This window comes from Streptomyces azureus (genome assembly GCF_001270025.1).
Lineage (GTDB): Bacteria > Actinomycetota > Actinomycetes > Streptomycetales > Streptomycetaceae > Streptomyces > Streptomyces azureus.
The window spans coordinates 1-55,256 of the sequence record NZ_DF968357.1 but is presented as its reverse complement, the minus strand read 5'-3'; the positions used below and the strand labels follow the sequence as shown (position 1 = coordinate 55,256).

The 55,256-nt window shown below is 70.3% G+C and carries 55 protein-coding genes, 1 tRNA gene, 5 pseudogenes and 1 riboswitch (1 of these 62 running past the window's edge); of the genes and pseudogenes, 39 read left to right on the top strand and 22 right to left on the bottom strand.

Features of this window, described 5'->3' with window-relative positions; translation table 11 throughout:
* Positions 1-708, top strand: the 3' portion of a protein-coding gene (locus AOQ53_RS27900; RefSeq protein WP_059421413.1) for an SUKH-4 family immunity protein. The gene continues 459 nt to the left of window position 1, outside the view; only the last 708 of its 1,167 coding nucleotides appear in the window; its start codon lies off the left edge, out of view; the stop codon is at positions 706-708.
* A 103-nt stretch (positions 709-811) separates the two neighbouring features.
* A pseudogene (locus AOQ53_RS47805) lies at positions 812-1,054 on the top strand (DUF6083 domain-containing protein); the annotation flags it as partial.
* A gap of 45 nt (positions 1,055-1,099) precedes the next feature.
* On the opposite strand, the pseudogene AOQ53_RS41735 reads toward AOQ53_RS47805, so the two are convergent.
* Positions 1,100-1,243: pseudogene (locus tag AOQ53_RS41735) on the bottom strand (dihydrofolate reductase family protein); the annotation flags it as partial.
* 138 nt (positions 1,244-1,381) lie between these two features.
* Between AOQ53_RS41735 and AOQ53_RS27890 the strand changes: the two are divergent.
* From AOQ53_RS27890 to AOQ53_RS27875, 4 genes are all read left to right on the top strand, one after another.
* A complete protein-coding gene (locus AOQ53_RS27890; RefSeq protein ID WP_059421409.1) occupies positions 1,382-2,845 on the top strand; it encodes an MFS transporter in 1,464 nt (487 codons plus the stop codon).
* A gap of 202 nt (positions 2,846-3,047) precedes the next feature.
* On the top strand, positions 3,048-4,847 hold the full coding sequence (locus AOQ53_RS27885; protein WP_059421406.1) for a DEAD/DEAH box helicase: 1,800 nt from the start codon (positions 3,048-3,050) through the stop codon (positions 4,845-4,847).
* Positions 4,848-5,211: 364 nt separating this feature from the next.
* Positions 5,212-5,853 (top strand): IclR family transcriptional regulator, encoded by a 642-nt coding sequence (locus AOQ53_RS27880; RefSeq protein ID WP_059421404.1) that lies wholly within the window; start codon positions 5,212-5,214, stop codon positions 5,851-5,853.
* A gap of 76 nt (positions 5,854-5,929) precedes the next feature.
* A complete protein-coding gene (locus tag AOQ53_RS27875) occupies positions 5,930-6,718 on the top strand; it encodes a S16 family serine protease (protein ID WP_059421403.1) in 789 nt (262 codons plus the stop codon).
* On the opposite strand, the gene AOQ53_RS46660 is transcribed toward AOQ53_RS27875, so the two are convergent.
* The 7 genes from AOQ53_RS46660 to AOQ53_RS27840 are packed head-to-tail and all read right to left on the bottom strand — an operon-like array spanning position 6,715 to position 11,708.
* Entirely contained in the window at positions 6,715-6,894 is a 180-nt protein-coding gene (locus AOQ53_RS46660; protein WP_059421402.1) for a hypothetical protein, read from the bottom strand. The genes AOQ53_RS27875 and AOQ53_RS46660 overlap by 4 nt on opposite strands.
* 12 nt (positions 6,895-6,906) lie before the next feature.
* Positions 6,907-7,482 (bottom strand): ArsR/SmtB family transcription factor, encoded by a 576-nt coding sequence (locus AOQ53_RS27865; RefSeq protein ID WP_059421401.1) that lies wholly within the window; start codon positions 7,480-7,482, stop codon positions 6,907-6,909.
* A gap of 60 nt (positions 7,483-7,542) precedes the next feature.
* The gene (locus AOQ53_RS27860) at positions 7,543-8,505 is read right to left on the bottom strand and encodes a glycine betaine ABC transporter substrate-binding protein (protein WP_059421399.1); all 963 of its coding nucleotides are present in this window, start codon (positions 8,503-8,505) and stop codon (positions 7,543-7,545) included.
* Entirely contained in the window at positions 8,502-9,323 is an 822-nt protein-coding gene (locus AOQ53_RS27855) for an ABC transporter permease (protein ID WP_059421398.1), read from the bottom strand. Before AOQ53_RS27855 ends, AOQ53_RS27860 begins: the two co-directional genes overlap by 4 nt.
* Positions 9,320-10,579 carry a betaine/proline/choline family ABC transporter ATP-binding protein gene (locus AOQ53_RS27850; protein ID WP_059421397.1) on the bottom strand — a complete coding sequence of 420 codons (1,260 nt, stop codon included), beginning with the start codon at positions 10,577-10,579 and terminating at the stop codon, positions 9,320-9,322. The genes AOQ53_RS27855 and AOQ53_RS27850 overlap by 4 nt, the downstream gene beginning before the upstream one ends.
* The gene (locus AOQ53_RS27845; protein WP_059421396.1) at positions 10,572-11,219 is read right to left on the bottom strand and encodes an ABC transporter permease; all 648 of its coding nucleotides are present in this window, start codon (positions 11,217-11,219) and stop codon (positions 10,572-10,574) included. The genes AOQ53_RS27850 and AOQ53_RS27845 overlap by 8 nt, the downstream gene beginning before the upstream one ends.
* An 18-nt stretch (positions 11,220-11,237) precedes the next feature.
* Positions 11,238-11,708: an Lrp/AsnC family transcriptional regulator gene (locus AOQ53_RS27840; RefSeq protein ID WP_020277695.1), complete on the bottom strand. Its 471-nt coding sequence runs from the start codon at positions 11,706-11,708 to the stop codon at positions 11,238-11,240.
* Between the two features lie 123 nt (positions 11,709-11,831).
* Between AOQ53_RS27840 and hppD the strand changes: the two genes are divergently transcribed.
* Positions 11,832-12,977, top strand: a complete 1,146-nt coding sequence (hppD, locus tag AOQ53_RS27835; protein ID WP_059421394.1) for a 4-hydroxyphenylpyruvate dioxygenase — start codon at positions 11,832-11,834, stop codon at positions 12,975-12,977.
* Between the two features lie 549 nt (positions 12,978-13,526).
* Positions 13,527-14,933 carry an FAD-binding oxidoreductase gene (locus tag AOQ53_RS27830; RefSeq protein WP_059421392.1) on the top strand — a complete coding sequence of 469 codons (1,407 nt, stop codon included), beginning with the start codon at positions 13,527-13,529 and terminating at the stop codon, positions 14,931-14,933.
* A 46-nt stretch (positions 14,934-14,979) separates the two neighbouring features.
* Here the strand turns inward: AOQ53_RS27830 and AOQ53_RS27825 are convergent, their stop codons facing one another.
* Entirely contained in the window at positions 14,980-15,390 is a 411-nt protein-coding gene (locus AOQ53_RS27825; RefSeq protein WP_059421391.1) for an SsgA family sporulation/cell division regulator, read from the bottom strand.
* A gap of 244 nt (positions 15,391-15,634) precedes the next feature.
* Between AOQ53_RS27825 and AOQ53_RS27820 the strand changes: the two genes are divergently transcribed.
* Positions 15,635-17,389: an RDD family protein gene (locus tag AOQ53_RS27820; protein ID WP_059421390.1), complete on the top strand. Its 1,755-nt coding sequence runs from the start codon at positions 15,635-15,637 to the stop codon at positions 17,387-17,389.
* Between the two features lie 118 nt (positions 17,390-17,507).
* On the top strand, positions 17,508-18,236 hold the full coding sequence (locus tag AOQ53_RS41730) for an RDD family protein (protein ID WP_078945546.1): 729 nt from the start codon (positions 17,508-17,510) through the stop codon (positions 18,234-18,236).
* Between the two features lie 44 nt (positions 18,237-18,280).
* Here the strand turns inward: AOQ53_RS41730 and AOQ53_RS27810 are convergent, their stop codons facing one another.
* Entirely contained in the window at positions 18,281-18,559 is a 279-nt protein-coding gene (locus tag AOQ53_RS27810) for a hypothetical protein (protein ID WP_078945548.1), read from the bottom strand.
* Positions 18,560-18,995: 436 nt separating this feature from the next.
* Here AOQ53_RS27810 and AOQ53_RS27805 point away from each other — a divergent pair, with 436 nt between their 5' ends.
* Both AOQ53_RS27805 and AOQ53_RS27800 read left to right on the top strand, forming a co-directional pair.
* Positions 18,996-21,350: an immune inhibitor A domain-containing protein gene (locus AOQ53_RS27805; protein ID WP_059421388.1), complete on the top strand. Its 2,355-nt coding sequence runs from the start codon at positions 18,996-18,998 to the stop codon at positions 21,348-21,350.
* Positions 21,351-21,484: 134 nt separating this feature from the next.
* The gene (locus AOQ53_RS27800; RefSeq protein ID WP_059421386.1) at positions 21,485-21,829 is read left to right on the top strand and encodes a hypothetical protein; all 345 of its coding nucleotides are present in this window, start codon (positions 21,485-21,487) and stop codon (positions 21,827-21,829) included.
* Between the two features lie 34 nt (positions 21,830-21,863).
* Here the strand turns inward: AOQ53_RS27800 and AOQ53_RS27795 are convergent, their stop codons facing one another.
* On the bottom strand, positions 21,864-22,454 hold the full coding sequence (locus AOQ53_RS27795) for an isochorismatase family protein (protein WP_059421385.1): 591 nt from the start codon (positions 22,452-22,454) through the stop codon (positions 21,864-21,866).
* Positions 22,455-22,569: 115 nt separating this feature from the next.
* Positions 22,570-23,916, bottom strand: coding sequence for a nicotinate phosphoribosyltransferase (locus tag AOQ53_RS27790; protein ID WP_059421384.1), 1,347 nt, complete (start codon positions 23,914-23,916; stop codon positions 22,570-22,572).
* A gap of 97 nt (positions 23,917-24,013) precedes the next feature.
* Here AOQ53_RS27790 and clpS point away from each other — a divergent pair, with 97 nt between their 5' ends.
* The 9 genes and pseudogenes from clpS to AOQ53_RS27750 all read left to right on the top strand — a co-directional run bounded on the left by clpS (position 24,014) and on the right by AOQ53_RS27750 (position 30,120).
* Positions 24,014-24,331, top strand: coding sequence for an ATP-dependent Clp protease adapter ClpS (clpS, locus tag AOQ53_RS27785; protein WP_020270284.1), 318 nt, complete (start codon positions 24,014-24,016; stop codon positions 24,329-24,331).
* A gap of 32 nt (positions 24,332-24,363) precedes the next feature.
* Positions 24,364-24,972, top strand: a complete 609-nt coding sequence (locus tag AOQ53_RS27780; protein ID WP_059421383.1) for a DUF2017 domain-containing protein — start codon at positions 24,364-24,366, stop codon at positions 24,970-24,972.
* A gap of 483 nt (positions 24,973-25,455) precedes the next feature.
* Entirely contained in the window at positions 25,456-25,878 is a 423-nt protein-coding gene (locus tag AOQ53_RS27775; protein WP_148640385.1) for a hypothetical protein, read from the top strand.
* Between the two features lie 167 nt (positions 25,879-26,045).
* Positions 26,046-26,185: pseudogene (locus AOQ53_RS46655) on the top strand (DUF2017 family protein); the annotation flags it as partial.
* A 359-nt stretch (positions 26,186-26,544) separates the two neighbouring features.
* Positions 26,545-27,981 carry an amino acid permease gene (locus AOQ53_RS27765; RefSeq protein WP_059421379.1) on the top strand — a complete coding sequence of 479 codons (1,437 nt, stop codon included), beginning with the start codon at positions 26,545-26,547 and terminating at the stop codon, positions 27,979-27,981.
* Between the two features lie 162 nt (positions 27,982-28,143).
* Complete coding sequence (locus AOQ53_RS27760) at positions 28,144-28,566, top strand: Mov34/MPN/PAD-1 family protein (RefSeq protein WP_059421377.1); 423 nt, start codon at positions 28,144-28,146, stop codon at positions 28,564-28,566.
* Between the two features lie 108 nt (positions 28,567-28,674).
* Entirely contained in the window at positions 28,675-28,770 is a 96-nt protein-coding gene (locus tag AOQ53_RS47800; protein WP_020270288.1) for a putative leader peptide, read from the top strand.
* Between the two features lie 114 nt (positions 28,771-28,884).
* Positions 28,885-29,163, top strand: coding sequence for a MoaD/ThiS family protein (locus tag AOQ53_RS27755; protein ID WP_059421375.1), 279 nt, complete (start codon positions 28,885-28,887; stop codon positions 29,161-29,163).
* A 6-nt stretch (positions 29,164-29,169) separates the two neighbouring features.
* Positions 29,170-30,120, top strand: coding sequence for a PLP-dependent cysteine synthase family protein (locus tag AOQ53_RS27750; RefSeq protein ID WP_059421374.1), 951 nt, complete (start codon positions 29,170-29,172; stop codon positions 30,118-30,120).
* Between the two features lie 767 nt (positions 30,121-30,887).
* Here AOQ53_RS27750 and AOQ53_RS27745 read toward each other — a convergent pair.
* Positions 30,888-31,331 carry a type II toxin-antitoxin system PemK/MazF family toxin gene (locus AOQ53_RS27745; RefSeq protein ID WP_059421373.1) on the bottom strand — a complete coding sequence of 148 codons (444 nt, stop codon included), beginning with the start codon at positions 31,329-31,331 and terminating at the stop codon, positions 30,888-30,890.
* Positions 31,332-31,542: 211 nt separating this feature from the next.
* On the opposite strand from AOQ53_RS27745, the gene AOQ53_RS27740 reads away from it, so the two are divergent.
* The gene (locus AOQ53_RS27740) at positions 31,543-32,295 is read left to right on the top strand and encodes an MBL fold metallo-hydrolase (RefSeq protein WP_059421371.1); all 753 of its coding nucleotides are present in this window, start codon (positions 31,543-31,545) and stop codon (positions 32,293-32,295) included.
* Between the two features lie 74 nt (positions 32,296-32,369).
* On the opposite strand, the gene AOQ53_RS27735 is transcribed toward AOQ53_RS27740, so the two are convergent.
* Positions 32,370-33,632, bottom strand: coding sequence for a PTS transporter subunit EIIC (locus tag AOQ53_RS27735; RefSeq protein WP_059421369.1), 1,263 nt, complete (start codon positions 33,630-33,632; stop codon positions 32,370-32,372).
* A 174-nt stretch (positions 33,633-33,806) separates the two neighbouring features.
* Positions 33,807-34,401 (bottom strand): annotated as a pseudogene (locus AOQ53_RS46650) (hypothetical protein).
* Between the two features lie 139 nt (positions 34,402-34,540).
* On the opposite strand from AOQ53_RS46650, the gene AOQ53_RS27725 reads away from it, so the two are divergent.
* From AOQ53_RS27725 to rdgB, 4 genes are all read left to right on the top strand, one after another.
* Complete coding sequence (locus AOQ53_RS27725; protein ID WP_031140089.1) at positions 34,541-34,774, top strand: glucose PTS transporter subunit EIIB; 234 nt, start codon at positions 34,541-34,543, stop codon at positions 34,772-34,774.
* A 113-nt stretch (positions 34,775-34,887) separates the two neighbouring features.
* Entirely contained in the window at positions 34,888-35,625 is a 738-nt protein-coding gene (gene rph / locus AOQ53_RS27720) for a ribonuclease PH (RefSeq protein ID WP_020272543.1), read from the top strand.
* A gap of 142 nt (positions 35,626-35,767) precedes the next feature.
* Positions 35,768-36,166: a hypothetical protein gene (locus AOQ53_RS27715; protein ID WP_059421365.1), complete on the top strand. Its 399-nt coding sequence runs from the start codon at positions 35,768-35,770 to the stop codon at positions 36,164-36,166.
* Between the two features lie 127 nt (positions 36,167-36,293).
* Positions 36,294-36,896, top strand: a complete 603-nt coding sequence (gene rdgB / locus AOQ53_RS27710; RefSeq protein WP_059421364.1) for an RdgB/HAM1 family non-canonical purine NTP pyrophosphatase — start codon at positions 36,294-36,296, stop codon at positions 36,894-36,896.
* Positions 36,897-36,942: 46 nt separating this feature from the next.
* Here rdgB and AOQ53_RS27705 read toward each other — a convergent pair.
* The 3 genes from AOQ53_RS27705 to bcp form a co-directional block, all read right to left on the bottom strand.
* Positions 36,943-37,027 (bottom strand) — tRNA-Leu (locus AOQ53_RS27705).
* 54 nt (positions 37,028-37,081) lie between these two features.
* Positions 37,082-37,495: an HNH endonuclease gene (locus AOQ53_RS48170; protein WP_408055194.1), complete on the bottom strand. Its 414-nt coding sequence runs from the start codon at positions 37,493-37,495 to the stop codon at positions 37,082-37,084.
* A gap of 353 nt (positions 37,496-37,848) precedes the next feature.
* A complete protein-coding gene (gene bcp / locus AOQ53_RS27695; RefSeq protein ID WP_059421362.1) occupies positions 37,849-38,316 on the bottom strand; it encodes a thioredoxin-dependent thiol peroxidase in 468 nt (155 codons plus the stop codon).
* A gap of 95 nt (positions 38,317-38,411) precedes the next feature.
* Here bcp and AOQ53_RS27690 point away from each other — a divergent pair, with 95 nt between their 5' ends.
* The 3 genes from AOQ53_RS27690 to AOQ53_RS27680 all read left to right on the top strand — a co-directional run bounded on the left by AOQ53_RS27690 (position 38,412) and on the right by AOQ53_RS27680 (position 39,619).
* Complete coding sequence (locus AOQ53_RS27690) at positions 38,412-38,741, top strand: DUF3618 domain-containing protein (protein ID WP_059421361.1); 330 nt, start codon at positions 38,412-38,414, stop codon at positions 38,739-38,741.
* A gap of 44 nt (positions 38,742-38,785) precedes the next feature.
* Positions 38,786-39,142: a GroES family chaperonin gene (locus tag AOQ53_RS27685; RefSeq protein ID WP_010040015.1), complete on the top strand. Its 357-nt coding sequence runs from the start codon at positions 38,786-38,788 to the stop codon at positions 39,140-39,142.
* A gap of 50 nt (positions 39,143-39,192) precedes the next feature.
* Positions 39,193-39,265, top strand: a riboswitch (guanidine-III (ykkC-III) riboswitch).
* 33 nt (positions 39,266-39,298) lie between these two features.
* Positions 39,299-39,619 (top strand): DMT family transporter, encoded by a 321-nt coding sequence (locus tag AOQ53_RS27680; protein WP_059421360.1) that lies wholly within the window; start codon positions 39,299-39,301, stop codon positions 39,617-39,619.
* 26 nt (positions 39,620-39,645) lie between these two features.
* Here the strand turns inward: AOQ53_RS27680 and AOQ53_RS27675 are convergent, their stop codons facing one another.
* Positions 39,646-42,054: a transglycosylase domain-containing protein gene (locus AOQ53_RS27675; RefSeq protein WP_059421359.1), complete on the bottom strand. Its 2,409-nt coding sequence runs from the start codon at positions 42,052-42,054 to the stop codon at positions 39,646-39,648.
* 500 nt (positions 42,055-42,554) lie between these two features.
* Here AOQ53_RS27675 and AOQ53_RS27670 point away from each other — a divergent pair, with 500 nt between their 5' ends.
* The 4 genes and pseudogenes from AOQ53_RS27670 to AOQ53_RS27655 form a co-directional block, all read left to right on the top strand.
* The gene (locus AOQ53_RS27670; RefSeq protein ID WP_059421493.1) at positions 42,555-43,355 is read left to right on the top strand and encodes an ABC transporter permease; all 801 of its coding nucleotides are present in this window, start codon (positions 42,555-42,557) and stop codon (positions 43,353-43,355) included.
* The gene (locus AOQ53_RS27665) at positions 43,348-44,169 is read left to right on the top strand and encodes an ABC transporter permease (protein WP_059421357.1); all 822 of its coding nucleotides are present in this window, start codon (positions 43,348-43,350) and stop codon (positions 44,167-44,169) included. Before AOQ53_RS27670 ends, AOQ53_RS27665 begins: the two co-directional genes overlap by 8 nt.
* 31 nt (positions 44,170-44,200) lie before the next feature.
* Complete coding sequence (locus AOQ53_RS27660; RefSeq protein WP_408055197.1) at positions 44,201-45,250, top strand: ABC transporter ATP-binding protein; 1,050 nt, start codon at positions 44,201-44,203, stop codon at positions 45,248-45,250.
* A 33-nt stretch (positions 45,251-45,283) separates the two neighbouring features.
* Positions 45,284-45,973 (top strand): annotated as a pseudogene (locus AOQ53_RS27655) (DUF1707 SHOCT-like domain-containing protein); the annotation flags it as partial.
* Between the two features lie 177 nt (positions 45,974-46,150).
* Here AOQ53_RS27655 and AOQ53_RS27650 read toward each other — a convergent pair.
* A complete protein-coding gene (locus AOQ53_RS27650; RefSeq protein WP_059421355.1) occupies positions 46,151-47,485 on the bottom strand; it encodes an SGNH/GDSL hydrolase family protein in 1,335 nt (444 codons plus the stop codon).
* Positions 47,486-47,681: 196 nt separating this feature from the next.
* On the opposite strand from AOQ53_RS27650, the gene AOQ53_RS27645 reads away from it, so the two are divergent.
* Together AOQ53_RS27645 and AOQ53_RS27640 are read left to right on the top strand one after the other, a co-directional pair.
* Positions 47,682-49,022, top strand: coding sequence for a DUF445 domain-containing protein (locus AOQ53_RS27645; RefSeq protein ID WP_408055193.1), 1,341 nt, complete (start codon positions 47,682-47,684; stop codon positions 49,020-49,022).
* Positions 49,023-49,119: 97 nt separating this feature from the next.
* Complete coding sequence (locus AOQ53_RS27640; RefSeq protein ID WP_059421351.1) at positions 49,120-50,661, top strand: MFS transporter; 1,542 nt, start codon at positions 49,120-49,122, stop codon at positions 50,659-50,661.
* A 246-nt stretch (positions 50,662-50,907) separates the two neighbouring features.
* On the opposite strand, the gene AOQ53_RS27635 is transcribed toward AOQ53_RS27640, so the two are convergent.
* The gene (locus tag AOQ53_RS27635; RefSeq protein WP_059421350.1) at positions 50,908-52,359 is read right to left on the bottom strand and encodes an alginate lyase family protein; all 1,452 of its coding nucleotides are present in this window, start codon (positions 52,357-52,359) and stop codon (positions 50,908-50,910) included.
* 362 nt (positions 52,360-52,721) lie between these two features.
* Positions 52,722-53,024 (bottom strand): hypothetical protein, encoded by a 303-nt coding sequence (locus AOQ53_RS27625; protein ID WP_059421349.1) that lies wholly within the window; start codon positions 53,022-53,024, stop codon positions 52,722-52,724.
* Positions 53,025-53,232: 208 nt separating this feature from the next.
* Here AOQ53_RS27625 and AOQ53_RS27620 point away from each other — a divergent pair, with 208 nt between their 5' ends.
* The 4 genes from AOQ53_RS27620 to AOQ53_RS27610 all read left to right on the top strand — a co-directional run.
* Positions 53,233-53,655 (top strand): Hsp20/alpha crystallin family protein, encoded by a 423-nt coding sequence (locus AOQ53_RS27620; protein WP_059421347.1) that lies wholly within the window; start codon positions 53,233-53,235, stop codon positions 53,653-53,655.
* A gap of 154 nt (positions 53,656-53,809) precedes the next feature.
* Entirely contained in the window at positions 53,810-54,307 is a 498-nt protein-coding gene (locus AOQ53_RS27615; protein ID WP_059421344.1) for a DUF2267 domain-containing protein, read from the top strand.
* Between the two features lie 62 nt (positions 54,308-54,369).
* Positions 54,370-54,492 (top strand): hypothetical protein, encoded by a 123-nt coding sequence (locus tag AOQ53_RS47490; protein WP_269085475.1) that lies wholly within the window; start codon positions 54,370-54,372, stop codon positions 54,490-54,492.
* Positions 54,489-55,256: alpha/beta fold hydrolase (locus tag AOQ53_RS27610; protein WP_059421342.1), on the top strand; the 768-nt coding region annotated here is incomplete at its 3' end. The genes AOQ53_RS47490 and AOQ53_RS27610, both read left to right, overlap by 4 nt.

The window sequence follows — 55,256 nt, the reverse complement described above, 5'->3', positions numbered from 1 at the left end:
GTGGCGCAGGCCTCCCAGCACCTGCTGGCGGTGTTCCGGGACGGGACGGACGGCGAGCCGGCCCCGTTCTGGAAGATGGCGGCCCTGATCCGCCCCCTGTCCCTGGTCGCGGGCCGGGGCGGCGCATCCGGCCTGTCCCTGGACCTCCCGCACCGCCTCCTGGACCAGGAGTTCGGCCCCGGCAAGGTGGCCCGCTTCGAGGACGTCGACTTCCCCGCGACCCTCACGCACGAGCCGACCCGCCGCTTCCTGCGCGAGGTGGGTCTGCCGGAGGATGCCTACGTCTTCTCCCTGGACACGGACGTCCCCCTGGCGACGCTGGCTGAGTACTACGCCGACAGGGACGACCTGACGGAACTTCCCTCCGGCGCCCACCGCCTGATACGCCTCGGCCACCTCGTCGAGGACAACAGCCTGGTCGTCGACGGCGCGACGGGAGCGGTCCTGAACTGGTGCGGGCCCGAGGCGACGCTGTACCCGCTGAACACGGACGTGTCGACCCTGGCGTTCACCCTCTGGCTGCTGCACCGCGAGCGGGCGATCGACGCCCAGTCGGACCACGAGCTGACGACCGACACCTACGACCAGCTGGCCATGACGATGCTCCAGGTCCTGTCGGCGGTCGACCCGACGGGCGTCACGGCGGGCAACTCGGGCCGCCACTACTGGACGGACGCGTTCCAGGACGAGGCGGGCGGGGTGTTGTAGGAGCGGGGTGCCGTAGGAGCCGGGTCCGCCTCACCTCGTCCCCCCACCCGACTGCTCCCGTTGCGCCCTGATTGCGCCCTGGTCCACTCCTGAACGCACCCACATGCTCGGTTTTATGGGGGATACAGGCGAGTCGAGCATCATCCCGTTACCCGACCCCGACGGACACCGGCAGCCGCCACCGGGCACGCCGCAGCCGTGGGAGAAGACCGACCGGGCCCAGGCCGCGATGGAAGGCGCCACCGGCCCTGAGCCGCCCGCTCCACCCGTCTGCCCCAACTGCGGGCTTGTCGGCGACCGGCGTGTCACCTACTACGGCTGGCACGTCCTCCTCGAACCGGACATACCGGTGCCCGCGCACATGGTGCCCGCCTGGCACCGCTGGTACGTGTTCGAACATCCAGGCGTGCAGCTTGTCGCCCGTGCCGTCGTCGTCGTCGCCGAACGGGCGTTCCTCGGTCTGGTTGAGCCCGGCCGAGTAGCCGTCGGCCGTGATCGTGATGTCGCAGATCACTCTGCCCGTTCCTTCGGTCATCGCTCTCTCCTCCAAGGGGCGGCGTGAACAGACACAGCATGACGTCCCCTGCCGAGAGGAGTCGTACGACAAAGGTCCCAGGCGGGGGCCGTCTCGCGACAGGGGTCAAAGTGTTCCGTGGCCCTTACCCTGGCGGTCATGACCGTCCCGAAGCCGCGTGACGCAGATGTCGTGGAAGCCGATGGCCTGCCCTCCGTCCCCGTGACGGACGAGACCGTGCTGGGGCGGGCCTATCGGGCGCTGAGCTTCGGGATCGTTTCCGTGGTGCTGCTCATCGCCTTCGAGGCGACGGCCGTCGGTACGGCGATGCCCGTCGCCGCGCGGGAGCTCGACGGGGTGTCGCTGTACGCGTTCGCGTTCTCCGGGTACTTCACGACCAGCCTCTTCGGGATGGTGCTCGCCGGGCAGTGGTCGGACCGGCGCGGGCCTCTCGGGCCGTTGACGACGGGCATCGCCTCCTTCGGGGCCGGGCTGGTGCTGTCGGGGACCGCCGGGGCGATGTGGGTGTTCATCCTGGGGCGGGCCGTGCAGGGGCTCGGCGGCGGGCTGGTGATCGTCGCGCTGTACGTCGTCGTCGGGCGGGCGTATCCGGAGCGGCTGCGGCCGGCCATCATGGCCGCGTTCGCCGCGAGCTGGATCCTGCCGTCGATCGTCGGCCCTCTCGCCGCCGGCACGGTGACCGAGCAGCTCGGGTGGCGGTGGGTGTTCATCGGGATACCCGTGCTCGTCGTCTTCCCGCTCGCGCTCGCGCTGCCGCAGATACGGCGCCGCGCGGCCGGACCGGCACCTGCGGCGGAGCCTTCTCCGTCCGACCGGCCCCCCTCCCTCAACCGCCGCCGCATCCGCCTGGCCCTGGCCATCTCCCTCGGCGCCGGCCTCCTCCAGTACGCCGCCCAGGACCTGCGCCCCCTCTCGCTCCTGCCGGGCGCGGCCGGACTGGCCCTGCTGGTGCCCGCCGTGCTCGGGCTGCTCCCGCGCGGCACCTACCGGGCCGCTCGCGGGCTGCCGTCGGTCGTGCTGCTGCGCGGCGTCGCCGCGGGGTCCTTCATCGCCGCGGAATCCTTCGTGCCGTTGATGCTGGTGACCCAGCGCGGGCTCAGTCCGACCCTGGCCGGATTCTCGCTCGCCGCTGGCGGCGGGACGTGGGCGCTGGGCTCGTGGGTGCAGTCGCGGCCGCGCTTCGAGCCGTACCGGGAGCGGTTGACGACTCTCGGGATGCTGCTGGTGGCGGCGGCCATCGCCACCGCACCGAGTGTGCTGATCGACTCCGTGCCCGTCTGGACCCTGGCCGTCGTCTGGGCCTTCGGCTGCTTCGGCATGGGCCTCGTCATCTCCTCCACGAGCGTGCTCCTGCTCAAGCTCTCCGCCCCCGAGGAGGCCGGCACCAACTCCGCCGCCCTCCAGATCTCCGACGGCCTCTCCAACGTCGTCCTGCTCTCCGCCGGCGGCGCCGCCTTCGCCGCCCTCGGCGGCGGCACGGTCACCCACACCACCACCGACGCCACTGGCTCCCACCCGGCCGCCTTCACCGCGGTGTTCCTGCCCATGGCGGTGGTGGCGCTGGTGGGGGCCTGGGTGACTACGCGGATGCGGGAGCGGTGAGAAGCGGTGGGCGGGTGGACGAGAGCGACGTCCGCCTCATCACCTGGCGCCTGCGGCGGCTGTGACGTGGATCCCACCCTGGTGTGACCCGGCCTGGTCTGCGCATGGGCAGTGGTGGGCCGCCGGTAGGGTGGCCCGGTTGTCATACGTAGCCGAGCCGTCAGGCTCCCTCGAACGAGCCGCCCGACCCCCAACGGAGACCGTGACTACCACCGCCGGCACCAGCTCTGCCTCGCACCACCTGTCCCCGGCGTTCCCCGGCCGCGCCCCCTGGGGTACCGCAAGCAAACTGCGCGCCTGGCAGCAGGGCGCGATGGAGAAGTACATCCAGGAGCAGCCGCGGGACTTCCTGGCGGTCGCCACCCCCGGCGCCGGCAAGACGACCTTCGCGCTGACGCTGGCGTCCTGGCTGCTGCACCACCATGTCGTGCAGCAGGTCACCGTCGTGGCCCCGACCGAGCACCTGAAGAAGCAGTGGGCCGAGGCCGCGGCCCGGATAGGCATCAAGCTCGACCCGGAGTACAGCGCCGGGCCGCTCGGCCGGGAGTACCACGGAGTCGCCGTGACGTACGCGGGTGTCGGTGTGCGGCCGATGCTGCACCGCAACCGCGTCGAGCAGCGCAAGACCCTGGTCATCCTCGACGAGATCCATCACGCCGGTGACAGCAAGTCCTGGGGCGAGGCCTGTCTGGAGGCCTTCGAGCCCGCCACCCGCCGGCTGGCCCTGACCGGTACGCCCTTCCGGTCCGACACCAACCCCATCCCCTTCGTGACGTACGAGGAAGGGCAGGACGGGATCCGGCGGTCCGCCGCCGACTACACCTACGGGTACGGCAACGCGCTCGCCGACAACGTCGTCCGGCCGGTCATCTTCCTCTCCTACAGCGGCAACATGCGCTGGCGCACCAAGGCCGGTGACGAGGTCGCCGCGCGGCTCGGCGAGCCCATGACCAAGGACGCCATCAGCCAGGCCTGGCGGACCGCCCTCGATCCGCGCGGTGAGTGGATGCCCGCGGTGCTGCGCGCCGCCGACCAGCGGCTGACCGAGGTCAGGAAGGCCATCCCGGACGCCGGTGCGCTCGTCATCGCCTCCGACCAGGAGTCGGCCCGCGCGTACGCCAAGCTCATCCGGGAGATCACCGGCAGCAAGGCGACCCTCGTGCTGTCCGACGACTCCGGGGCCTCCGAGCGGATCGACGAGTTCAGCGGCAACACCGACCGGTGGATGGTGGCGGTCCGGATGGTGTCCGAGGGCGTCGACGTGCCCCGCCTCGCGGTCGGGGTGTACGCCACCACCATCTCGACGCCGCTCTTCTTCGCACAGGCCGTCGGGCGTTTCGTGCGGTCCCGGCGGCGCGGCGAGACGGCCTCCGTGTTCCTGCCGACCGTGCCCGACCTGCTCTCCTTCGCCAACGAGATGGAGCGCGAGCGAGACCACGTCCTCGACAAGCCCAAGAAGGAGGGCGAGGAGGACCCGTACGCCGAATCCGAGAAGGAGATGGAGGAGGCGAACAAGGAGCAGGACGAGGACACCGGCGAGCAGGACATGCTGCCCTTCGAGGCGCTGGAGTCCGACGCGGTCTTCGACCGGGTCATGTACAACGGTGCCGAGTTCGGCATGCAGGCCCACCCGGGGAGCGAGGAGGAGCAGGACTACCTCGGCATCCCCGGGCTGCTGGAGCCCGACCAGGTCCAGCTGCTGCTCCAGAAGCGGCAGGCCCGGCAGATCGCGCACAGCCGCAAGAAGCCGGACGAGGAGGCCGACCTGCTCGAAGTGCCCGCCGAGCGGCGACCGGTCGTCTCGCACAAGGAGATGATGGAGCTGCGGCGTCAGCTCAACACGATGGTCGGCGCGTACGTCCACCAGAGCGGCAAGCCGCACGGCGTGATCCACACGGAGCTGCGGCGCGTGTGCGGGGGGCCTCCTGCGGCGGAGGCGACGGCGGGGCAGCTGCGCCAGCGGATCGCCAAGGTCCAGGAGTGGGCTACGCGGATGAAGTGACGCCGGGCGTCGTCGTCACAGGGCCGGCCGAGGCCGGCCCGTTCCGTATGTGTGGGTGTCGTGTGTGCTCATCGGGGCCCGATGGGTGCCCTGTTGCACGTATCCGGGCAAACAGTGCCAGTCGGCCTCGACGTGTGCCCGGATTCTGGACGGAGCCTTCCGCTCAGCGAACCCCCTTCGCTACTGTCCGGCTACGCATACGCCCCGTGGCAGCGCCGCCGCGGAGCGCAGCCGTGAAGCGACGCGGCCCGGACAGGCCGGGCCGCCGGCCGATCGGCGGCCTCTGAAGCGCGTTGTCGACGGGACTCGGTGACGCACCCGACCGCCAGAGGGCCGCCGACCTCACCACTAAGGAGTGGGCGTCGTGACCGCGGAGACCTCCCAGACGCTCGACAGAGGACTGCGTGTCCTCAAGCTGCTCGCCGACACGGACCACGGGCTGACCGTGACCGAGCTCTCCCTCAAACTGGGCGTCAACCGGACCGTTGTGTACCGGTTGCTCGCCACGCTGGAACAGCACGCGCTCATACGCCGTGACCTGGGCGGACGTGCCCGGGTCGGGCTCGGGGTGCTGCGTCTGGGGCGGCAGGTCCATCCACTGGTACGCGAGGCCGCGATGCCGGCGCTGCGGTCGCTGGCCGAGGACATCGGCGCGACGGCGCACCTGACCCTGGTCGACGGTGCGGACGCGCTCGCCGTGGCCGTGGTGGAGCCGACCTGGACGGACTATCACGTCGCCTACCGGGCCGGGTTCCGGCACCCCCTGGAGCGCGGGGCCGCGGGCAAGGCGATACTCGCGGCCCGGCAGCACCCGATGACGGACCCGGGGTACACCCTGACGCACGGGGAGCTGGAGGCGGGAGCCTGCGGGGCCGCGGCGCCGTTGCTGGGGGTCACTGGGGTCGAGGGCAGTGTGGGCGTGGTGATGCTGGCGGACCTGGTGCCGGAGCGGGTCGGGCCACGGGTCGTCGAAGCGGCGCGGGAGGTCGCCGAGGCGCTGCGCTGAGGTACGCCATGTCCTCGGGGAAGGGTTCGGACGACCTGGCCCCGGCCTGGTCCCACCCCCGAGTTAGATTGATCCCGTGTTCTCTCGCCTCACGCGCCCCCAGATCGTCGCCGTCTGTGCCCTGCCCGTCGCGGCCCTGCTCGCCACGGCGGTGTTCGCGCCGTTGCCGTTCTCGGTGGCGCGGCCGGGGGAGACGGCGAACGTACTCGGCGAGCACAAGGGCACGCCGGTGATCACCATCTCGGGGGCGCCGACCCGGGACACCCGTGGGCAGTTGCGGATGACGACCATCGTGGCGACCTCGCCGGACCGCCGCGTCTCGTTCCCCGACGTCATCGACAGCTGGTTCCGCAGCGACGAGGCCGTCATGCCGCGCGATGCCATCTACCCGGGGGACAGCGTCAAGGAGATCGAGCGGCACAACAAGAAGCAGATGAAGGAGTCCCAGGACGCGGCGACGCAGGCCGCGCTGGGCTACCTCGGCCTCGACGGCAAGGACGTCAAGGTCGACCTGAAGCTCACCGACGTGGTCGGACCCAGTGCGGGGCTGCTGTTCTCCCTGGGGATCATCGACAAGCTCGACGGCGACGGCATCGGCGGCGACCTCACGGGCGGGCGCGTCATCGCCGGTACGGGCACGATCTCCGCCGACGGCACGGTCGGCGCGGTGGGCGGCGTCGCCCTCAAGACCCAGGCCGCCAAGCGTGACGGTGCGACCGTGTTCCTCGTCCCGAAGGCGGAGTGCGCGGACGCGCGGGCCGAACTGCCGAAGGGCCTGCGGCTGATTCCGGTGACCACGCTGAAGAGCACAGTGAGCTCACTGGTGGCCCTGGAGACGGGGAAGGGGTCCGTGCCCAGCTGTTAGTGGGCGGCGGCTGCCGTCCCCGGCCGGATGGCGAGTCTTAAACCGACCTCTACGAGGGTCCAGCCCAGGCGGGTACGGAGGGCGTGTCGGTTCCGGGCGGCGGGACGGACGCCGGCCTCGGCACGGAGTTCGTCGGCGCGTGCGCGGTGCAGGGCGAGATGGATGTCCGGGTGCATGCGGATGGCCTCTCACGGCGTCGTCTGGCTGGGGAAGACGTGCGTGTGGACGCGCACCGTTTCCGCGTCCGGGGTGCCCTCGGCCAGAGGGCGGTAGCTCTGGACCAGGTCGTGCATCCTGCCGATCAGCTCACGGGCGAGTTCGGGAGTGAGGCGCAGGGTGAAGTCGCTCAGGTCGGTGGCGCCGTCCCACTCCCCGGCCCAGTCGTTCGCGGTGCCGAGCCAGGTCGCGACCTCTCGGGTGTGCACGTTCGCGAGCTCGTAGCGGAACATGGCGACGGCTCCGCGCACGGCCGGATCCGGGTCCTTGATCAGGGTTTCGTCGAGTTGGACGCCGCTGTCCGCCGCCTTCCACCAGCGCTCCCGTCCCTTGCCGCGCTCCGGATCGTCCGCGACGAAGCCGTGCGTGGCGAGCTGCCGCAGGTGGTAACTGGTCGCGCCACTAGACTCGCCCAGTTTCTCCGCCAGTTGGGAGGCGGTCGCGGGCCCACCGCGCCGCAGCGCGATCAGTAGCTGCATCCGTAGGGGATGGGCCAGGCCGCGGAGGGATCGGGCATCGAGCAGCCGTGGAGCTGGTTCTTCGGGCATGCATGCAAAGATAGCCTTGCAAAGGGGCCTTTGCAACGGCTTCTTTGTGAGTCTTGTAAGTCACCCCTCCCTGACAAGCCCTTCCGCCACCATCCATTCCAGCGCCACCTGATGCGGATCCTCCCCATCCACATCCACCTTGGCGTTCAGCGTCCGTGCCACCGTGTTGTTCAGCTTCGCCGTCACCGGGTCCAGGACGTCCGCGATCGCCGGCCACCGCTTGAGGGTCTTCGCGTTGATCATCGGCGCGGCGTTGTAGTGGGGGAAGAACCTCCGGTCGTCCGCCATGACCGCCAGGTTCATGGACTCGATGCGACCGTCGGTGGTGAACACCTCCCCGTACGGGCAACTCCCCTTCGACGTCTGGGTGTAGATGATCCCCGTGTCCATCTGCGTGACGCTCCGCGCCGGCAGCTTCATCCCGTACGCCTGCTGCATGCCCGGCAACCCGTCCGCCCGGTTCGCGAACTCGACCTCCACGCACAGCTTCACCGCCCCCGGGTCGGACTTCGCCAGCTTCGCCACGTCGGACAGGGTCTTCGTGCCGTACTTCCTCGCGTTCTCCTGGTTCATCGCCAGCGCGTACGTGTTGTTCAGGGACGACGGCCGCAGCCAGGCCAGCCCGTTCGCCGCGTCGGCCTTCCGCACCGCCTCCCACTGCTCGCGCGGATCGGGGATCGGCTTGCTGTGCCCCAGGTACGTGATCCAGGCCGTGCCCGTGTACTCGTACCCGGCGTCGGCGTCGCCCTTGCGGACGGCCTCGCGGCTGCCGATGGAACCCTGGATGCCCGTGCGGTCGAGCACCTCGGCGCCGGCCGCCTCCAGGGCGATGCCCATGATCGCACCGAGGATCAGTCCCTCGGTGAACGACTTCGACGTCACCGTCAGGCTCGCGTCCTTCAGCGGCTCGCCCCGCCCGGCCGACCCGGGCCGCACGTCGTCCGCCATGGGGGAGCCGCTGGTCAGGCCGCAGCCCGCGACCAGCAGTCCCGCTGCCGCCGCCAGGCACATCCGCCGCCTCATGGCTGGAGCCCCCGGGGCCGCAGGAGCACTTCCGCCAGCGAGGCCAGCCAGTCCACGAGCAGTGCCAGGACCACCGTGAGGACCGAGCCCAGCACCAGCACCGGCATCCGCTGGTTGGTGATCCCGGTCGTGATCAGCACGCCCAGTCCGCCGCCCCCGCCGAAGACCGCCAGGGTCGCCGTGCCGACGTTCAGGACGAGGGCCGTGCGGACACCCGCCAGGATCAGCGGGACCGCGAGGGGAAGCTCCACCCGGGTCAGGACTCCCAACGGCGACATGCCGATGCCCCGCGCCGCCTCCAGCAGCGTCGGGTCGTTCGCCTTCAGGCCGGTGATCGTGTTCGACAGCACGGGCAGGACGGCGTACACGATGATGCCGATCAGGGCGGCCCTGCGGCCGATGCCCAGCCAGATGACGAGGAGCGCCAGCAGTCCGATCGCGGGGGCCGCCTGGCCCATGTTGGCGAAGGCCAAGGCCACTGGGGTGGCCCTGCGGAACGCCCCGCGGGTCAGCAGGATCCCCAGCGGGATCGCGATGATCAGCACGAAGAACGTCGAGATCGCGGTCAGCTGGATGTGCTGCCACAGGGCCTTCGAGACCTGGCCGCCGGACAGCGCGTTCCGGGACAGCGCGTCCAGGTCGGCCTGCTGGAACCACAGCCAGGTGGCGAGCAGTACGGCCACCAGGGCGGCGGGCAGGACGGTCAGCTTCTGCCAGCCGACGCGCCGGGGCGGCGGGCCGGGTGGCGTCCGGGGCGCCTCGGCCTGGTCTTCGTCCGCCGGCTCGGGGGCGGTGCGCACCTGCCCCGGAGCGGTCACCGCGTCCCTCCGAAGCCGCCCACGCTCGTGACGCCCCCGCCGCCCTCCTGCTCCGCTTGCGTCCGCGCCGCCCGCAGTTCCTCCAGCTCGTGCTGGTGCTCCAGCGCGTCGAACCGGTCGGCCTCCAGCATGTCGTGCACGGAGTTGAGGAGCGTCTCCATGTCGACGACGCCGGTGTACTCACCGCGCCGTCCCGTCACCGCCACCCGCCCGGCGTTGTCGGTGAGCACCGCCTCCAGCGCGTCCCGCAGGGTCGCGTCGCGGGTGACCGTGTCGTGCACCAGCGTCCCGGCCCGGGCCAGCGAGCCCCGGGCCCGCATCAGGTCGCCGCGTCTGAGCCACTTGTAGGGGCGGCCGCGCCGGTCGAGCAGCAGGACCTCGTTGGTGCCGGCGGCCCGCAGCCGGTTGAAGACCTGCTGCAACGGGTCGTCGATCGTCACCGTCGGATAGTCGGTGATCTCCACGTCCCGCACGCGGGTCAGGTTCAGCCGCTTCAGCGCCGCCCCGGCGCCGACGAACCCGGACACGAAGTCGTCCGCCGGGTTGGTGAGGATGGCCTCCGGGGTGTCGAACTGCGCGATGTGGGAGCGTTCGCGCAGGACTGCGATCCGGTCGCCGATCTTGATCGCCTCGTCGAAGTCGTGCGTGACGAAGACGATCGTCTTGTGCAGCTCGTGCTGGAGCCGGATCAGCTCGTCCTGGAGATGGTCGCGGGTGATCGGGTCCACCGCCCCGAACGGCTCGTCCATCAGCAGCACCGGGGGATCGGCGGCGAGGGCCCGTGCCACGCCCACGCGCTGCTGCTGGCCGCCGGAGAGCTGGCGCGGGTAACGGCCCTGGAACTCGCCCGGGTCGAGGCCGACCAGATCGAGGAGTTCCTCGGTCCGCGCCCTGATCCGGGCCTTCGGCCAGCCGATCATCCTCGGTACGAGCGCGATGTTCTGCGCGACCGTCATGTGCGGGAAGAGCCCGGCGGACTGGATGGCGTAGCCGACCTTGCGCCGCAGCCCGACCGGGTCGATGTCGGTGACGTCCTCACCGCCCATGCGGATACGGCCGCCGGTCGGCTCGATCAGCCTGTTGATCATCTTGAGCGTGGTCGACTTGCCGCAACCCGAGGGGCCGACGAAGACGACGACCTCGCCCGCCTTGATCTCCATGCTCACGTTGTCCACGGCCGGCTGCGCACCGCCGGGGTAGCGCTTGGTCAGGTTCTCCAGCTCGATGGAGGCCCCGTGGCCATCGGTCTCAGGCACGGATCCCCCTGGGAATGGTCAGCCGCCCGATCAGGACGTACGCGGCGTCGAACAGCAGCGCCAGCACGATGATGCCGAGCGTGCCCGCGAGGACCTGGTTCAGCGCGTTGGCGCTGCCCAGCGAGGCGAGGCCGCGGAAGATGACGTTGCCGAGGCCGGGTCCCGAGGCGTACGCCGCGATGGCCGCGATGCCCATCAGCATCTGGGTCGCGACCCGGATCCCGGTCAGGATCGGCGGCCAGGCCAGCGGCAGCTCGATCCGCAGCAGCCGGGCCGGGCGGGACATCCCGATGCCCGTGGCCGCGTCCACCAGCGACGGGTCGACCCCGCGCAGCCCGACGATCGCGTTGCGCACGACCGGCAGCAGCCCGTACAGCGTCAGCGCGATCACCGTCGGCGCCACGCCCAGCCCCACGACCGGGATGAGCAGCCCGATCAGGGCGAGCGCCGGCACGGTCAGGACAGTGGCGGTGGCCGTGGTCGCGAGGTTCCCGGCCCACTCGCTGCGGTATGTGGCGGCGCCGATCAGGACTCCGAGCACGGTCGCGACGACCATGCACTGGAAGACGGCGCTCGCGTGCTGACAGGCGTCCGTGAGCAGCTGCTGGTGGCGGCTCGCCAGAAACTCCCAGAAGTTCACACGCGCTCACCCCACGACTCAGGTCTCCTCCGCGGCCTGCTCCACGAGCGGGATGATCCGCAGCGGAACGGGGTTCTCCATGACGATCGCCGTGGAGGCCCGGACGATGCCATCAAAACCGACGACCCGGTCGATCACACGCTGGAGATCGGCGTTCGAGCGGGCCACCAGCCGGCACAGCATGTCCCCGCTGCCGGTGGTGGTGTGCAGCTCCAGCACCTCGGGCACGGTCGCCAAGTGGGCCCGTACGTCGGCGCCTTGGCCCTGCCGGATCTGGAGCGTCGCGAACGCCGTGACCGGGTAGCCGAGCGCCGCCGGGTCCACCTCCGGGCCGAAGCCGCGGATGACTCCGTTCGACTGAAGCCTGTCCAGCCGCGCCTGCACGGTACCCCGGGCCACGCCGAGCCGCCGGGACATCTCCAGCACCCCGATCCGCGGCTCCCGCGCCAGCAGCAGGATGATCCGGCCGTCCAGATGATCGATCGCCACAGCAGCCTCCCGGCGTGGTCATCCTGTACAGAAGCGCCGTCGATACGGCCGTATTGCTGAACAGATTGCCCAGCGGAAACGCAAACTATTGCGCACCTTGCCGGGCGGGGAGACCCTGCGGCTATGACGCAGACCACACACCACACTCCCGACACCGCCCGGCAGGCCGACCCCTTCCCGGTCAAGGGAATGGACGCGGTCGTCTTCGCCGTGGGCAACGCCAAGCAGGCGGCGCACTACTACTCCACCGCCTTCGGCATGAAGCTGGTCGCCTACTCCGGACCGGAGAACGGCAGCCGCGAGACCGCTGCTTACGTCCTGGAGAACGGCTCCGCCCGCTTCGTCCTCACCTCGGTCATCAAGCCGACCACCGACTGGGGCCGTTTCCTCGCCCGGCACGTGGCCGAGCACGGCGACGGCGTCGTCGACCTCGCCATCGAGGTGCCGGACGCGCGCGCCGCGTACGCCTACGCGCTCGAACACGGTGCCCGCTCGGTGGCCGAGCCGTACGAGCTCAAGGACGAGCACGGCACGGTCGTCCTGGCCGCGATCGCCACCTACGGCGAGACCCGCCACACCCTCGTCGAGCGCTCCGGCTACGACGGCCCGTACCTGCCCGGCTTCGTGGCTGCCAAGCCGATGGTCGAGCCGCCCGCCCACCGCACCTTCCAGGCCATCGACCACTGCGTCGGCAACGTCGAGCTCGGCCGGATGAACGAGTGGGTCGGCTTCTACAACAAGGTGATGGGCTTCACGAACATGAAGGAGTTCGTGGGCGACGACATCGCCACCGAGTACAGCGCGCTGATGTCGAAGGTCGTCGCCGACGGCACGCTCAAGGTCAAGTTCCCGATCAACGAGCCGGCCATCGCCAAGAAGAAGTCCCAGATCGACGAGTACCTGGAGTTCTACGGCGGCGCGGGCGTCCAGCACATCGCGCTCAACACCAACGACATCGTGCAGACGGTCCGCACCATGCGCGCGGCCGGCGTCGAGTTCCTGAACACGCCCGACTCCTACTACGACACGCTGGGGGAGTGGGTCGGCGAGACCCGGGTCCCGATCGGCACCCTGCGCGAGCTGAAGATCCTCGCCGACCGTGACGAGGACGGCTACCTGCTGCAGATCTTCACCAAGCCGGTCCAGGACCGCCCGACCGTCTTCTTCGAGATCATCGAGCGCCACGGCTCGATGGGTTTCGGCAAGGGCAACTTCAAGGCCCTGTTCGAGGCGATCGAGCGAGAGCAGGCCCGGCGCGGCAACCTCTAGTCCCACGGCGGCTCAAGGTTGTGCGGGTGTCACGGGGCACCCGCACGACCCGGCGGATGCTGGAAGCGCCCTGTAGGTCTCGAAGCGTCTCGACGCCCCGTCATCCTCCTCGGATGGCGGGGCGTCGAGACGTCACCCCCATGCAGAAGCCCACTCAAGGAGCCCCCGCAGTGCCATCGGCCCGCAAAGCGGCAGGTCACACCCAGCGCACCGCATCCCTTATGCGCTTGCAGGGTGGGCAAGTCCGCGCGGTCCCACTCCTGTTGAAGGTGGCTGTTGCGCCCCCTCAGGCGGCAACTTCCGCGCGAGATGCAACCAGAGAGACGGAAGGGCACCATCAGCCCGGCCGGGCACCCGGGACGTGAGGGAAACCGCCCCCGCGTCCCCGGAGCACGGACAGGATCCGTCGGGCCAGACACGGCGAGAACGCGGTCGGCCAGAACGCCCGACACCGTTCGGGTGTTCGGCTGAGCACGGGCCCTGGCAACAGGACTCACTTCCACTCAGTCCCTAGGAACGGTTCACACCGATGGTCCCGGATGCGAACCTGTGATCATGAGCCGTATCGAAGCGCCCAGCGACGAAACGACCGGCAACCTGATCGACCTCCTGCTCGGCGGCCTGCCCGCCGAGGCGGTCCTCACCGACCCCGACGTCACGGCCTCCTACGCCCACGACATGGCGAGCTTCTGCCCGGCCGGCGCCCCGGCCGCGGTCGTCCTGCCCCGCACGGTCGAGCAGGTCCAGCACGTGATGCGCACCGCCACCGCCCTGCGCGTCCCGGTCGTACCGCAGGGCGCCCGCACCGGACTGTCCGGCGCCGCGAACGCCTCCGACGGCTGCATCGTGCTCTCCCTGACCAAGATGGACCGGATCCTGGAGATCAACCCGGTCGACCGCATCGCCGTCGTCGAGCCCGGCGTGATCAACGCCGCCCTCTCACGGGCCGTCGGCGAACACGGCCTGTACTACCCGCCGGACCCCTCCAGCTGGGAGATGTGCACCATCGGCGGCAACATCGGCACAGCCTCGGGCGGCCTGTGCTGCGTGAAGTACGGGGTCACCGCCGAGTACGTCCTCGGACTGGACGTCGTGCTGGCCGACGGGCGGCTCATGTCCACCGGCCGCCGCACCGCCAAGGGCGTCGCCGGGTACGACCTGACCCGTCTGTTCGTCGGCTCCGAGGGCTCGCTCGGCATCGTCGTACGGGCCGTGCTCGGCCTGCGTCCCAAGCCGCCCGAGCAGCTCGTGCTGGCCGCCGAGTTCGCCTCCGCGGCCGCTGCCTGCGACGCCGTGTGCCGCATCATGGAGGGCGGCCACGTCCCGTCACTCCTCGAACTCATGGACCGCACGACGGTCAAGGCCGTCAACGACCTGGCACAGATGGGCCTCCCGGAGAGCACCGAAGCCCTGCTCCTGGCCGCCTTCGACACCACCGCCCCGGCCGCCGACCTCGCCGCCGTCGGCGCACTGTGCGAGGCCGCCGGCGCCACCCAGGTCGTACCGGCCGACGACGCGGCCGAGTCGGAACTGCTCCTCCAGGCGCGGCGGTTGTCGCTCACCGCGCTGGAGGCGGTCAAGGGCGTGACGATGATCGACGACGTGTGCGTGCCCCGTTCCCGGCTCGCCGAGATGCTCCAAGGGGTCGACCGGATCGCCGAGAGGTACCGGCTCACCATCGGGGTCGTCGCCCACGCGGGGGACGGCAACACCCACCCGACGGTGTGCTTCGACCCGGCCGATGCCGACGAGTCCCGGCGCGCCCGCGAGTCCTTCGACGAGATCATGGCCCTCGGCCTGGAACTCGGCGGCACCATCACCGGCGAGCACGGCGTCGGCGTGCTGAAGAAGGAGTGGCTGGCGCGCGAGATCGGCCCCGTCGGGATGGAGATGCAGCGGGCGGTCAAGCAGGCCTTCGACCCGCTGGGCATCCTGAACCCGGGCAAGCTGTTCTGACGGCCGGGGCGTCCCCGGTCCCCCCGCCTCCCGGGCCGCACCGGCCTCACTGGGCGAGCAGCTGGTCCAGTTCGTCGTCGAGACCGAGCTGCTCACCCTCCGTCCCCGGCGGGACCGCCCGCAGCGTGCGCTCCAGCCAGGCCGACACCTGCGCCGCCGGGGCCTCCAACAGGGCGTCCCCGTCGGGTGAACACAGCGCCACCAGCACCACGCCACGCCCCTCGGCCTTCGCCGGCCACACCCGCACGTCCCCCCGCCCGCACGGCCGGAAGACGCCCTCCACCAGCAGGTCTCGGCCGAACGTCCAGTGCACGGGGTGCGCGGAGTCGATGTGGAAGGTCACGTGCACGGCGTACGGATCGTCGGTGACATACCCGAGCCGGGCCGGCACCGGGATCCGGCGCTGCGGCGACAGGACGAGTTTCAGCTCCAGTTCGCGTTCCACCACGGTGCGCATGGCGGTGTTCCCTTCTCTGCACGGCTGCCCGTGAGGGCCGGTCGGGAGGAGAGAGCGCGCGGGGGCGGCGGCATTACGCGCGTTGCCGGAAGTTTTTTCGCAGGGGGAGGCGTCGGGCCGCGCGATCCGTAGCACATCGGTGCTCGAAAGGGGTGGGTCCGGTGGGAGCGGCGGTGGGGGTTGCGCATGTCTGATAGATGTGGAGGCCCCCATTTGGCCCTCGAGCAGATACGGGACGACGGAGATGAGCGCCCCAACCCCGGCCCCCGGTGACGACAGGCCCCGCGAAGGTTATTACCCGGACCCGTCCATTCCTGGATATGTCCGGTACTGGAACGGTGCCTCCTGGGTACCGGGCACCAGCCGTCCCGCGCCCAAGGACGGCGAGACGCTCGCGCCGCCGCCCGGTGCGGGGACGGAGCAGCCGGGTGCCTCCGGCTCAGCTGCCGCCTCCGCATCGGCCTCGGTCGAGGAGACCGGCCCGCACTTCTTCGACGAGGACCCGGCCGACGAGCCGTCCCCTGCCGATGCCCAGCACGGCAGCCGTCCCGAGCCCGCGACCGCCTGGGGCGCCGACCGCTCCCGCCAGTCGGGCTTCGGCGGCGACCAGGACCGCCGTGTCTCGTGGGGCGCTCCGCAGGGCGCGCAGGGTGCCGACCCGAGGGTGTCGCACGCCGACCGGCAGCCGGCCGACGAGTCCGCCGCACAGGGGGAACCGCCGTCTCCCGCCGACCAGGAGGCGAACGCCGCGGCCGCCGGCAGCACGTTCGTCTTCCGCCGCCCGACGGGGAAGACCGGGGGAGGGGCCTCCGCCGATGCCCCCGACGAGGGCACGATGACGTTCCGCGCGGTGTCGCCGCGTCCGGGCACGGCCGCGTCCGCAGGCGGCTCCGAGCCGGCCGGGGGCCCCGGCGGCAACTCCGGGACTCCCGGGTTCGGTCCGTCGGGCCCGGGCGGTTCGGGCAGTGGCCAGGCGGCGTCCGGGTTCGGTGCGCAGGCCGGGCCGGGCGGATCCGGTGCCGACTCGGCAGGCTCTGGTTTCGGCTCTCAGGGAGCGGTGGCGGGCTTCGGTTCCGCGGGCTCGGCCGGTCCGGCGGGGTCCGGCTTCGGCGCCCCCGCGGGCCCGGCCGGCAGCCCGGCGGGACCCGCCTTCGGCGCGCAGGGCGGTGCGGCCGCCTCCGCCGACGCCTCGAACCGCCCCGGCTTCAGTGCCGGGAAGGCCGCCGCGGCCCGGGCCGCCGCCCAGGCCGACCCCGGCGTCCAGGCCTCCGCAGCCGCCCCGGCAGCGCTGTCCGGGCCCCAGTCGGCGCCCACCGTCCCTCCGCAGTCCGGCGGGCCCCAGCCCGGCCCCGCCGCCTCCGCCACCCCCCTCAGTGCCGGCCCCGGCGGCGGTCAGTCCTCCTGGGCGCAGCAGGTGCACCGGCTCGCCGGAGCGGGCGGCGGCGACGATCAGCCCGTCGCGCCCTGGAAGCCGCCGACCGAGGACATCTTCCAGGCGGCCGCCCGGCGCCAGGCGTCGGCCCGCCCCGCGGGGCTCGGCAAGCGGCTGGCCGCCCGGCTGCTGGACACCCTCGTCCTCGCCGTCATCACGGCCGGGGCCGCCGTACCGCTCGGCATCAAGGCGGTCGACCACGTCAACGAGAAGATCGAGGAGGCCAGGCTCTCCGGCGAGACCGTCACGGTCTGGCTGCTCGACGGCACCACGTCGGTGTACCTCGGCATCGTCCTGGCCGTCCTGCTGCTCGTCGGCGTCGTCTCGGAGGTGCTGCCCACCGCCAAGTGGGGCCGCACCCTCGGCAAGAAGCTGATGGGTCTCGAAGTGCGGGACATCGAGGGCCACGACGCCCCGGAGTTCGGCGCGGCCCTGCGCCGCTGGCTGGTCTACAGCGTGCCCGGACTCCTCGTCGTCGGGATCGTCGGCATCGCCTGGTGCCTCTTCGACAAGCCGTGGCGCCAGTGCTGGCACGACAAGGCCGCGCACACGTTCGTGGCGGGCTGAGCGGCACCCGTACGTCCGGCACGGGAGGGCGGCGTACCGCTGCGGCACCAGGTGAATCCGTACCTCGGACGGCCGCCCGCCGGATGCGGAGCCGTGAGGTTCGCGGTCGACTCGGGCCATGAGCAGTGAACCGCCCCCCGGCTCCGGTCAGCAGCCCCCGGAAGACGATCCGTTCAGGAAGCGGCCCCCGGGCCAGCAGCCCGGCGAGGGCGCGGGCTCGCCCTACGACCACGGGTCCCCGCCGCACCCGGGCGGCGGCCCCGGTGGTGGCCCCGGCGGTGTCCCTCCCGGCGGCGGCCCCTACGACGGTCCTCCCGGTGGTGGCCCTGGTGGCCCTGGTGGCCCCTATGGCGGTTCCCCCTACGGCGGCGGCTCCTACCCCACCGACCCCCTCGCCGGCATGCCCCCGCTCGCCGACAGCGGCAAGCGCACGCTCGCCCGCATCATCGACATGATCCTGGTGGGCGCCGTCGTCTGGCTGCTCACCTGGGGCTTCGACGTCAACGAGTACGACGTGGACAGCGACCGCATCGAAGTCGGCAAGTCTTTCTGGCAGTCGGCGGTCGCCGCCGTCCTCTACATCGCCTACGACACCGTTCTGACCGCGCGGACCGGCCAGACCCTCGGCAAGAAGCTGCTCAACATGCGGGTGGCCAACCTGGACAACGGCGCCACGCCCTCCGCGCAGAACGCGCTGATGCGCGCGGCGGTGCTGTGGATCCCGTTCGCCTTCTGCTGTGCCTGCGTCTGGACCGCGATCTCGGGCGGCTGGAGCTTCTTCGACCGGCCCTACAAGCAGGGCTTGCACGACAAGGCGGCCAAAACGGTCGTGGTCAGCACCAATTGAGGCACAGGCGAAGCAGCCAGGGGTGAAAAAGGATCAGTCGGCGGTCAGGAGACCGCCCGCTCGCGCACCGGTTCCGGAGTTGGGACCGGCGCGGGCACCGAGGCCCGTACGGGTTCCTCGGGCGCGGGGTGCTCCACCGCTGCCGGGCGCTTCCCGGGCACCGTCATGGCGACCAGCAGCCCGAGGGCGAGCGCCGCGACGGCGGTGATCGCGATCCCCACGCCCGAACCCGTCTGTGACAGCAGCAGCATGGCGAGGGTCGAGAAGATCACGGTGCAGGAACCGTAGGCGAGCTGTGCGGCAGTCGGACGGGGCATGGCCATCATGTCCTCGAAAGTGGGGGTCCACGGGGGTGTCGGCCTGGCATTCCGCCAGCTTCCGGGCGTTCCGCCAAGCGACTCTAATCGGCAGCGTGCCCGAGTGGAACGAACGGTAAGCGTGACCTAATCAACAGGGCCGGAGCACAGGGGGCGCACGGAGTCATGGCGTCCAGGTAGTGGACATATGCGCGCGCCCATCGGACGGTGGCACGTGCCTGCGGGGCGGCGGGCATCGCTGCCCGGGAACCGGCTTGATTGTCCGTAAAGCGAACATCGACTCCGCATAGTGCACTTGACCTGTCCAAGTCAAGGTCTGTCTTTTCTTCTAAACCTCTAGTCAAATGTCGTCACTTGACTACACGCGTTGATCACGCGCGCGCGGACTCCTGCTACATCAGACCCCTTCCTCCGCGCGCACGAACGCGGGGGAGGAACTCAAGTGACCAGTAGACCCTGGACGTTCAGGGCGGCGGCCATAGGCGTGGCGCTCGCGGCGGCCACGGCCACCGTCTCCGCATACGGTGTGGCCCAGGCCGACGACACCTCCGCTCCCAGGCCCACCACCGTGGACCGGCACGACCCGGCGGATCGCCACCACGGCGAGCACGACCTCGAAGGCCCGCTGAGCAAGACCCAGGCGGCCCAGCGCCAGGAGGCCCTGAAGCAGGTCATATCCGGCAAGAACACGGTCAAGAACCGTGACGGCTCGAAGGTCGTCCAGCTCAAGAGCAAGAAGGGCGACAGCAAGTACGTCGAGCTCGGCCGCGAGAAGACCGACAAGATCTTCACCATCCTGGTCGAGTTCGGCGACAAGATCAGCGAGTTCGGCGGCACGCCCGGCCCGCTGCACAACCAGATAGCCAAGCCGGACCGCAAGAAGGACAACTCCACCGCCTGGCGGGCGGACTACAACCGGGAGTACTTCCAGGACCTCTACTTCGGCACCGGCAAGAACACCGAGTCGGTCAAGAAGTACTACGAGAAGCAGTCCTCCGGCCGCTACTCGGTCGAGGGCGAGGTCTCGGACTGGGTCAAGGTCCCCTACAACGAGGCCCGTTACGGCAACAACGCGTGCGGTGACAAAAACTGCCCGAGCGTGTGGAACGTCGTCAGCGACGGTATGAACGCGTGGGTCTCCCAGCAGAAGGCAGCTGGGAAGACCGACGCCCAGATCAAGGCGGACGTCAAGCAGTACGACCAGTGGGACCGCTACGACTTCGACGGCGACGGCGACTTCAACGAGTCCGACGGCTACATCGACCACTTCCAGGTCGTGCACGCCGGTGAGGACGAGTCCGCGGGTGGCGGCGCGCAGGGCGAGGACGCGATCTGGGCCCACCGCTGGTACGCCTTCGGCACCGACGCCGGCGCCACCGGCCCCGAGGACAACAAGCTCGGCGGCGCGAAGATCGGCGACACCGGCATCTGGGTCGGCGACTACACCGTCCAGCCGGAGAACGGCGGACTCGGCGTCTACGCCCACGAGTACGGCCACGACCTCGGCCTGCCGGACCACTACGACACCAGCGGCGGCGAGAACTCCACCGGCTTCTGGACCCTGATGTCCTCCGGCTCCTGGCTGGGCACCGGCAAGAACGAGATCGGTGACCTGCCCGGCGACATGACCGCCTGGGACAAGCTCCAGCTGGGCTGGCTCAAGTACGACACCGCGAAGGCCGCGACGAACTCGTGGCACAAGCTGGGTCTCGCCGAGTACAACACGAAGCACAAGCAGGCCCTCGTGGTCGAGCTGCCCAAGAAGGCCGTCACCACGGAACTCGTCACCCCGGCTCAGGGCGCCACCCAGTGGTGGAGCGGCAGCGGCAACGACCTGAAGAACACGCTGACTCGTTCCGTGGACCTGACCGGCAAGGCGTCGGCGTCCCTGACCCTCGACGGCTGGTACGAGATCGAGGCCAACTACGACTATCTCTACACCGAGGTGTCGACCGACGGCGGCGCCAACTGGACCGCGCTCGACGGCACGGTGGACGGCCAGCCGCTTCCGCGCGACGGCAGCGACAAGCCGGCCCTGACCGGCACGGCCGACGCCTACAAGAAGCTGGCGTTCCCGCTGGACGCCTACGCGGGCAAGAAGATCGACCTGCGCTTCCGCTACCAGACCGACGGCGGCCTGGCGATGAAGGGCTTCGCGGCCGACCGCATCACCGTGACCGCCGACGGTGCCGCGGTCTTCTCCGACGACGCCGAGTCCGCGGACGCGGCCTGGAAGGCGGGCGGCTTCTCCCGCATGGGCGCGTCCTTCACCAAGGACTACGCGCAGTACTACATCGCGGAGAACCGCCAGTACGTGTCGTACGACAAGACCCTCAAGGTCGGCCCGTACAACTTCGGCTTCTCCAAGACCCGTCCGGACTGGGTGGAGCACTACCCGTACCAGAACGGCCTGTTGATCTGGAAGTGGGACACCTCCCAGGCGGACAACAACACCAGCAAGCACCCGGGCACCGGCCTGCTCCTGCCGGTCGACTCGCACCCGACCGCGCTCAAGTGGTCCGACGGCACGCTGATGCGCAACCGCATCCAGAGCTACGACGCGCCGTTCAGCAAGTACCGCACGGACGGCATGACGCTGCACATGGCGGACGTGGCGACCCGGATCCCGTCGTCGAAGGGTGTGTCGGTCTTCAACGACCGCACCGACGACTACTACGACGAGTCGAACAAGGCCGGCGGCGTCAAGATCACTGACACCAACACCAAGATCAAGATCATCAAGGAGGCCAAGGACGGCTCGACGGTCGAGCTCGAAGTAGGCCCCGCAGCGAAGTAAATCGCATTTTCCCAGGTCAGAGCATGATCGGCGGTGACCCCCTGGCGGGTCACCGCCGATCCGTGTTTAGGTGCGTCCTGTGGTTCTCTTATTGACACCGACCGACACACCGACCGACACGGGGGTATGACCGCATGGCCGCAGGAGGCTTCTGCAAGCTGCCGAACGGCACCGTGGTGGTGGCGCTGAACCTGCCCAGCCCCGCCGCCGACGGCCCCGGCTCCGTCCGCGTACTCGTCCACGCGGCGAACCGCGCCCGAGCCCTGACCAGGCTCCGCAATCTGGGGTTGCGTGCGGTCTACCTGCGCGGCAACGCCGCGCCGCCGTCCCCCGACGAGATCACGGCGGTCCTGCACCACCCCGACGGCCTGATATGGCGCACGGCCCCTGACAACGGTGTCGTAGGCGGCCCGGACCTCGCCCTGGAGCTGTGGCGTCCGATCAGAGCCCTCCTGCGACGCCCGGCGGCCCAGACCTGACCCTCAGGGGTTACCGGGCTACCGGGCTACCGGGTCACTGGACGACCGGCTTGCCCGAGAGTTCCACGCCCGCCTGGCGCAGCTCCTCCAGGGCCCGCTCGGTGGTCTCCTGGGCCACCCCGGCCGTGAGGTCGAGGAGGACGTGGGTACGGAAGCCTTCCTTGGCGGCGTCCAGGGCCGTGGCGCGTACGCAGTGGTCCGTGGCGATGCCGACCACGTCGACCTCGGTGATCTCCCGGGAGCGGAGCCAGTCGGCCAGTTTGGCGCCGTTCTCGTCCGTGCCCTCGAAGCCGCTGTACGCCGCCGCGTACGCGCCCTTGTCGAAGACGGCGTCGATGGAGCCGGACGCGACGGCGGGGGCGAAGTTCGGGTGGAAGCCGACGCCCTCCGTGCCGGCGACGCAGTGCGCCGGCCAGGAGCGGACGTAGTCGGGGTTGGTGGAGAAGTGGCCGCCGGGGGCGATGTGGTGGTCGCGGGTGGCCACGACGTGCTGGTAGCCGGACCCGGCCGCCTGGCCGATCAGCTCGGTGACGGCGGCAGCCACATCGGCACCGCCGGCCACCGCGAGGCTGCCCCCCTCGCAGAAGTCGTTCTGCACGTCTACGACGATCAAGGCGCGGCGCATGGTCGGTGTCCTTCGGCTATGAGGTCGGCAAGCCCGGCCGGTGCACTTCCGAGCCTATTGACATGGAGGAGGAGACGGGAGGGGGCAGGGGTCGGCGCATCGCGGCACACCGCAATTAGCTACCCGTGGCCTCGTGCGCGTACTCCGTCGGAAGGACGGGCTCCCCGCGCGAGAGCTGCGTGGCCGACATCGGGAGCCCCGCGCGCGCCGCCGCGTGCCGGTCCCGCGCCGCGTCCAGCGGCTCTCGGGCGACGACCTCGCCGCCCTTGACCAGCTCCACGAGCAGTTGCCGGTCCGCGAGACCCGCCGGCACCGGGCCGGTGCCGACCACCTCGGCCTCGGCGACCCCGTAGGAGTCCAGCCGCCGCGCGGCCCACTTGCGCCCGCCCACGGACGTCTTGCCCCCGCTCGACTTCTTCGCCACCGGCACCAGCGGCGCGTTCGGGTCGGCGGACTCGGCCCGCGCGACCAGCTTGTAGACCATCGAGGACGTCGGGTGCCCGGATCCGGTCACCAGTTGCGTACCGACGCCGTACGCGTCCACGGGCGCCGCCGCCAGCGAGGCGATCGCGTACTCGTCCAGGTCCGAGGTCACGATGATCTTCGTGTCGGTCGCGCCCAGCTCGTCCAGTTGCTGCCGCACCCGGTGCGCCACCAGCAGCAGGTCGCCGGAGTCGATCCGCACGGCCCCGAGCCCGGTCCCGGCGACCTCGACGGCCGTACGGACCGCCTCGGCGACGTCGTAGGTGTCCACCAGCAGCGTCGTGCCCCGCCCCAGCGTGTTCACCTGGGCCTGGAAGGCGTCCCGCTCGCTGTCGTGCAGCAGGGTGAAGGCGTGGGCGGAGGTGCCGACGGTGGGGATGCCGTAGCGGAACCCGGCGGCCAGGTCCGAGGTGGTCGCGAAGCCGCCCACGTACGCGGCCCGGGACGCCGCCACCGCCGCCAGCTCGTGCGTGCGCCGGGCGCCCATCTCGATCAGCGGCCGGTCCCCGGCGGCCGACGACATGCGCGAGGCGGCCGCGGCGATCGCCGAGTCGTGGTTGAGGATCGACAGGATCACGGTCTCCAGCAGCACGCACTCGGCGAAGGTGCCCTCGACCCGCATGATCGGCGAGCCCGGGAAGTACACCTCGCCCTCGGGGTAGCCCCAGATGTCCCCGCTGAAGCGGTAGCCGGCGAGCCAGTCGAGGGTCTCCTCGCCGACGATCTCACGCTCGCGCAGGAAGTCCAGGACGCCCGCGTCGAAGCGGAAGTTCTCCACCGCGTCCAGCACCCGCCCGGTGCCTCCCACGACGCCGTAGCGGCGCCCGTTCGGCAGGCGCCGGGTGAAGACCTCGAACACACTTCGCCGCTCGGCCGTGCCCGCCTCCAGAGCGGCCCGCAGCATCGTCAGCTCGTACTGGTCCGTGAAGAGCGCCGTCGAGGGAACATCCACCGGCAGCCCAAGGTCCGCTGTGTTCATGAGCGGGATCGTACCCCCATTTCGTCAGTTTGACGATTTACATCAAGGCCCCCGGCTTCCAGGCCCGTTTGTGCGACTACCCCCCTCGGGTGGCAGCATGGGCAGTGTGACGTCACCCGCGCCCCTGGAGATCGAACGGACCGAGTCGGCGGAGGAGGTCTTCGCCGTACCCGAGCCGGACCTCCCCTGGGTCACCATCGTCCACAACGACCCGGTCAACCTCATGAGCTATGTGACGTACGTCTTCCAGACGTACTTCGGCTACTCCAAGGACAAGGCCACCAAGCTCATGCTCGACGTCCACCACAAGGGCCGGGCGGTCGTCTCCAGCGGTAGCCGCGAGGAGATGGAACGCGACGTGCAGGCCATGCACGGCTACGGCCTGTGGGCCACCCTCCAGCAGGACCGCAAGTAGCCAGCTCCCCGCCCAGCAGCGAAAAGGCGTTCATGCCCGGAACCTTCGAACCGCTTCCCGGCGGCGGCGCGGCCGTCGCCCTCGACGACGTCGAGATCTCCATCATCCGGTCGCTGGCCGTCCAGCTCCTGGAGCTCATCGGCCCCGGCCCCGCCGAGGACGCCGCCGACGACCCGCTCGCCGAGCTGTTCGCGGACGGCCCGAGCGAGCCGCCCGCCGACCCGGTGCTCAAACGCCTCTTCCCGGACGCCTACAGCGACCCCGAGCAGCCCTCCTCGCCCCGGGACGCCGAGGAGCAGCGGGCGTACTCCGCCGAGTTCCGCCGCTACACCGAGAACGACCTGCGGGCCGGCAAGCGGGACAAGGCGCTCGCGGTGATCCGCTCCCTGGACGCCCTGAGCGCCGCCTCGGCGGGGGAGGGCGGCGCGGTGCTGAAGCTCTCGCCCGAGGAGTCCCAGCAGTGGCTCGGCGCCCTCAACGACCTGCGCCTGGCCATCGGCTCCCGCTTGGAGATCACCGACGAGGACGACACCGACCTGCTCTACCGGCTGCCGGACGAGGACCCCCGCAAGCCGATGGTGATGGCGTATCTGTGGCTGGGCGGGCTGCAGGAGACGCTGGTCGGCACCCTGATGCCGTGACGTCCTGACGGGAGGGCTCCGGCCGACTTCCTGACGGGAGGGCTCCCGCACGGCGGGCTTCCGCCCGGATCGGGGCGATGGGCCCGACCCGCACCGCCGACCCGAACGACACCCGTCGGCGGCCCGCGGGTCTCCGCCGCCTCATCCGCGCCTGGCTGCCACCGGCAGGCAGCCACCGCCCACCCGAACACCACCCCACCAGCCGACGTCACCGGCCGTCACCTCGCGCCCAAGATCATCACTCTCGGTGGCCGCGGTGAATGTTCGCATTCCGCGAAGGCTCAGCGGAACCTCAATTCCGGATAACGAACAGGAGTCGAGGTGTCCGACTTGCGACCGCATTCGACGGTCTTCATCCTCCTTGCGGGTGATTTACCTCACTCGTGGTCGCCGCCTCGCGTGATAAATCTTTCGCTACGCCGACGATCTTCGAAAGTCACAAGCTTTGTGAACCTCGAGGCGCAATTCATCTCCTAATCGACCATGGAGTTCTTCATGCCTAAGAGGTTGCTCGCGAAGGTAGCGGCGCTGTCGGCCGTTCCTGCCATTGTGCTGGGCGCCGGCACTCCCGCTTTCGCCGCGAACCAGAACGTCAATCTGTACGTGAACTCCGTCCTCCGCGGCAGCCTGTACTTCTACGAAGACGGAGACAGGTTCGGACTCTGGGACGACAGTGCGGACGGTCACGGCACACGAGCGTACGTGGAGTACTGGCGGGATCCCGCCATCACTTATTACCCCCTCGCCTCCTGGTACAACGGGGAGGGAGCACACAACTCGGTCTACAAGACCGTGGACCTGAACACCTCGGACACCTACAGGATGAAGGTGTGCACGGTGGACGGCTCCGGCGACACGACTCCGGTGAATTGCTCATCCTGGAAGGTATTCAAGGCTTCTTCATAGTCACGTTGATCGTGAGTGTGCCGATCATCGCGCCGTAACGGGCGTTGCCAGGCCACCATGAATGCATCGAAGCTCCGGTTTGACGCTGCGACCCGATCTCCTGGTCGCCTCGAATCACTGGAGCTTCGATGTGCCGCGGGGCCTCGATCATTCACGTGTGTTTCTCCGCCGGCGAGAGCGGTGGGGTCCCAAGCCGTCCGCCGAGGAGTCCCAGCAGTGGCTCGGCGCCCTCAACGACCTGCGCCTGACCCTCGACTCCCGCCTGGAGATCACCGACGAGTGCGACGCCGACCCGCACCACCGGCTGCGGACGCCACACATGACGCTGCCTGTGACGCTCCTGTGATGAAGAGTGACGGTCTCGTGTTCGCTCAGAGGGCACTCAAATCCGGATAACGATCGCGTCACCGCCGCCGCCCGCTATGGGGGGCAGTGATGGTTTTATTCGGTTCTTCTTGTGCGATGTGCCACATGCCCCATCGTCGATCCCTGGTACGGCCGTGATAAATCTTCACGACGCCCGGCGAACACCACCCGAATGTTCGGCGGGTGCGCCATGTGGTCGACGGATCGTCGGCCGGGCACAGCTCCAGCAGTCCGGGGGGATCGAGACCCGATCCGAGGCCGACGAAGGCCCGGGTCGACATGGAGAAAGGCGCACTACGCATGACCTCTTCGAAGGTCACTGACGCAAGCGCCGCGGGTGCCCCCGAGGAGGGGTACGAACGCGGGCTCGGCAGCCGTCAGGTCCAGATGATCGCCATCGGCGGAGCCATCGGCGTCGGCCTGTTCCTGGGGGCCGGCGCGAACATCGCCAAGGCCGGTCCCAGCCTCATCCTGATGTACGCCCTCGCCGGCGTCATCATCTTCTTCATCATGCGGGCGCTCGGTGAGCTCCTGCTCTACCGCCCGGTTTCGGGTTCCTTCGCCGAGTACTCCCGTGAGTTCCTCGGCCCGTTCTTCGGCTACTTCACCGGCTGGACGTACTGGCTGATGTGGGTCGTCACCGGCATGGCCGAGCTCACGGCCGCCGCGATCTACGTCCACTACTGGTTCCCGGACGTCCCGCGGTGGGTCACCGCCCTCGTCTTCCTGGTGATCCTCTTCGGGGTCAACCTGATCTCCGTGAAGCTCTTCGGTGAGCTGGAGTTCTGGTTCTCGATGGTCAAGGTCACCGCTCTGATCGGCATGATCGTGATCGGCCTGGGCGTGCTCACCTTCGGCTTCAGCGCCGCCGGCGACACCGCCGCCGTCTCCAACCTCTGGGCCTTCGACGGCTTCTTCCCCAAGGGCATCGGCTCGTCCCTGATGACGCTGCAGGGCGTCATGTTCGCCTACCTCGCGGTCGAGCTGGTCGGTGTCACGGCCGGCGAGTCCGAGGACCCCGAGAAGACCCTCCCCAAGGCGATCAACACCCTGCCGTGGCGCATCGCGCTGTTCTACGTCGGCGCTCTCACCGTCATCCTCTGCGTGGTGAAGTGGACCGAGTTCTCGGAGGGCGTCAGCCCGTTCGTGAAGGCCTTCGCGGTGATCGGTATCCCGGCCGCCGCGGGCATCGTCAACTTCGTCGTGCTGACCGCGGCCCTGTCCTCCTGCAACTCCGGCATGTACTCCACGGGCCGCATGCTGCGGAACCTGGCCGAGAGCGGCGAGGCCCCGAAGGTCTTCACGAGGCTGTCGGCCACCAAGACCCCGGCCCTCGGCATCTTCGTCTCGGTCCTGTTCATGGGCATCGGCGTGGTCCTCAACTACGTCGTCCCGGAGAAGGCGTTCGGCTACGTCACCTCCATCGCCACCGCGGCCGGCATCTGGACCTGGCTGATGATCCTGATCAGCCACGTCCTCTACCGCCGCCAGGTCGTCGCGGGCCGCCTGCCCGCCTCGTCCTTCCCGGCGCCGGGCGGCTCGGTGTGCAGCTGGATCGCCATCGTGTTCCTCCTCTTCGTGACCGGCCTGATCGCGTACGACGCCGACGCCCGCGTCTGCCTGTACGTCATGGCCGGCTGGGCCGCCGCCCTCGGCATCGGCTGGGCGGTCCTCAAGAGCCGCAACCCGCAGGTCACAGAGCGCCGTGGGGACTCGGACCTCGAGAAGGTCGGCTGACCTTCCGAGCCGGACGTCCAGTCGGAGGGGGCACTCGTGGCGCCCTCCCCGGCTGCCGCTCAGGGCGTCCGAGCATCCGGTGTTCATCCCCGGTGTCCGGCATATGGGCCGTCTCGTACCACCCTTCGGTACGGAACGGCCCTTTTGCTTATCCTGACGAGCATGCTGACCATCACCCAGGCCCTCGTCGACCAGATCGTCGCCCACACGCGCAAGGACCACCCCGACGAGGCGTGCGGCGTCGTGGCGGGTCCGGCGGGCTCGGACCGCCCCGAGCGCTTCATCCCGATGCTCAACGCGGCCATGTCGCCCACGTTCTACGAGTTCGACTCCGGCGACCTGCTCAAGCTCTACCGCGAGATGGACGACCGTGACGAGGAGCCGGTGGTGATCTACCACTCCCACACGGCGACCGAGGCCTACCCCTCCCGCACCGACATCTCGTACGCGAACGAGCCCGGCGCGCACTACGTCCTCGTCTCCACGGCCGACACCGACGGGGCCGGCGAGTTCCAGTTCCGCTCGTTCCGGATCGTGGAGGGCGAGGTCACGGAGGAGGAGGTCGAGATCGTCGAGGCGTACTGAGCGGGTCTGGACGGGGCTGAACAGGGCGGTCTCACTACCCGGCCAGAAATCGTCCGCGATGTGGGATCACATTCCAGAACCCGGACCGGGAATCGATACGATGAGCGCATGGTTTTCCACGACGTGAGCGACAAGACGCCGGGCATGCTGCTCGTTGCGCGGCTGCACGTCGACCTGTGCAGGCTCGCCAGCGCCATCTGTTGACGCCGACCCCTGCCGCCGTACGGCCGTGAGCCGCGGCGCTGCACACACGCACCACCCCGCTGTTCTTGCGCTGCCGCGCGCCCGACTGACTACTCCCGACAGGAGCCCTGAGCCATGGCCATCGAGGTCCGCATCCCGACCATCCTCCGCCAGTACACCGACGGTCAGAAGGCGGTGGAGGGCAGCGGTGACACCCTCGCCGAGCTGTTCGCCGACCTCGAGACGCGGCATGCCGGCATCCAGGCCCGCATCGTGGACGGCGACCAGCTGCGCCGCTTCGTCAACGTCTACCTGAACGACGAGGACGTCCGCTTCCTCGACGGCATCAACACCAAGCTGACGGACGGCGACAACGTCACGATCCTGCCGGCCGTGGCCGGCGGCATGGTCTGATCACCGATGCGATACGACTCACCCCTGGCCGCGGTCGGCAACACCCCCCTGGTGCGCCTGCCGCGGCTGTCGCCGTCCGCCGACGTGCGTATCTGGGCGAAGCTGGAGGACCGCAACCCGACGGGGTCGGTCAAGGACCGCCCGGCCCTGCACATGATCGAGCAGGCGGAGAAGGACGGCCGCCTGACGCCGGGCTGCACGATCCTCGAGCCCACGTCCGGCAACACCGGCATCTCCCTGGCCATGGCGGCGAAACTAAAGGGCTACCGCATCGTCTGCGTGATGCCGGAGAACACCTCCCAGGAACGCCGGGACCTGCTGGCCATGTGGGGCGCCGAGATCATCTCCTCCCCGGCCGCGGGCGGTTCCAACACCGCCGTGCGCGTCGCCAAGGAGCTCTCGGCCGAGCACCCGGACTGGGTGATGCTCTACCAGTACGGCAACCCGGACAACGCGGGCGCCCACTACGCGACGACGGGCCCCGAGATCCTCGCGGACCTGCCCTCCGTCACCCACTTCGTGGCGGGCCTCGGCACCACCGGCACGCTTATGGGTGTGGGCCGCTACCTGCGCGAACACAAGCCGGACGTCCAGATCGTCGCGGCCGAACCGCGCTACGACGACCTGGTCTACGGCCTGCGCAACCTCGACGAGGGCTTCGTCCCCGAGCTGTACGACGCGTCGGTCCTCACCAGCCGCTTCTCGGTCGGCTCGGCGGACGCGGTCACCCGCACCCGCGAGCTGCTCCAGCAGGAGGGCATCTTCGCCGGCGTCTCGACGGGCGCCGCGCTGCACGCCGCGATCGGCGTGGGCAAGAAGGCCGTCAAGGCCGGCGAGCCGGCCGACATCGTCTTCGTCGTCGCCGACGGCGGCTGGAAGTACCTGTCGACGGGCGTCTACACGGCGGCCACGACGGAGGAGGCCATCGAGACGCTCCAGGGACAGCTCTGGGCGTAACCGACGGCGGATCACCCGAGAAGGGCTGGAGCGAGAACTCCGGCCCTTCTGCGTTTCCGGGCCTTCTCTTCCGGGCCTTCTGCGTCTCCGGCCCGCAGTCCCGGCGGCAGCCCGGGCGCGGCCCGCTCCTCGGCCCGGGTCGGACCCCGGGCCGCCCCGAGGCAGCCGGGTGAGCGCCGGGGTGCCGACCGCGGTCACCGCTGCCGCGCTGGTGCCGCACCCGCTGCTCCCCCGGCCGCGGCAAGGGCGCCGACCGAAGGCCGGAACCACCGTTAGGGCTTCATCGCGGGCCGACGCGGCCGTCGTGTCCGGTCGACCCGCCCCGCCGTCGCGGTCGGCCGTCCCTCCCGGCCGTCCCTCCCGGCCGTCCCTCCCGGCCGATCCGCCCGGTCGTCGCGGTCGACCGATCCGTCCGGCCGAATTGCTCGGTTGGCGTGGTTGGTCGATGCCCCCGGCCGTCCCGCCTGGCGTTTTGCCTGGTCGTTGCGGTCGACTCGGCCGGTCGTCCGGTCCGGTCGTCGCGGTTGACCGATCCGTTCGGCCGATCTGATCGGTTGGCGTGGTTGGTCGACGCCCCGCAGCCGTCCCGCCCGGCGTCCTGCCCGGTCGTCTCGGTCGTCCCGTCCGGTCGTCGTGCTCGGCCGTATCCGCCCGGCCCGCCTGGTCGGTCGTCGGCGCCCGGCCGACACGCCCCGGCCCTCGTGCCCGGCCCGCGGCCGGTTCGGGGGCGTGTTCCCGTGGGGACGCCGCCCAGTGAGACCCGGCTCTCAGCCGGCCAAGTACCGCACCTGGTCCCACAGTGCCGGGTCCACCACCCCGACCCGTCGGCGGAAGCCCCACACCGGGACCTCCCTCAGTTCGTCCGTCTCCAGGAAGCTCGCGCGGCCCTGGGTGTCGCCGACCGAGCCCGGGGGGAGGGGGATCACGCCTGTGCGCTCGTGCCGGAAGCGGGTGGTGATCTTCGCGACGGTCGCCCGCTCGCCGCGCACCGCCAGCACCAGGCAGGGCCGGTCCTTCGTGCGGGCCTCGTCCTCGTAAGGAACGTCCGCCCACCAGATCTCCGCCGGCTGCGGCAGCCCCGCCACCGTGGCGGTTGCCACCGCCGTCCGGCCGCGCCGCGCCGCCGACCGCCGCCCCCAGCCGTCGACGAGCGTGGCGACGAGCGCGAGCAGTATCACCGCGGCGAGCGCCAGCCACCAGGACGTGTCCATACTGAGACGGTACCGGCGCCGTCCCTCCCACGCGCCCCCCTCACAAGGATCACGCCGGGCCCTGCCAGCCGAACCGGTGACACCACAGGTGAGTTCGCCCACAACGGCCCTTGGCGGAGGAGCGACCGGAGGTTTTGCGCCTTACGCTCGACGCACCGCACGACCCCCGACGCCCCTCTCAGACATTCCCGCCAGCGGAGGTTTCTGCTTCATGAAGCTCACCGTCGTCGGCTGCTCGGGGTCGTTCCCGTCCGCGGAATCGGCCTGCTCGAGCTACCTCGTCGAGGCCGACGGCTTCCGGCTGCTTCTCGACATGGGCAACGGTGCCCTGGGCGAGTTGCAGCGCCACTGCGGTCTCTACGACCTCGACGCGATCTTCCTCAGCCACCTGCACGCCGACCACTGCATCGACATGTGCGCGTACTTCGTCGCGCGCTACTACCGCCACGACGGCGGCCGCTGCGATCCGCTCCCCGTCTTCGGACCGGAAGGCACGGAACACCGGCTGACCACCGCCTACGCGGACACCCCCTCCGCCTCCTCCATGAGCGAGGTCTTCGACTTCCACACGGTCAAGCCGTCCACCTTCGAGATCGGCCCGTTCACGGTGCACACCGAGCGCGTGGCCCACCCCGTGGAGGCGTACGGCATCCGCGTCGAACACGACGGCAAGGTCCTGACGTACTCCGGCGACACCGGCCTGAGCCCCGCCCTGGACGAACTCGCCCGGGACGCCGACCTGTTCCTGTGCGAGGCGGCGTTCACGCACGGCAAGGAGAACATCCCCGACCTGCACCTCAACGGCCGCGAGGCGGGCGAGACGGCGGCCCGGGCCGGTGCCCGGCACCTGGTGCTCACGCACATCCCGCCGTGGACGGACCCCCAGGTCAACCTGGCCGACGCCCGCGCGGTCTACGACGGTCCCGTGGACCTCGCGGCACCGCGGCAGACGTACGAGGTCTGAGGGCCTGTCCGGCCACCGAGCACGACGAGGCCCCGGAACCGCCAAGCGGTTCCGGGGCCTTCAGCGTGTGCGGGCTACTTCGCCTCCGCCTTCTGGAGCTCGGCGAGTTCCTCGTCGGACTCGCGGCCCGGCGTCGGCAGGTTGAACTTGGTGATCGCGAAGCGGAAGACCACGTAGTAGACCGCCGCGAAGCACAGGCCGACCAGGGCCAGGCCCCACGGGTTGGTCGCGATGCCCAGGTTCAGGAAGAAGTCCACCGCGCCGGCCGAGAAGCCGAAGCCGTCCTTCATGCCCAGCGCCCAGGTCAGCGCCATCGAGACACCGGTGAGCACGGCGTGGATCGCGTACAGCACCGGGGCGATGAACATGAAGGTGAACTCGATCGGCTCGGTGACGCCCGTGACGAACGAGGTCAGCGCGAGGGAGATCATCATGCCGCCGACGACCTTGCGGCGCTCGGGCCGGGCGCAGTGCACGATCGCCAGGCAGGCGGCCGGCAAGGCGAACATCATGATCGGGAAGAAGCCGGTCATGAACTGTCCGGCGCTCGGGTCGCCCGCCAGGAACCGGGCGATGTCACCGCTCTTGCCCTCGTAGGTGCCGGCCTGGAACCAGGGGAAGGAGTTCAGCAGGTGGTGCATGCCGATCGGGATCAGCGCGCGGTTGGCGACACCGAAGATGCCCGCGCCGACGGCCCCGGAACCCACCAGCCACTCGCCGACGTTGTGCAGGGCCGTACCGAGGACCGGCCATATGTAGCCGAAGACGATGCCGATGACCAGGCCCGCGAAGGCGGCGAGGATCGGGACCAGGCGGCGACCGCCGAAGAAGCCCGCCCAGTCGGGCAGCTTGGTGCGGTAGAAGCGCTGGTAGAGCAGGGCGACGACGAGCCCCATCACCACACCGCCGAGCACCTTGGCGTCCACCGGCGCGTCCGTCATGACGACCTTGCCGTCGACGGCCGTCGCCACCTTGGGCAGGTTCGGGTCGGTGAACGTGGCCAGCACGTTCTTGAAGACCAGGTAGCCGACGACGGCGGCGAGAGCGGTCGAGCCGTCCGACTTCTTCGCGAAGCCGATCGCGATGCCCACGGCGAACAGCAGCGGCATGTTGTCGAGGATCGCGTTGCCGCCCGCGGTCATGAAGCTCGCGATTTTGGTGATGAACTCCGGGAACGACTCCCGCCCCAGCATGTCGGTGTTGCCGAGGCGGACCAGGAGCGCGGCGGCCGGCAGCACGGCGACGGGCAGCATGAGGCTGCGGCCGATCCGCTGCAGGACCGCCATCACCGCAGACCCCTTCTTCGGGCTCGCGGGCGCGGCTGTGGCTGTGGACATGAACTTCCTCCATGGGGCACGGCGCCGCCCAGGGAAGAGCTCGACGGGGGACGGCGGCGTCTCAAAAGGGGAACGCGGTCTCCACCGCGCGACCTCCACCAGTGAGTGGTGTAGACCAGTTGTAGCACGGTAGGCCGAACGAGCGGAACCCGCCAATTCCGCCCGCCCCGACGATCACGCCTTGGCGCTGTCCTCGACATCCTCCTCGGTTTCGCGCCCCTCAGTCTTCAGGTCGAACTACATGATCGCGAACCGGAAGATCACGTAATAGAGGAGTGTCAGCAGCGCGTGCACCGCGTACAGCACGGGCGCGATGAAGAGGAACGAGTGGTCGATCGGCTCGGTGATGCCGACCGGCGGCCACACGCACGGACACAGCCCGGCGAACACGATCGCCACGAACGCCACGATGACCGGCACCGGCCGCCGCCCGTTGAAGAACCCCAGCCAGTCCACCAGCCGCGTCCGGTGGAACCGCGCCCAGAAGAACGCGGCCGGCGACCCCGTCACGATCCCGCCGAACACCCCGGATTCCGGAAGGTGAACGCCGTCACCATCCGGTCCCCGTAGATCACCTGGCACCCGATGTCCGGCACCGCCACCGCCCCCCGGGGCAGCCCTCCGGAAACTGCCGTGGCAACTGAAGACCGCGGCCCATCTTCTGCAGCCCCTGGAACAGCCGGTTCCAGCGAGCGCGGGCGGGACTTGCGGCGGCTTCGGCGCCGGCGGGGCTGTCGGCACTCGTTGCGGTCCCTTTGTCGAGAGGCAGGCTCGTGGTGTAGACCAGTCGAACGGACGGTCGCACGCTGACGTGACGCCATCCTTCGGCACGCACGACATGACCGCTCGCAAAGTTGGGTCAACTGTGGGTTACTGCGACAAAGCGGTTCGGATCAGGGAGAACGAACATGGCCACCAAGGCTGAGAAGATCGTTGCCGGGCTCGGCGGCATCGACAACATCGAAGAGGTCGAAGGCTGCATCACCCGCCTGCGGACCGAGGTTGTGGACCCCGCCAAGGTCGACGAGACCGCCCTGAAGGCCGCCGGCGCCCACGGCGTCGTCAAGATGGGCACCGCGATCCAGGTCGTCATCGGCACCGACGCCGACCCCATCGCCGCGGAGATCGAAGACCTGATGTGAAGCGCGGGGATCGTCCCGGGCTTCACCCCCTGACAGACCCCCGAGGTCAGTCGTGAGGGCCCCTTCCCACCGCGGGAGGGGCCCCTTCCGTATGTACGGATAGGCTCAGCGGCATGTCTCGAATCGACGGCCGCACCCCCCAGCAACTCCGCCCGATCACCATCGAACGCGGCTGGAGCAAGCACGCCGAAGGCTCCGTCCTCGTCTCCTTCGGCGACACCAAGGTCTTCTGCACCGCCTCCGTCACCGAAGGCGTCCCGCGCTGGCGCAAGGGAAGCGGTGAAGGCTGGGTCACCGCCGAGTACTCCATGCTGCCCCGCTCCACCAACACCCGCGGCGACCGCGAGTCCGTCAAGGGCCGCATCGGCGGCCGCACCCACGAGATCTCCCGCCTCATCGGCCGTTCGCTGCGGGCCGTCATCGACTACAAGGCTCTCGGCGAGAACACCATCGTCCTCGACTGCGACGTCCTCCAGGCCGACGGCGGTACGCGCACGGCGGCCATCACCGGCGCCTACGTGGCGCTGGCGGACGCCGTCGCCTGGGCCCAGCGCAAGAAGCTCATCAAGGCCGGCCGCCAGCCCCTCACCGGAACCGTCAGCGCCGTCTCCGTCGGCATCGTCGGCGGCGTCCCCCTCCTCGACCTCTGCTACGAGGAGGACGTCAAGGCCGACACCGACATGAACGTCGTCTGCACCGGCGACGGCCGCTTCGTCGAGGTCCAGGGCACCGCCGAGGCCGAACCCTTCGCGCGCGACGAACTCAACGCCCTCCTCGACCTCGCCGTCGCCGGCTGCACGGAACTCGCTGCCCACCAGCGCACGGCGCTTGATACCGTCCTCGAAAAGTAAAGGGCGCGCCAAGACAGGTGCTCGGCACGGGCAACCGCGCCGAGCACGCTCGCGTCTGAAGGAGTACGGGCGCACGGCTCATCCCTGTGCGCCCGGCCAGCCACACGGGCCGCCTGGCCCGACCGACGAGAGGGACCGTTCCATGGCCGCGAGCCGCCGACGCCGCACCGCAGCCGTCGCCGCCACCCTGGCGGCCGTCGCGCTGACCGCCGGACTCACCACCGGCTGCGCCGCCGTCGACAAGGCGCTGGACTGCGTCCAGACCGCCGACGCCATCGCCGACAGCGTCACGGAACTCCAGCAAGCCGTCGACAACGCGGCCAACGACCCGACGCAGCTCGACGAGTCCCTCGACTCCATCGACAAGAACCTGGACAAGATCGGCGACAAGACCGACAACGCCGACGTCAACAAGGCAGTCGACGACCTCAACCAGGCCGTCGGCAACGTCCGTACGGCGATCAAGAACGGCGACGAGACGCCCGACATCAGCCCGGTCACGGACGCGGCGGGCGAACTGACGAAGGTCTGCACGCCGTAACGCTGCGCCGGCTGGGCAGGGCTTCTCGTCTGCCGGTTGCGGTGGTGGCAGCGTGCGGGTTCGTCGTGGCTGGTCGCGCAGTTCCCCGCGCCCCTGATGGGGCGCGGCTGCGGCAATACTGGGGGCCATGACGCGCTTGATCCTCGCCACTCGCAACGCCGGAAAGATCACCGAGCTCCGGGCGATCCTCGCCGAAGCCGGGCTGCCCCACGAACTCGTCGGTGCCGACGCCTACCCGGACATCCCCGACGTCAAGGAAACGGGCGTCACCTTCGCGGAGAACGCGCTGCTGAAGGCCCACGCCCTGGCCCGGGCGACGGGCCTCCCCGCGGTCGCCGACGACTCCGGCCTCTGCGTCGACGTCCTGAACGGCGCCCCCGGCATCTTCTCCGCCCGCTGGTCCGGCCGCCACGGCGACGACAAGGCCAACCTCGGCCTGCTCCTCGCCCAGCTCTCGGACATCGCCGACGAACACCGCGGCGCCCACTTCGCCTGCGCGGCGGCGCTGGCGTTGCCGGACGGCACGGAGCGGGTGGTCGAGGGGCAGCTGCGGGGCGTACTACGCCATGAGCCGACGGGCTCGGGGGGCTTCGGCTACGACCCGATCCTCCAGCCGGAGGGCGAGACGCGAACGTGCGCGGAGCTGACTCCGCAGGAGAAGAACGCGATCAGCCATCGGGGGAAGGCGTTCAGGGCGCTGGTGCCGGTGGTCCGGGAGCTGCTGGGCTGAGATGCGTGAGAGGGGCCGCCCAGCCCGGGCGGCCCCTTTGTGCGCGTGCGGCCGGTGGGACTCGAACCCACACGGGTGTGAACCCACTGGGACCTAAACCCAGCATGACTGCCAAATTCCATCACGGCCGCTCAAAAACGGTCATCGCGCTCGACCGGCAGCGTTCAGTGTACGGGTTGAGCAAGTTACGCGACGAGAGGTGCCCTCGACTTCTGGCGGCACCACGTCTGAGTCAACACGTGACAGTTGGGGCATAGATGCCGCAGATTCTCCCGGCGGTTGTCGCGCCAGTCGCCGTTGATGTGGTCGATCTGCAACGTGATCGGCTGCCCCAGCCACTCGCCCTCGTTGCCGCAGGTCTCGCATGCGTATGGCACTCCGATCTCGACCAGGGCGCGATGGAGCTGAACTCGGTTGGTCCGTCCCGCATCCGAAGGCAGGACGATCAGCACTCGGTGAGAGATGAGCTCGGGAGCCGGGCGCTCCGGATGCGCCCATGTCCGGCGCTTGAAGTGGCTTGTGTCCAGGCCGAACCGAGAAACCACGCGCCGAACGCGTCGGTGATTGGTGTCGTCCACATCCAAGCCGAGGCCGCGCATCACCTAGGCGTAGCTCGTGGAGTGTTCTACGAGTACAGGGAGTTCTGCGGCTCAGGGGCGCCCGCGAGGGAAGGTCCAAGTCGGGCCTGTCGATGCCAGGGAAGTGGCTGATGTCGATGCCTGCCGCGTGAATGCGGCGACGGATGTGCGACAGGGTGCCGGTGGCCGGGCCGGCGCCCGGTTTCAGCGCTACCGCAGTCTCCTGTCCCGCCCTGGCGGCCACACGTTCGTGGCCCCGCGCGCAGTAGCGAACCGTTTATCGGAAAGTCGCGCCCGAAATGCGGAACAGCTCGTACCGGACCTCTCCGGTACGAGCCGCTCGAGAAGAAACTCGAGAAGAAATCAGAGGGGCCTCAGATCCCCAGATCCTTGATGATCTTGGCCACGTGGCCCGTCGCCTTGACGTTGTACAGGGCCCGTTCGACCTTGCCCTCCTCGTCCACGATCACCGTGGAGCGGATGACGCCGACGACCGTCTTGCCGTACAGCTTCTTCTCGCCGTAGGCGCCGTAGGACTCCAGGACCTGCTTGTCCGGGTCAGCCAGCAACGTGACCTTCAGGGACTCCTTGTCGCGGAACTTGGCCAGCTTCTCGGGCTTGTCGGGGGAGATGCCGATCACCTCGTAGCCCGCGCCCGCCAGCAGCTCCAGATTGTCCGTGAAGTCGCAGGCCTGCTTGGTGCAGCCGGGGGTGAGGGCGGCCGGGTAGAAGTACACGATGACCTTGCGGCCCTTGTGGTCCGACAGGGACACCTCGGTGCCGTCGGCGTCGGGCAGGGTGAAGGCGGGGGCCACGTTCCCCGGCTGGAGTCGCTCGCTCATCGGACCAGCGTAACCGGGGGTCCTGACAGTGCCATGAGTCGTGGAGCTGACAGACTGTCCCGCACAGGCTTCACACCGACTTCGGAGGCGACACGGTGGCGGACACGGCGGACACCAGGACCCCGGCGCAGATCGAGGCGGACATCAGGCGCCGCCGCGAGACCCTGGCCGAGACCCTCGACGAGATCGGGGTGCGGGTGCACCCGAAGACCATCGTCGGGGACGCGAAGGCCAAGGTCGCGTCCAACATCGATCACACCCTCGGGCGGGCCTATGTGGAGGTCAACCGGGCCGTCTCCGAGGTGCGGGCGCGGTTCGTGGACGAGGACGGGGCGCCGCGGCTGGAGCGGGTCGTGCCCGTCGCGCTCGTCGTCGTCGGAGTGGTCGGGCTGCTCGCCGTCAGCACGCGGCGGCGCAAGGGCTGACCCGACCGCGTACGTCCACCGGGAAGACAGGTAGGTTTCAGGGCGTGAGCGCCAAGAGAAACGAGCACAGCACCCATCCCGACAAGCTGCCCATCCGGATGCTGCACGACCGCGTACTCGTGCGACAGGACACCAGCGAGGGCGAGCGGCGTTCCGGCGGCGGCATCCTGATCCCCGCCACGGCGGCGGTCGGCCGGCGGCTGGCCTGGGCCGAGGTCGTCGCGGTGGGGCAGAACGTACGGACCGTGGAGCCGGGCGACCGGGTTCTGTTCGACCCGGAGGACCGTGCCGAGGTCGAGGTGCGCGGTATCGCGTACGTGCTGATGCGCGAGCGTGATCTGCACGCCGTGGCCGCGGACCGGTTCGAAGGCTCGGAGGACTCGACGGGCCTCTATCTGTAGTCCGGGCAGCAGCGCGAAGGGGCCGGTGACGGGAGTCACCGGCCCCTTCGCCGTTGCCTTGCTACGTTGGAGGGATCCCCGACGAGACGCGCCGTACCGGGTCGAAGGCAAAGACGACGCACCCGCACCGTCAGCCCGTTTCCCGGAGGTGCCGTCATGGCATGGGTTCTGCTCGTCGTCGCCGGTCTGCTCGAAGTCGGGTGGTCCGTCGGTATGAAGTACACCGACGGTTTCACACGTCCGCTCCCCGGCGTTCTCACCGGTGCCGGCATCGTCGCCAGCATGCTGCTGCTGTCCCAGGCCGCCAGGACCCTGCCCATCGGTACCGCCTACGGCGTGTGGGTGGGCATCGGGGCGGCCGGGGCGGCGGTGTTCGGCATGGCCGTGCTGGGGGAGCCGGCCACCGCCGCCCGGATCTTCTTCGTGTGCCTGCTGCTGGTCGCCGTGGTGGGGCTGAAGGCGACCTCGGGTCACTGAGAGCCGGGTCGCTCAGCGAGCGCAGCTCACTCGCGGCGTGCCATCTGCGGGGCCACGCCCCAGCCGGGGCCGGTCGGGCCGCCCGTCGCGCCGCCGTCGGTCTCCTCGCCGCCGCCCTCCGTGGTGCCGCCGTCGGTCGTGCCGCCGTCGGTGGCGGTGCCGCCGTCGCCGGTCCCGCCGTCCGCGGTGCCGCCGCCGGTCGGGGACTCGCCGCCCGTGCCGCCGTCGGTGGTGCCGCCGTCGGTCTGGCCCTGGGTCTGCCCCTCGGGTGCGCTCGGGCTCTGGCCGGGCGTCTCGGTGCCGGTGTCCTGGCCGCCGGTGGACGTGCTGCCGCCGTCGGTGGTGCCGCCCGTGGTCGGGTCGGCCGGGGCCTCGGTGCCGGGGGCCTGCGGGGCGTCGGCGCCCGGAGCGAGCCTGAGGTCGAAGTCGGTGACCGGCTTGCCCTTCAGGGCGTCCCGGGTGAACTGGGCCCAGATCTCGGCGGGCGCCCCGCCGCCGTTGATGCGGTCCAGGCCCATCGCGCCGTACAGCGACTTGTGGGCGGCGGTGACCGGGTCCTGGCCCATGACGGAGACGACCGTGGCGAGGTCGGGGGTGTAGCCCGCGAACCAGGCCGCCGTGTCCTCCTCGGCGGTGCCGGTCTTGCCCGCGGCGGGGCGGCCCGCGGCCTGCGCGGCGGAGGCCGTGCCGTTCTGGACGACGCTCCGCAGGACCGAGGTGGTGGTGTCGGCGGCCTCGCGGCTCACGGCCTGCCGGGTGCGCCGCTCGGGCAGCTCGATCGGCGAGCCCTCCTTGGTGACCTTCTCGACCATCGTGTACGTGCCGTGTCGGCCGTGGTTGGCGAGCGTGGCGTACGCCTCCGCCATGTCGAGGACGCTGGCGGTGGCCGTGCCGAGCGCGATGGCGGGGCCGTCGGCGAGGTCGGGGGTGGTCTCGGGGACGCCGAGGTCGATCGCGGTCTGCTTGACCTTCTGGGGGCCGACGTCGGCGGCCATCTGCGCGTACACCGAGTTCACGGACTTGTCGGTGGCCTCGGTGACGGTGATGTCGCCGTAGGAGACCTGGTCCTCGTTCTCCGGGGCGTACGGGTCGCCGGTCCAGCCCTCCACCGGGCGCTTGTTGGTGCCGTCGTAGATCGTGTACGGCGTGATCGGGCGGCCGTCCTGGGTCTGCGAGTCGTTCTCGACGGCCGAGGTGAACACGAACGGCTTGAAGGTGGAGCCGACCTGGAAGTCCCTGCGGGTCGCGTTCGGGGTGTACTGCTTGACGTAGTCGACGCCGTTGTACATCGCCACGACCTCGCCGGTCTTGGGGTCGACGGCGGCGCCGCCCGCGCGGACGTAGGTGTCGACCTTGTTGTTCTTCTTGTCCAGCTTGTCCATCAGCTTGTCGTTGACGGCCTTCACGAACGCGTCCTGCCTGGGCTTCTGGAGCGTCGTGGTGATGCGGTAGCCGCCGGCGTCGAGCCGGCTCTCGTCGATGATCTTGTTCTGGGTGAGGTAGTCCTTGACGGTCCGCACGATGTAGCCGCGCTGCCCGGACATGCCGGTGGACAGGGTGGACTCCTTCGGCATCGGGAACTTCATGCCGGCCCGCTTCGACTCGCTGAGCCAGCCCTTCTTGACCATGCCGTCCAGGACGTAGTTCCAGCGGGACTCGGCGGCCTTGCGGTTCTCGGGGTGGGCGACGACGTCGTACTGGCTGGGGGCGTTGACGAGCGCGGCGAGGTAGGCGGCGCGGGCCGGGTCGAGGTCCGTGGCGTCCATGCCGTAGTAGGCCTGGGCGGCGGCCTGGATGCCGTAGGCGTTGCGGCCGAAGTAGCTGGTGTTGAGGTAGCCCTCGAGGATGTGGTCCTTGCTCACCTCGCGGTCCAGCTTGATCGCGATGAAGAACTCCTTGGCCTTGCGCGTGATGGTCTGGTCCTGGCGCAGGTAGTAGTTCTTGACGTACTGCTGCGTGATCGTGGAGCCGGACTGCTTGCCCTTGCCGAGGGCCGTGTTCCAGGCCGCGCGGACCATGGCCTTGGGGTCGACGGCGGACTCGGTGTAGAAGTCGCGGTCCTCCGCGGCCAGGATCGCGTGCTGGGCGTCCTTGGAGATCTGCGGGAGCGAGACGTTCTCCCGGTTGACCTCCCCGTCGCGGGCGATCACGGAACCGTCCGCGTAAAGGTAGACGTTGGCCTGCTTGGTGGCGAGCGCGTTGGCCGGCGGGATCTGCACCAGCGAGTAGCCGAGGAAGAAGCCGCCGACCAGCAGCAGGGCGACGATGATGAAGGCGCCGAGCGTCATGCGCCAAGTCGGGATGATCCGGCGCCAGCCGGTCCGCTTCGGTTTCACGGCAGGCCCGGCCTCCGGCGTGTTCGGGCCGCCGTCCGCCCGCGGCTCTCTCGGTGCCTTGCCCGGTGTCGGCTGCTGCGGCTGAGGCTCGTCACTCATGTCGTGCACGGACTCCTGTTTCGCGTCGTACGTCGTTCCCGTACGTCTCTGCTCGCTCTTGCGCCCCTGTGATGAAGACTGTCCCATCCGGCGATCAGTTCCCTGACCGAGGGCCGTGTCGTGAGCCGTGTGGCGGGACGGGCTGTGTGCGGTCGGCCGCGCGGGCGGGCGCAGGGTGAACCGCGCTGTTCCGCACGCCTGCCCGAATCGCGATCTCGCCTGCGCGACAGTCGCCCGAACCTGCGCGACCTTCGCCCGAAGGGGGACACGACCGTGGGTGCGACGGCTCGTACGCTCCGTCCCGGCCGGCACCGCCGCCATGCTGCTCGCCCCGGCCACGGGCGCCTCGGCCCACGCGGACGCAACGGATCGTACCGTCTGGGCCGGTGCGCACTCGCCCAGCGGCGCCTTTGCCGCTCCGCGAAATTGCGTGGCACGCGTGATCGCCGGTCCACTAGGCTCCTGCGCTTCGGTGCCGGGTGGGGAGGAGGGCTGTCGTGGTGGGCTCGGGGCGGTTGTACGCGGCCGTCGCGGCGGGGGGCTTCAGGCGGTACGCGACGTACCGGGCGGCCACGGTGGCCGGGGTGTTCACCAACACGGTCTTCGGCCTCATTCTCGTCTACACCTACCTGGCGCTCTGGGAGGAGAGGCCGCACCTGGGTGGGTACGACCAGGCGCAGGCAGTGACCTATGTGTGGCTGGGGCAGTGCCTCTACGCGACGCTGGCCATCCAGGGCGGCGGAGCCGAGAAGGACCTGATGGAGCGCATCCGCACCGGCGAGATCGCCGTCGACCTGTACCGGCCCGCCGATCTCCAGCTGTGGTGGCTGGCGGGCGACGTGGGGCGGGCGCTGTTCCAGATGCTGGGACGGGGTGTCATCCCGTTCGCGTTCGGCGCGGTCTTCTTCCCGATGGCGCTGCCGACGTCGGTCACCCCCTGGGCGGCCTTCGCGGTCACGCTCCTCCTGGCCACGGTCGTCAGCTTCGCGATCCGCTACCTGGCGGCCCTGAGTGTGTTCTGGCTCATGGACGGCATGGGCGTCAACCAGGTGCTGATGATCACGGGGATCTTCTTCTCGGGCATGGTGCTGCCGCTGAACGCCTTCCCGGGCGTGTTCGGCGACATCGTGCGGGTGCTGCCGTGGGCGGCGCAGATCCAGATGCCGGCGGATGTGCTGATGGGGGAGACCGACCCGCTCGGGGCGTTCGTCTTCCAGGCGGCGTGGGCGGTGGCGCTGCTGGCGGCGGGGCGGCTGTTGCAGTCGGCCGCGACGCGGCGGGCGGTGGTGCAGGGTGGCTGAGCGGAGCGTCCTGCTGGAGGGGCTGCGGGCCTACCGGTTGATCGCCGGGATGTGGGTGCGGTCCAGCATGACCTACCGCACCTCGTTCGTCGTCACGGTGTTCGGCAACCTGATGGTGACCGGTCTGGACTTCGTGGGGATCCTGCTGATGTTCTCGCAGGTCGACTCGCTGGGGGGCTGGTCACTGCCCGAGATCGCCTTCCTGTACGGGCTGTCGGTGACGGCGTTCGGGATCGCCGACCTGGTGCTCGGCTCGATGGACGTCCTGGGCGCCCGGATGCGCGACGGCTCGTTCGACATCCTGCTCGTGCGTCCCGCGCCGGTGCTCGCCCAGGTCGGCGCCGACCGCTTCGCGCTGCGCCGCCTGGGCCGGATCACCCAGGGCGCGGTGGTACTGGGCTGGGCGCTGGTCTCGGTCGACGTCGACTGGAGTACGCCGAAGGCGCTGCTGGTGCCGGTGATGGTGGTCAGCGGCGCGGCGATCTTCTCGGCGGTGTTCGTGGCGGGCGCGGCCTTCCAGATCTTCGCCCAGGACGCCGCGGAGGTGCAGAACGCGTTCACGTACGGCGGGACCACGCTCCTTCAGTATCCGCCGACCGTGTTCGGGAAGGACCTGGTGCGCGGCGTGACCTTCATGCTGCCGCTCGCCTTCGTCAACTGGGTCCCCGCCGCCTATGTGCTGGGCCGGCCGTACCCGATCGAGCTGCCGCAGTGGACGGCCTTCGCGTCGCCGCTGGTGGCGGTGGCCTGCTGCGCGCTGGCGGGGATGGCGTGGCGGGTGGGGCTTCGTTCCTACCGGAGTACAGGGAGTTGAGTTGACCGGGGTGGACAGCGGGCTGACCGGGGTGGACGACGGGTCGACCGGGGTGGACGGCGGGTCGTCCGGGGTGGACGGCGGGTTCATCGAACTCGACGGCGTCGAGAAGGTCTTCGACGTGCGCAAGAAGACCGGCTTCATGAAGCGGGAGCGGCGGCAGGTGCGGGCCGTCGACTCGATCTCCTTCCGCGTGGGACGCGGCGAGATGGTCGGCTACATCGGCCCGAACGGCGCCGGCAAGTCGACCACGATCAAGATGCTGACCGGCATCCTCACACCGAGCGCCGGCCGCCTCCGGGTAGCCGGCATCGACCCTTCCCCAAGCTCTCGGCTTCGCTCGAGCAGGGGATACCCCTATCGCCAACGCACACGGCTCGCGCACCGCATCGGCGTGGTGTTCGGGCAGCGTACGACGCTGTGGTGGGACCTCCCCCTGGTCGACTCGTACCGGCTGATGCACCGCATGTACCGGATCCCGGACGCCCGTTACCGCGAGAACCTCGACCGTCTGGTGGAACTCCTCGACCTGGGCGACCTGCTGGACGTGCCGGTACGGCAGCTCTCGCTCGGGCAGCGCATGCGCGGCGACATCGCGGCGGCACTGCTGCACGACCCGGAGGTGCTGTACCTCGACGAGCCGACCATCGGCCTCGACGTCGTGTCCAAGTCCAAGGTGCGGGAGTTCCTGCGGGAGTTGAACGCCGAGCGCGGCACGACGGTGCTGCTGACCACGCACGACCTCCAGGACATCGAGCAGTTGTGCAAGCGGGTGATGGTCATCGACCACGGGCGCCTGATGTACGACGGCCCGCTCGCCGGGCTGCACGAGGCGGGGGAGAGCGAGCGGACCCTGGTGGTGGACCTGGAGCGGGAACTGCCGCCGATCGACGCCCCGGCACCCGCCCGGGTCGTCCGGGTGGACGGTCCGCGGCAGTGGCTGGCGTTCCCGGCGTCGGAGTCGGCGGCGCCGCTCGTCGCGCGGATCGCGGCGGAGTACCCGCTGGTGGACCTGTCGGTGCGGGAGCCGGACATCGAGGCGGTCATCGCCAAGATGTACGCGGAGCGCGCGACCGCATAGTGCCCGGGACGGGTAACTCGTACGCTGCTGTATATGACCGACGACTCAGTCCCGGACCTCCGCGCCTCCGACGCCGACCGTGAACGGGTCGCCGAGATCCTGCGGGACGCCCTCGCGGAGGGCCGTCTCGACATGGCGGAGTTCGAGGAGCGGCTGGACGCGACGTACCGGGCGCGGACGTACGGGGAGCTGGCGCCGATCACCCGGGACCTGCCGGCCCCGGGTCTCACGGCGCCCTCCGTGTCACTGACCAAGGAGCCCGCCGCCGGCTCGGATCTGTCCGGGCGGATCGTCGGTGGTGAGGGAACCTCGACGTGGGCTGTCGCCGTGATGTCGGGTTTCCAGCGCAAGGGACACTGGACGGTGCCCCGGCGGTTCACCTGCCTCGCCTTCTGGGGCGGCGGGGAGATCGACCTGCGCGAGGCGAACTTCGCTGACCGCGAGGTGGAGATCAACGCGATCGCGATCATGGGCGGGATCGACGTCATCGTCCCGCCAGGCGTCGAGGTCGTCGTCCGCGGCATCGGCGTCATGGGCGGCTTCGACCACCAGGAGGAGGGCGTTCCCGGCGCCCCCGGGGCGCCGCGCGTCATCATCACCGGCTTCGCCTTCTGCGGCGGCGTCGGCGTCCAGCGAAAGCTGACCCGGGCGGAGAAGCAGCGGCTCCGGGAGGAGCGGCGGCAGGAGAAGCTGGACGGCCGGGCGGGCCGACGCCAGCTGGACGGCTAGCCGCCGCCTGCGGGCAGTGGTGCTGCTGACCGCTCGGCGTCGGTTGAGGCCGGGGCGTTGCGCAACCCGGCGCCGCGGGGTGCCTCCCCCAAGCTCTTCGAGCAAGGGGGACCCCCAGCGCCCACCCGTGCCGCCCCAGCGGCACGACTGCCCGCAGACGGCGGGCAGTCTCTACAGCTCCGCCGGAGCCGACCCCTTAAGGCTCTCCAGGTCGAACGCCTCCGCCATCCGCGCATACCCCTTGTCACTGGGATGCAGATGATCCCCCGAGTCGTAGTCGGCCCGCAGCCGACGCGGGTCATAAGGATCACGCAGCGCCTTGTCGAAGTCGACGACCGCGTCGAATACCCGCCCCGCCCGAATCTCCGCGTTGATCTGCTGCCGCACGGACTCCCGCGCGTCCGAGTACCCCCGGTGCCCGCCGAACGGCATCAGCGTCGCCCCCACGACCTTCAGCCCCCGCGCATGCGCCTGCCCGACCATCGTGCGCAAGCCGCCGACAATCGCGTTCGGATCGGCGAGCCGCGGGTTGCGCAGGATGTCGTTGACCCCGAGGTCGATGACCACGACCTTGGCGTTCGTCCGCTCCAGCACGTCCCGCGCGAAGCGGTTCAGCCCGCTGGGGTTGTCCGCCGGCCGGCCCAGCCCGTCCGTGAGGACCCGGTTCCCGCTGATGCCCTGGTTGACGACGCTGTAGCGCGGCAGGTCCCGCCCGGCGGCGATCTCCGCGCGTAGCCTGTCGGACAGGACGTCGGTCCACCTGTTGTTGGCGCCGACGGTGGAGGTGATCCCGTCGGTGAGCGAGTCGCCGAGGACGACGACCGTCCCGTCGGCCTCGTTGCTCAGCACGTCCAGCGCGGTCAGGTAACGCCAGTACAGGCTCTGCTCGGTGTACGGCGCGCCCGTCGCGTCAGCCGTGTGGTCGCCCTGGGCGACGTAGGAGATCTGCCGGGCGCGAGGGTGGTACGTCACCGGGCCGGAGCTGGTCGGCGTGTACGTGGTGATCAGGACGTCCGCGTCGGGCGGGACGACGATGCGCACGGCGTCGCTCATCACCTGGCGGCCGGGCGGGATGACGACCGTCGGCCCGCCGTTGAAGGTCAGCTGCCGCATCGTGTCCGAGAGCGCCGCGGGCGTACCGCTGCCGGCGGCGACCGCGATCGAGGCCTGCGTGATGCTCAGCGGCGACTGGCCGTAGAGATTGGACAGTGTCACGCGGGCACTCGTACCGCCGACGCTGGTGTGGACGACGTTGCGCACCGAACGGTCCGCCATGCCGGTCGTCTCCGTGCCGGGCTCGGCCGCGGCCGGGGAGGTGGACCAGGTGCCGACCCAGGTGCCGGTGGAGGCGGGGGCGGCGGAGTTGTTCGGAAGGCGGCTGTCTGTGATGGCGTTCCGGCTGTGTGTGCCGTCGTCGGACGCCACTCCGACGTATATGGCGATGGAAAGGGCCACGATGGCTGCGACCAGCCCGGCCAGAAGGGCGTAACCACGACCCCGGGTCATGCTGTGTAGTTCTCCTCGGGCGATGGGAGCCCCAGGCTCCGATCTGATGTGCCCATGATGCGTCATGGGCAGGGGGAAGCTCACAGGACCCCCCATGGCATTACCCCCTCCCGACAGACGCCGGGAACTCCTGATCCGTTCCAGGAGTCGGTCAGGAAGGGACAATGTGTGCGGGATCACCAAGCGGGTGGAGCGGATGGAACGTACGAAAGTGGAAGAAAAGGGCGGTGTCCGAGGGCAGCATGCCCGCCCGGGCGCCGTCACGAACCGTGCGATGACGGCCTTCAGCCCGGCGGACGAGGAGAAACAGCGCGGCGTTCGCCGCATGAAACTCACCGCCACCGGGCTCCTGCTGTTCGTGGCCGTGGTCTACATCCTCGCCAAGTGGGCCCAGAACTCCGGCGCCGGGCCCTGGGCGGGCTATGTCGCCGCGGCCTCCGAGGCGGGCATGGTCGGCGCGCTCGCCGACTGGTTCGCCGTCACCGCCCTCTTCCGCCATCCCCTCGGCATCCCCATCCCGCACACCGCGATCATCCCCACCAAGAAGGACCAGCTCGGCGTCTCCCTCGGCGAGTTCGTCGGTGAGAACTTCCTCTCCGAGGACGTCGTACGGCAGCGGCTGCGCGCCGTCGGCATCGGCAGCCGCCTCGGCGCCTGGCTCGCCGTCCCCGAGCACGCCGACCGGGTCACGGCGGAGCTGTCCACCGCCCTGCGCGGCGCCCTGACCGTCCTGCGCGACTCCGACGTCCAGGCCGTCGTCGGCGAGGCGATCACGCGCCGCGCAGGCGCCCAGGAGATCGGACCCGGCATCGGAAAGATGCTGGAGAAGGTCGTCGCCGACGGCGGCCACAAACGGGTCGTCGACCTGGTCGTCACCCGCGCGCACGACTGGCTGGTGCTGCACCGCGACGAGGTCATGGACGCCGTGGAGGGCGGCGCCCCCGGCTGGACGCCGCGCTTCGTCGACCGCAAGGTCGGCGAGCGCGTCTACAAGGAACTGCTGCGCTTCGCCACCGAGATGCGCGACATGCCCGCCCACCCCGCGCGCGGCGCCCTCGACCGCTTCCTCACCGACTTCGCCTCCGACCTCCAGTCCGACACCGACACCCGCGCCCGCATCGAGCGGCTCAAGGGTGAGGTGCTGGGCCGCGGCGAGGTCCAGGACCTCATCGCCAGCGCCTGGACGGCCGTACGATCCATGATCGTCGCGGCCGCGGAGGACGAGCGCAGCGAGCTGCGGCTGCGCGTCCGGGCCTCCCTGCTGTCACTGGGCTCCCGGATGGCGGCCGAGCGCAAGGTGCAGGACAAGGTCGACAAGTGGGTGGAGGACGCGGCCGTGTACGTCGTCACCACCTACCGCAAGGAGATCACCTCCCTCATCACGGACACGGTGGCGAGCTGGGACGCCGAGCACACCACGAGGAAGATCGAGGCGAACATCGGCCGCGACCTCCAGTTCATCCGGATCAACGGCACGGTGGTCGGCTCGCTCGCCGGCCTGCTGATCTACACGGTGTCGCACGCGCTGGGGGCGTGAGCGTGGGACGTGACACGCCGGTGGCGTCCGGTGTCAGGGCGTAAGCGGATCCGCCCAGGGCACTCGAACCGGGTTCTTCTCGATGGGGAGGGAGCCCATGACCACCGCACAAGCCGGGACCGGCCGAACCGTGACCACCGACATCCCCGCCCGCCTCGACCGCCTCCCGTGGTCACGCTGGCACTGGACGATCGTCTTCGGACTCGGCACCGTGTGGATCCTCGACGGACTCGAAGTCACCGTCGTAGGCAACATCGCCAGCCGCCTGTCGGAGCCCGGCAGCGGCCTGCCCATCACCTCCGGCGAGGTCACCGGCCTCGCGGCAGCCCTGTACGTGGCAGGAGCCTGCTCGGGCGCGCTCTTCTGGGGCCGGCTGACCGACAAGTGGGGCCGTAAAAAACTCTTCATGATCACGCTGGCGGTCTACCTCGGCGCCACCGCCCTGACCGCGATCGCCTTCGACACCTGGTGGTTCTTCCTCTTCCGCTTCCTCACCGGCTTCGGAATCGGCGGCGAGTACGCGGCCATCAACTCCGCGATCGACGAGCTGATCCCCAAGGAGTACCGCGGCCGCGTCGACCTGATGATCAACGGCAGCTTCTGGCTGGGTGCGGTCGGCGGCTCCCTCCTGTCGATCGTCGCGCTGGACACGGACATCTTCGCCGCGAACGTCGGCTGGCGCCTCACCTTCGCCCTCGGCGCGGTCCTGGCCCTGGTGATCCTCCTGGTCCGCCGGCACGTCCCGGAGAGCCCCCGCTGGCTGCTGATCCACGGCCGCGACGACGAAGCGGAACGCATCGTCTCCTCGATCGAGCGCGAGGTCGAGCAGGAGAAGGGCGAACCGCTGCCGCGCCCGGAGGGCGAGATCACCATCCACCAGCGCCGCGGCGTCTCCTTCCTGGAAATCGGCCGCACGGTCTTCTCCGACTACCGCCGCCGCGCCGTCCTCGGCTTCTCCCTCTTCATCGGCCAGGCCTTCCTCTACAACGCCATCACCTTCGGCTTCGGCGCGATCCTGACGACGTTCTACGACGTCCCGAGCGGCAGCACCGGTTACTACTTCGCGGTCATCGCACTCGGCAACTTCTTCGGCCCGCTGCTGCTCGGCAAGCTCTTCGACACGGTGGGCCGCCGGGTGATGATCTCCGGCACCTACCTGCTGTCCGGCCTGTTCCTCTTCGGCACGGCCTGGCTCTTCGACCAGGGCTCCCTGAGCGCGAGCACGCTGACGGCCTGCTGGTGCGTGGTGCTGTTCTTCGCCTCGGCGGGCGCGTCCAGCGCCTACCTGACGGTCTCCGAGGTCTTCCCGATGGAAACCCGCGCCATGTCCATCGCCTTCTTCTACGCCATCGGCACGGCAGCCGGCGGCATCAGCGGCCCGCTCCTCTTCGCCGACCTCACCGGCACGGGCAAGGTCGGCGACACGGTCCTCGCCTTCCAGATCGGCGCGACCCTGATGTGCCTGGCCGGCCTGGCAGCGGCGATCCTCGCGGTGCGAGCGGAACGACGCTCCCTGGAGGACATCGCCACGCCGCTCACGGCGGCGGAGGGGAAGGCGGGGCCGACGGACGGAGGCAAGGGAGACAGCGCCTACGCCTCCGGCTCGGGCGCGACGGGGTCGAGGACGGCGACGACGTAGGGGCGCCGCCGCCGGCCCGGGCGGCCGGGGCCGCCCGGGCTGCGGGCGGCGACGGTGTACGGCTCACCTGGCTGCGAGCCGCTGCCGCTGTCCCAAGCTGCGGGCGGCCGCGGCCGCCCGCAGCTGCGGGCGGTCGTGCCGCTTGGGGCGGCACCCGTCCCACAGAGAGCGGCACCCCGCCGGCGCGGGTGAGCGACCCGACCCGTGCCCGGGGGCACACGCCCGGAATTCGCCACGTACCGGCCGCTACTCGGCCCCACCCCGCCGCACCCGATCCCGCCGCCGCAGCAACAGCAACCCACCCGCGACAGCGGAAACCCCCGCCGCGGCGGCCCAGCCGACCAGATCCTCGGCTCCCGTAGCGGCCAGGTCACGATTCCCGGCGGGCGAAGCCGAGGCGCTCACGGCCCCCTGCGGCCGCGCACCCCCACCCGAGGCAGCCCCGGACGGACCCGCACTCGGCGCCCCGCCAACCGCCACCTCCACCCGATCCCGAGTAAAGGCAAGAGTCCCGAAACCAAGCTGGTCGTAACCCCCACTGTTGGGCCCGTAATCCCCGCCCCCACCCTCCGGTGCGGCCTTGGCCGCCGCACGCGTCACATACGACGCCGACAGCCCCCGCCGCTTGGTGTAGTGGTTCGCGATCATCGCCCAGATCGGACGGGTCATGGCCGGATCAACACCCGCGGCCCCGGTCGCGGTCTCACTCCCCGACCACCCTCCGATCGCCCCCTTCTTCCGCGTATTGGCCGTATACGCCACCTCCCCGCCCAGACTCCACTTCGCCACGTACTGCGCCCCCTTGAGGAAGCGGTTGTCGTCGTAGCCGTAGAGATCGATGCCCTGGTTCCACGCCATCTCGCAGACCGTGCCCATCAGCCCGACGCCGAGCAGCGCGTGCCCCTGGTCCCGCCCGGCCTCGACCCACTCGGCGAGCCCGTCGTCGTGCACGACGGGAATGGCGTGCTTGACGGACCCCATGCCGTCCCCGTGCTTGAAGTACTCGACGGCCCGGTCGACCACGGCACGGTCGTCGCAGAAGATGCCGGTGGCGAGCACACAGGCGATGGCCGTCAGGTCCCAGTTGGGCCAGTAGTTGGTGACGACGGCGTTGTTGTGATGCTCGAGGAAACTGTCGCTGAGCGGATGGAAGACGTTCCGCATCAGCTCCTGCGCCCGCCCGAGCGCGAAGTCACCGTGATCGCGTACGAGTTCGGCGGCGTTGGCGAACTGGTAGCCGTACAGCCCAGCGGCCAGGAACCGGTCCGCGGAGCCCTGGATCGACGTCAGCTTCCCCGACCAGGCGTTGAGGATCGCCACCGCGGTGTCGGCGTGCGCGGTATCGCCGCTGACGTGGTACCGCAGGGCGTTCTGGTACGCGGCGTGGATGTCGTTGTAGAGGGCCGCGTAGTTCTGGGGCGAACCCGCCCCCCGGTACACCGTGGCCTGCGGATTGGCCCGCCAGCCGCTCTGCGCGTGCCGGTTGGCGGCGAGCTTGGCGAACCCGGCCGCATAGGGTCTGGCATCCGCCTTCACCTTGGTCGCCATACGCTCCAGGTCGCTACGGGTGTGCAGCAGCCCGGGGTGAGCGAAGGGGGAGTCGGCGGCGGAGGCCGGGACGGCCAGCGCGGTCGTACCGGCGCCCACGCCCACGGCGACGCCGGCGGCTCCGGCTGCCGCGCCCGCGGCCTTCAACATGCTCCGGCGGCTGATCTGTCGTGTCACGTTGTCGCACCTCAACGTCGTACATCGCGTTCCTGCGGGGGACGTTGAGGAGACGGCCGGACGGCGAAGGCGATAACAAAAACTGCGCTATAGTTGATCTGCATCCGGTCGCCGGACTCCGGCAGACGGACGATGCGTTGGTGGTCCAAGGAAAGACGTCCCGCTTCCTGCGGGGAGATGCAGGTGCAAGGCCTGCCCGGCGCTCCAGACAAGAACCCCGGCCCTGAGTTTCAGGGCCGGGGTTCTTTGCCGTGCGCGCGACCCGCCCCGGACGCCGAAGGCCCGGGGCGCGGCCCGGCTCAACCGCGCAGCCGGACGCAACCGCCCATCCCGGCTCAACCGCGCCGGTCGGCGACCACCCACGACGTCAGCCCCACGGCCCCCGCCACCCCGAACACGGCAGGCCAGGCACCCACCTTCTTGGCCAGCGGATGGGACCCGGCGAAGGCGGCGACATACGCGGCCGACAACGCCCCCGCGGCCACCCCACCGGCCTGCTGCCGCCACTGCCGCGCGGCCGCCGCCCCGGCGACGGCGAGCACAACCCCGCCGAGCGGCCGCTGCCTGGTCCAGCGCGCCACGCCGTACCCACCCACGAGCCCGCTCGCGGCGATCACCGCACTGGGAACCTTCGCCATACCTGCCTCCTGCTCCTGCCCGGCCAGCGATCTCCGAGGCTAACTCTCCAGGTCGGGGGCACAAGCACCGGGGGCGAACGAAGGCGCGTCACCCAAGTGCATCCGAACCTGAGTCGAGGCTTGTCAAGTTTCCGGCTCCGAGCTATATAAGAAGGCGAAGAACGTAGGGCATCGCACCCACAGCGCCTGAAGAGAGGAGTGACCAGTGATGCTCATGCGCACGGACCCCTTCCGTGAACTCGACCGGCTCACCCAGCAGGTCTTCGGCCCCGCCACCCGCCCATCGGCGATGGCGATGGATGCCTACCGCTCCGGGGACGACTTCTTCGTCCACTTCGACCTCCCCGGCATCGACCCCGAGACGATCGAGCTGGACGTCGAACGCAACGTCCTGAACGTCCGAGCCGAACGCAGGTCCCCCGCCCCCGAAGGCGCGGAGCTGCTCGTCGCCGAGCGCCCCGCCGGCAGCTTCACCCGCCAGCTCTTCCTCGGCGACACGCTGGACACGGAGCGCATCGACGCCTCGTACGAGGCCGGCGTCCTGACGCTGCGCATCCCGGTGGCCGAGCAGGCCAAGCCGCGCCGCATCCAGATCACGGGCGGCGACAAGCCCAAGCAGCTCAGCGGCTGACGGCACGGCACTCACGTACCCACGCACCCACGAGGGCTGTCCCGAGGACGTCCCACCCGCGGGACAGCCCCGCCCCACTTCACCCCCACCCCACGCCGCCGGAATCCGAGCCCGGCGGCGCCCCGCAGGACCGGATCCGGAGGAATACCCGTACATGAGCGTGACGACGGTGCCCAGTGTGACGACTGCTCTCACGACCCCGAAGACCGTGATTCCCGCCCCGGCGCGCAAGCAGCACGCCCGGGGCGACGACAACGCCTGGACCCGGCTGATCGAGGCGGTGCAGGAGTCGGGCCAGTACCCCACCAGGTCGGAGGCGGAGCGAGTCACCCGTATCGTCCTGTCCGCCCTCGGCGGTCACGTGATCGGCGACGAACGGGTCGACCTCGCCCGTGCCCTGCCCGAAGAGGCCGCCCGGGTGGTCGCCTCCCAGATCCCGGTCACGCGCCGGCTGACCGCCGCGGAGTTCGTCGACTCCGTCGCGGCCCGTATCGAGGGAGCGACCCCCGCCACGGCCCGCTGGGACGTCAGCTCGGTCCTGAGCGTGCTGCCGCCCCTGGTCGGCGACGACCTGGTGACCCGCGTCCTGGCCCAGCTCCCCGCCGGCTACGCCCTCCTGTTCGGCCGTGCGGACCTGAGCCCGGCGTCGTAGGCTCCTGAACCGCGTACGTCGGCCACCTCCTCCTGGACGAACGGGAGGTGGCCGCCGCGCAGATGGCCGTCGCGCAGGTGGCCGTCGAGCAGGTGGCCGTCGGGCAGATGGCCGTCGCGCAGGTGGCCGTCGAGCAGGTGGCCGTCGGGCAGACGGCCAAGCCACCGACAGGAGCCGCCACTTGACCCGCACGAGGTCCGCGACCCTCACCACCCCCGACGGCACGCACCTCGCCCACCGGGACCACCACCCCGCCGGGGAACCCGCGGCCACGTTCCTCCTCCTGCACGGCCTGGCAGGCCACCAAGGCGAGTGGGACACGCTCGCCGCGCAGCTGTCGGCCGACGGCCACCGCGTGGTGACGTACGACGCCCGGGGCCACGGCGCCAGCACCCGCACCCCGGCGACCACGACCCGCGCGGCCCATGTCCAGGACGCCGTAGCCCTGATCGAGGAACTGAGCCTGGTCCCCGTGACCCTGCTGGGCCAGTCCCTGGGCGGCCACACGGCCCTGCTGCTGGCCGCAGCCCACCCCCACCTGGTGCAGTCCCTGATCCTGGTCGAAGCGGGCCCGGCCGGCCCGTCCCCGGACCTCCCCGCCCAGATCGCGACCTGGCTGGACAGCTGGCCGACCCCCTTCAAGTCCCTCGACGAGGCGGAGGCCTTCCTGGGGCACGAGGCCTGGGCGAGAGGCCTGGAGAAACGGGAAGACGGCTGGTATCCGCGGTGGGACCGCACCACGATCATCGACACGGTCGCCGAACTGGCCACCACGGCCTACTGGACCGAGTGGTCCCGCATCACCTGCCCCACCCTCCTCATCCACGGCGAACACGGCACCATGCGCCCCGACGAACCGGCCACGATGCTCACCCACCGCCCGCACACCCGGCTCACCCGCATCCCCGACGCGGCCCACGACGTCCACCTGGACCAGCCGGACCGCCTC

Excerpts from the sequence above, each read along its gene's own strand:
- AOQ53_RS27675 (WP_059421359.1), bottom strand. The coding sequence starts at position 42,054 with ATGAGTGACGAGCCTCAGCCGCAGCAGCCGACACCGGGCAAGGCACCG.
- AOQ53_RS27890 (WP_059421409.1), top strand. The coding sequence starts at position 1,382 with ATGACCGTCCCGAAGCCGCGTGACGCAGATGTCGTGGAAGCCGATGGC.
- AOQ53_RS47490 (WP_269085475.1), top strand. The coding sequence starts at position 54,370 with ATGGCCGTCGCGCAGGTGGCCGTCGAGCAGGTGGCCGTCGGGCAGATG.
- hppD (WP_059421394.1), top strand. The coding sequence starts at position 11,832 with ATGACGCAGACCACACACCACACTCCCGACACCGCCCGGCAGGCCGAC.
- AOQ53_RS27645 (WP_408055193.1), top strand. The coding sequence starts at position 47,682 with ATGGAACGTACGAAAGTGGAAGAAAAGGGCGGTGTCCGAGGGCAGCAT.
- AOQ53_RS27715 (WP_059421365.1), top strand. The coding sequence starts at position 35,768 with ATGGCCGCGAGCCGCCGACGCCGCACCGCAGCCGTCGCCGCCACCCTG.
- AOQ53_RS27735 (WP_059421369.1), bottom strand. The coding sequence starts at position 33,632 with ATGTCCACAGCCACAGCCGCGCCCGCGAGCCCGAAGAAGGGGTCTGCG.
- AOQ53_RS27635 (WP_059421350.1), bottom strand. The coding sequence starts at position 52,359 with ATGTTGAAGGCCGCGGGCGCGGCAGCCGGAGCCGCCGGCGTCGCCGTG.
- AOQ53_RS27750 (WP_059421374.1), top strand. The coding sequence starts at position 29,170 with ATGCGATACGACTCACCCCTGGCCGCGGTCGGCAACACCCCCCTGGTG.
- AOQ53_RS27820 (WP_059421390.1), top strand. The coding sequence starts at position 15,635 with ATGAGCGCCCCAACCCCGGCCCCCGGTGACGACAGGCCCCGCGAAGGT.
- AOQ53_RS27810 (WP_078945548.1), bottom strand. The coding sequence starts at position 18,559 with ATGGCCATGCCCCGTCCGACTGCCGCACAGCTCGCCTACGGTTCCTGC.
- AOQ53_RS27760 (WP_059421377.1), top strand. The coding sequence starts at position 28,144 with ATGCTGACCATCACCCAGGCCCTCGTCGACCAGATCGTCGCCCACACG.
- AOQ53_RS27825 (WP_059421391.1), bottom strand. The coding sequence starts at position 15,390 with ATGCGCACCGTGGTGGAACGCGAACTGGAGCTGAAACTCGTCCTGTCG.
- AOQ53_RS27615 (WP_059421344.1), top strand. The coding sequence starts at position 53,810 with ATGAGCGTGACGACGGTGCCCAGTGTGACGACTGCTCTCACGACCCCG.
- AOQ53_RS46660 (WP_059421402.1), bottom strand. The coding sequence starts at position 6,894 with ATGCACCCGGACATCCATCTCGCCCTGCACCGCGCACGCGCCGACGAA.
- AOQ53_RS41730 (WP_078945546.1), top strand. The coding sequence starts at position 17,508 with ATGAGCAGTGAACCGCCCCCCGGCTCCGGTCAGCAGCCCCCGGAAGAC.
- AOQ53_RS27625 (WP_059421349.1), bottom strand. The coding sequence starts at position 53,024 with ATGGCGAAGGTTCCCAGTGCGGTGATCGCCGCGAGCGGGCTCGTGGGT.
- AOQ53_RS48170 (WP_408055194.1), bottom strand. The coding sequence starts at position 37,495 with ATGCGCGGCCTCGGCTTGGATGTGGACGACACCAATCACCGACGCGTT.
- clpS (WP_020270284.1), top strand. The coding sequence starts at position 24,014 with ATGGGCAGTGTGACGTCACCCGCGCCCCTGGAGATCGAACGGACCGAG.
- AOQ53_RS27765 (WP_059421379.1), top strand. The coding sequence starts at position 26,545 with ATGACCTCTTCGAAGGTCACTGACGCAAGCGCCGCGGGTGCCCCCGAG.
- AOQ53_RS27725 (WP_031140089.1), top strand. The coding sequence starts at position 34,541 with ATGGCCACCAAGGCTGAGAAGATCGTTGCCGGGCTCGGCGGCATCGAC.
- AOQ53_RS27745 (WP_059421373.1), bottom strand. The coding sequence starts at position 31,331 with ATGGACACGTCCTGGTGGCTGGCGCTCGCCGCGGTGATACTGCTCGCG.
- AOQ53_RS27795 (WP_059421385.1), bottom strand. The coding sequence starts at position 22,454 with ATGCGCCGCGCCTTGATCGTCGTAGACGTGCAGAACGACTTCTGCGAG.
- AOQ53_RS27860 (WP_059421399.1), bottom strand. The coding sequence starts at position 8,505 with ATGAGGCGGCGGATGTGCCTGGCGGCGGCAGCGGGACTGCTGGTCGCG.
- AOQ53_RS27680 (WP_059421360.1), top strand. The coding sequence starts at position 39,299 with ATGGCATGGGTTCTGCTCGTCGTCGCCGGTCTGCTCGAAGTCGGGTGG.
- AOQ53_RS27755 (WP_059421375.1), top strand. The coding sequence starts at position 28,885 with ATGGCCATCGAGGTCCGCATCCCGACCATCCTCCGCCAGTACACCGAC.
- AOQ53_RS27620 (WP_059421347.1), top strand. The coding sequence starts at position 53,233 with ATGCTCATGCGCACGGACCCCTTCCGTGAACTCGACCGGCTCACCCAG.
- rdgB (WP_059421364.1), top strand. The coding sequence starts at position 36,294 with ATGACGCGCTTGATCCTCGCCACTCGCAACGCCGGAAAGATCACCGAG.
- AOQ53_RS27650 (WP_059421355.1), bottom strand. The coding sequence starts at position 47,485 with ATGACCCGGGGTCGTGGTTACGCCCTTCTGGCCGGGCTGGTCGCAGCC.
- bcp (WP_059421362.1), bottom strand. The coding sequence starts at position 38,316 with ATGAGCGAGCGACTCCAGCCGGGGAACGTGGCCCCCGCCTTCACCCTG.
- AOQ53_RS27775 (WP_148640385.1), top strand. The coding sequence starts at position 25,456 with ATGGAGTTCTTCATGCCTAAGAGGTTGCTCGCGAAGGTAGCGGCGCTG.
- AOQ53_RS27740 (WP_059421371.1), top strand. The coding sequence starts at position 31,543 with ATGAAGCTCACCGTCGTCGGCTGCTCGGGGTCGTTCCCGTCCGCGGAA.
- AOQ53_RS27640 (WP_059421351.1), top strand. The coding sequence starts at position 49,120 with ATGACCACCGCACAAGCCGGGACCGGCCGAACCGTGACCACCGACATC.
- AOQ53_RS47800 (WP_020270288.1), top strand. The coding sequence starts at position 28,675 with ATGGTTTTCCACGACGTGAGCGACAAGACGCCGGGCATGCTGCTCGTT.
- AOQ53_RS27865 (WP_059421401.1), bottom strand. The coding sequence starts at position 7,482 with ATGCCCGAAGAACCAGCTCCACGGCTGCTCGATGCCCGATCCCTCCGC.
- AOQ53_RS27800 (WP_059421386.1), top strand. The coding sequence starts at position 21,485 with ATGGCCGCAGGAGGCTTCTGCAAGCTGCCGAACGGCACCGTGGTGGTG.
- rph (WP_020272543.1), top strand. The coding sequence starts at position 34,888 with ATGTCTCGAATCGACGGCCGCACCCCCCAGCAACTCCGCCCGATCACC.
- AOQ53_RS27790 (WP_059421384.1), bottom strand. The coding sequence starts at position 23,916 with ATGAACACAGCGGACCTTGGGCTGCCGGTGGATGTTCCCTCGACGGCG.
- AOQ53_RS27780 (WP_059421383.1), top strand. The coding sequence starts at position 24,364 with ATGCCCGGAACCTTCGAACCGCTTCCCGGCGGCGGCGCGGCCGTCGCC.